The organism is Nitrosovibrio tenuis (genome assembly GCF_900109785.1).
GTDB classification, from domain to species: domain Bacteria; phylum Pseudomonadota; class Gammaproteobacteria; order Burkholderiales; family Nitrosomonadaceae; genus Nitrosospira; species Nitrosospira tenuis_A.
Genome location: NZ_FOBH01000001.1, coordinates 1 through 57,671, shown reverse-complemented (window position 1 = coordinate 57,671; position 57,671 = coordinate 1). Strand labels below are relative to the sequence as shown.

Below are 57,671 nucleotides of genomic sequence, written 5' to 3'. Positions count from 1 at the left end.
ACCATGCGTTGGTATTATCCTTTTGCCCAGCGCCATCCGCACCGGCTAAACGCGTGGAAAAAGCAAAGCAGGCGCTGGCCAGGCGCCAGGGTTTTGCTGAGAGAGCTGACGCGTAACCACCGCTGGGGGGTGTCATCGGTAAACTTGCGTGACACCGGTGGGCATATAGTTCAATTCGCAGGCATCCGACCCTATCCGGTTGACTTCAAACTCAAACATTACATTGTGCTAAGCCTGGAACATGCGATACAGAAATACGTGAAAAAATCATTTGATCCCAAGGAAATAGCTGGTGCCCACGGCTGGCGCGCCACCGCAAAGGAGCACGAGTTTCTCCTGCCTTCTCAATCCCAGATGCGCCTTTATGTATCGGATGATGAGCTGGAGGCCACCGAACCGCTCAAGGAGCATTTGCTGGTACAACAGCAGGGTTGATCCAGGTTCTCCGACGGACGGGCGGTGCATAAACGTTTTGGGCGTAAGCGGGAAGCAGTCGGAATTCAAACGCTTAGCTTGTGCCTTTACACGATGGACGCACTGAACAGACTGCCGGAATAAAGGCGAGTACCGCGGCATTGAAGAGGAGTTGACGTTGTGATCCGTACTGCAATCCTGTTCAGCAGCCATCTCCTGGGGGAGACGGTACTTGCCCGGTTGGGGAAGCTGCGAGCCGAGGCGCCCCCAGGCCATGATGTCTTCTTCTATTACGATGAAACCAAGCTGCGCCATTCCCAAGTGACGCGCCGTGCGGGCGGGGCAATTCCCCACGGTAGCTATGACTGGTCCCAATACAAGCGTCCGTGCGGTTATTTTCCGGGAAAAATCCCCGGCAACGAGGACGGCATGCTGCTGAGCGCTTTTCATCGCCTGCCTGGCTATGACTATTATTGGTATCTGGAATACGATGTGGTGTACTCAGGACACTGGGAGGATTTTTTTAGCGGTTTTGCCGATAATTCAGCGGATATGCTCAGTACCAGCATCACGCGGCATGATCAAATTCCTGACTGGCCGTTGTGGAAGTCGCTGGAGCTGCCTGACGGGATAACGTTACCCTCAGAAAAGTGGCTACGTTCGTTCAACCCCATCCTGCGCCTGTCTAGGGCAGCTCTCGAGACGCTTGCCGCTGAGTACCACCAACATGCATGGGCTGGACATTCCGAGTGCGTCATGCCAACAGTACTGGACTATCGAGGTTTGCGGATAGAAGATATCGGGGGAGATGGCGAGTTTGTGCCTCAGGGAAGAGAAAATTACTTTTATCGTAATAACCGGATGGATAAGTCTCTAAGTCCGGGGACTTTTGTATTCCGGCCGGCCATGGCAGCACCCGGGTCAGAACCGAATTTATTATGGCATCCGGTCAAGGACCCAGACCATCACACGTGGGATAAGGCCTCGGGGCTGCCTGCTTTCCTCTCAACGCGACTGTCCGCGCTAATCAAGCGAAACAAATTAATTTAATAGTTCGCTTGGAGCCAAAATGAGAACCCTTGAAACCCGTACATCTGCGAAAGCGCGTACTTATAGGCGTTATTCAGTTCGGGGCGGTCCCACAAGGGTTGAATCGCCTTGCTGAGACGTTCGTCTTGGCTCACAAAGACATTCGGCAATAAAATCTCAAATTTGGGACCCTCAGCGAGTAGCCAGGCTGCTAATAAATATTGCTCGGAGTAATAACGTTCTTCCCACTGAGGGGGATAGTCCAGAGGCAAAAAAACGTCATGAATATGGACAATAACGCCTTTTTTTAACCTGGGGAGAATATCAAGAAATACAACTGTCGCATCGGAGTTCATGAACACCCGATGTGAGTTATCGACAAATAAAATATCACCCGGTTCTAATTGGTCGAGCAGCGCGAGATCCATGCCTTCTGCCGGGCTTCGGATCACTTGATCGCATATCGCGTCTATTTCAGCACGTGGATAAGGATCGCAGGAGATGATTTTGGTGTCGAGCCCATGATCAGTAATTGAGCGTCGAGCAAACTTGGTCGAATTACCCGATCCGATCTCAAAAAAGATTGCGGGTTTTTTTAATGCCAAAAAGCTGTACAGAGCTGCCGCATCTAGGCCCATAAAATAAGGATTGCACCAACTCGGGTCATCCGGGCCAGCCGAATCGTCGGCCGGTATTGCCGCCAAGAGATCAGCATAGTTTAGGAAAGAGCTAAGCAAACGTCCGTATTTTTCTCTATTGCTTTCGATAAGTTTGCTCAAAAGCGGATGGGGCGGTTTGCCATGACCATACCTGGGGTGGCTGTCAATCGGATAATCCAGCAAGACTGGATAGGCTGGATATAGTAATGAGTCCAGGCGCCATGCCATATAACGATTGAAGATGTAATGTAATACTTTGTCTCGTAACATTTTTCTCCAATACCAATAGTTTAATCTGCGCCAATTAACGCAATTTCTGCCAAGAGCAGGTAGCGGGCCTGGATAAGTCTTTCGAAATCAGCGACTGCGGCTAAGACGCGTACTTTTTCAACCCGCCGTTATTTTGCTTACCACATACCGAAATTTTCCCGATTTCTCCGCAGGGATTTCAACTACCTCCTCAATAACAATACTTACTTCCTGCCCAAGCCTGGCTTTGAATCCTTGCTCGATTTTATTGAGAGTTTCCGGATTGAGCTTCTTGTGCGCAACCACTTGTACGCGGGTGTAGCTTAAGCTCTCCTGAATAATCTTGAAGTTTTGTATTTCCGGAATATCGCGCAGCACGTAAATCAGGGCCAGACCATGCATGACTTTGCCACCCTGAGCTATAACAAAGTCGGTACTTCGGCCCTGAATTTCCCTGAGCAACGGCAAACCCCGCCCGCACACGCAGTGGCGACTGTCCAGTGCGCCCACGTCGCCGGTACGGTAGCGGATAAACGGAAAATCTTTTGTAGCGAGATGAGTTACCACAATCTCTCCGGATTCCCCGTAAGGCAGCGGCGCGCCATGCTGATCCACAATCTCGACGATAATATCCTCGGCGGTAATATGCATGCCGCCCTTCGGGCATTCATGAGCAATGAAACCTGCGTCACGGCCGCCATAGCCATTAGCGACGGGACAACCGAACACTTGACTGATCTGCTGGCGCTGCTCATCGTAGAGACGCTCCGAGGTCACGAATGCCACCCTGATTCCCAGATCATCCATATGCTGTCCCCTTGCCTCGGCATGGCGAGCAATATGCGACAAGGCTGAAGGGTAGCCAAAGAGCATCTTTGGCCGAACTGCGCGTATCTCGTCCAAAAACCAGTCGAGCTTCTGCCTGGACATTTCAAATGCGGGGAGTAGCCGTGTCCTGAGCAGGCGATCGCGAACGGCACGAAGGCCATCCTGGGCCCCAAGTTCAATCGGCGAACCCCACACCACGATCTCTCTATCGCCAATATCCAAGTCCCACCAGCGGGTGGCGCGCCACTTCGCGGCCACATCGTGGCTCACGCGTTCCTTGCTGATATAGAAGATCAACGGTTCACCGCTGGAACCGCCGGTGTTGAAGCGGGCGAGTGTCCGGGCCTGCTCTGACTTCATTTCGTCGATATGGGCACGAATTGTCGCTTTATCGAGAAGGGGCAAACGCGCCAGATCTGCAACACATCCTACCTCCGTCGGCTTGAAACCAAGCTTTGAGAAGAGTCCGCGATAATAGGGGACGTGCGCCTGGACGTTGAAAAGCAACCGGCGCAGTTTGAGCAGCTGAAGCTCTTCCAGACGTTTTAGATCCCACCATTGGGATATCTCCATCTCTTTCCGGACAGAAACGCTCTCATGACTTTTTATACGTTCATGCATGGGGAAGAAAATGCCGGATATGAGCGAAGTATACAAATTCATCGAAGCGTATAAATCCTGTTTGCGTGCGCCTGTTGTCACTTGACGCTTGCCATGGACCGGTTCGATTTCGACAAAACCCTTTCATAGACATCGAACAAACGATCACGTACATTCGGCCATGCGTATTGTTGCACGTACTCAATGCCTGCCTTGGCCATTCGCCTGGCCTTCGCAGGATTGTTGAGCAACGACAGGATCGCGCTTGCCATGGCCTCGGGGCTTTGAGCGGGCACAAGCATGGCTGTCTTCTGATGTTCCACAAGGTAAGGAATCCCGCCCACATCTGTGCTGACTACCGGAACACCGCTGGCTAGGGCTTCCAGCACGGAAATCGGCATGTTATCGGCCAGGCTCGGGTTAACCATGACGTCGGCGGCACGGTAGATGCTGACCATGCCTTCGTTATCCAGGCGCCCGGTGAATGTTACCGCCTCCGCCATACCAAGCTCGGCCGCAAGTTGCGCCAGCCTATCCCGCTCAGGTCCGGAACCGGCTAGAGTGAGCCGTGCGGCAGGGAACGTTCGCCTGACAATATTGAAAGCATGCAAGGCGGTTATGTTGTCATAGATCGGTTCAAGGTTGCGAGTAACGATGATGTGCGGGAAATCTGGCTGATTTACCCTCTGCGTAGCATCATCGCCCATCTCGGCCTTAAAACGGCTCAGGTCTATAATATTGGGCACGAGGCTTGTGGCAAACCCGCGCTTTCCGAACACGGCTTCAAGAAAACCTGACGGAACAATGATTGCATGCGACCGTTGCAAACTTGGCTTTACCCACGAAAAGGACTCATTAAAGAACCTGTCCGCTTCCCCGCCCCGGTAGTTGACAATGACGGGTTTGCCCCTGATCCTGGCTATCCAGATGGCGGGTGCAGCAAATAAATGCCAAGACCAGCCGGAATTGGCCATTATGTGAAATAACTGAACCTTGCCTGCGGAACGCCAAAGGCGAACAAGATAAGGCAGCAGGCGGAATACCGCTCTGATTCCTTTTATTCGCGCCGCCCACTGCGGGCGATACGGGCAGTTCACCTGTATCAGTTCCACAATGACGTTCTCCTCTTGCAGCAATCTGGCCAATTGCAATGTTTGATTTGCCATTCCACCCGAAGGGGGAGGCAGGGGCCCAACCAGCCCGATGCATAAGGGCGAAGCTTTCACTGTGGGGCGGGCTCTGGAACGAGCTGACCGTAAATGTCGCGATAGCGCGCCACACTGAGTGGCCAGCTGCGTTGTGTTTCAACGAAGCTGCGCGCAGCGGTACGCAGGCCTGGCCATAGATTCGGCATTGAAAGCAATCCTAATACTTTCGAGGCCAGCGCATCTGGATCCCCGGCTGTAAAAAGCACGCCGGTCTCCCCATCCCGGATGAGTTCCAGATGGCCGCCCACATCCGACGCAACGACGAGCCTGCCTTGCGCCATGGCCTCAAGCGGTTTAAGGGGAGTAACGAGATCCGTAAGCCGCATCCTCAGTCTCGGGTAAACGAGGATATCGATCAGGTTGTAGTATGCCTGCACCTGATCGTGTGGAACACGGCCCGTGAAGATTACCTTGTCTTCCATGCCCAGCCCGGCCGAGATGGCCTTGAGCTCTTTTTCCTGAGGGCCTCCGCCAACCAGAAGAATTCGTATATTAGGGTTTTCAGCAAGCATTTGGGGCAAGGCCTGGATCAGAATGGCCAAGCCTTCATAAGCGTAGAAAGAACCGATGAAACCGAGCAATATCTTGCCACCCAGGCCCAGGGTTTCGGCAAGCCGTGGATCCGGAACTCCGGCCATACTGAAATTTTCGATATTCACGGCGTTGGGGATGACGGTCACTTTTTCGGGCGCGATGCCTCGACCGAGAATGTCTCCACGCAGTCCTTCACAAATGGTCGTTATCGCATTGACGCGCCTCAATGCATAGCTCTCAAGCTCCCGAGTAAGGCGATAGCGGATACCCCATTCACGGCTGGTGCCGTGATCCACCGCTGCGTCTTCCCAGAATGCTCTGACTTCGTATACAACAGGAATTCCCAGGCTGCGCCCCACGCGTAAAGCAGGCAGCGCATTCAGTACAGGAGAGTGCGGGTGCAGAATATCGGGTTTGACCATTCCGGCCACCTCGTACAACCGCTTCGTCAATTCGTCTATTACCGCTGTCTGATTCAACACAGGAAGCCTGGACAATACACCCTTGGCGACGGGAGTACGATAAAAATGCCACCCTTCCACGTCCTCTTCCAGGACACTGCAATTTTCCTGCTTGGGTCCCGTCAGGTGAAAGGTTTCCCATCCCTGTTTGCGCTGCTCCTTGAGGATGGAAAGCGTGCGGAAGGTGTAACCACTGTGCAAGGGTATGGAATGGTCAAGGATGTGTAAAATTCGCATCAGCGCTACGGATTAGGGGAATTGAAGAAGACGCGCAAGGGACGATCGCTCGTAGTCAACGTAAATTCGTACGAGGCTTCAATTTAATCTCCATTCCCGAATGGGGTAGCGGAATGACAAGATCCCCTTCCTGCTCCTTTTTCTCCAGGTAACGGTAAACCCGGACTGACAGGTTGGAAAATTCCGGCACATTGGTCGATATCGGGATCTCTTTAATCATCTGGAACCGATGATCATCCATAGTTTGAGCCAACAGCTTGAACTCGGGGAAATCCACGATATCCCGGCTTTCAATAACAATGGTTCCGATACCGAAACGGTCGATCAATCCGAGGACATCCTCTATTGATTGCGCATAGGAAACCATGCCGAAGGATTTATGCACCGCCATCGATACCAGAATCTTATCGGCTCTCAATACAGCTTTGTTTTTTTCCGGATCGAGCGCACGCAGGTGGAAAATGAAATTGCCGTCATGTTTTCCTGCAAAAAGGATCAGGCCGGTATCTTCCTGGTGCGCGACAAATTCGGCGGCCTGCCGGTACCCGGTGACAAAAGGATGTGGTTTGGCCCAGGCGGAATAGACATTCCAGCTGGCCAACGTAGCCAGAAGCACAAGTGCGGCACGCGCGATATTGCTGTTTATAAGCGGCTGGCTCAACGGCCTGCAGGCCAGGAGTGTCAATGCCGGCAGGGCGTACATCGTATAGCGCGGGACATTCCCTGGCGCCCCGCCGACTACAATGGTCGTGAATAAGCAGGAAGCCGCTAACCAGAAAAGGATCAGTAAGTCTTGCGGTGTTTTGCTGATACGGATGCCCAGGGTTCCGATGAGGATGGCAATGACGAGCGGCAAACCGCAGACATCCCATAACGCCGACCAAAAGTGTATCCAGCGCGAGAGGCCGAACAATTGCGAGTTGCTCGAACTGAATTGATCGACGAGTGAATTGACCGGCACCGAACCGAACTTTAGCGCGTGCACAGCCAGCACCGCGGCGACCATGCCTACAATGCCATATGCGAATGCTGCCTGTCCCCGCCATAGCAGAGATTTGCGCCCAGTGAACCATGCGTAGGCCAGCAGGGCTGGCAAAATGAAAACAGTAGTCTGCTTGAGCAGCAACATGCAGCCAAGAAAAAGGCCGGCGAGTCCGGCCTGGGTCAGGCTCGGCCGAGTCAGGTAACGATCGAAGGCCATGACCGAAACAATGATCATCGCTATCGCCGGTGCTTCAAGCATGACTGAGCGCGTCCAGTCGACTATCCCCGGAGCCGACAGATACAGCAGGCAGGAAAGTATGGCAGCGTTGCGACCCCAGATCGGTTGTGCCCAGGCATACCAGGCGGTTACGCCGACGAGTATAAATACGAGGACGGTCAGCCGCGCTCCAAATTCCGTGATGCCAAACACTGCAAAGAAAAGCGATTCCACCACCGGAAAGAAAGGCGGATACCAGTTCAATGCCAGAGCAGGATATTGAGCGAAATACTGTAGCGCGTACTCATAAGGTGTCCGCCATGGCATGTCCCGCCAGAGATCGAAAAAGAACACCCCATTCATGGCGTGACGGGATTCGTCCGTCCACCAGAATTCGCCCGCATGAAGCGTATTCCAGAACAACAGGCAAACAACTCCCCACAGCAATAATATGGACGCCACATCGCCGGGATTGAGCAGCCGCGTGATGAGTGCCCCGGGCGGCGCGTGGGCGGTTTCCGGACAACTCTGACTGGTTATCGTCACTGCCTCACAACTCCGCAATAATCTCTCGGATGATGTCATTCTGGTATTCTTCCACCCCCAGCCACAACGGTAACCGCACCAGCCGCTCGCTCATCATTTGCGTCTGCTTCAGCTCGCCCGATTTCCGGCCATATTTTTCACCCATGGGCGAGCTGTCGAGGGGAACGTAATGAAAGACTGTCTGGATTTTTTTCTGCCTGAGGCTATCGATGAAAGCAGTTCGCGCAGCCAGATCGGGTAACAACAGATAATACATGTGCGCATTGTGACCACAATCGGTCGGAATGACGGGCCGGCGAATTTTGCTATGTATTTCCACCTCCCCGAGGCTTTCGTGATATGCGTTCCAGATATTGAGGCGGCACCGGGTAATGGCATCCGCCTCTTCCATCTGGGCCCATAGAAACGCCGCGATGAGTTCGCTGGGGAGATACGAAGACCCAAGCTCAACCCAGGTATATTTATCCACCTGTCCACGAAAAAAAAGACTGCGATTCGTCCCTTTTTCCCGGATGATTTCCGCCTGCTCCACAAAGCGGGGATCGTTTACCAACAGGGCGCCGCCTTCCCCCGATATGATGTTTTTGGTTTCATGAAAACTCAACGCAGCAAAATGACCAATACTCCCGAGTGGCCGCCCCTTATAGGTAGACATGATTCCCTGCGCCGCATCCTCGATGACAAGCAATTGATGCTTCTCGGCGATTGCCATGATCGTGTCCATCTCACAGCTGACTCCGGCGTAGTGAACGGCTACAATCGCTCGGGTTTTGGGTGTAATGGCAGCCTCGATGAGAGCCTCATTAATATTGATCGTGTCGGGCCGGACATCCACGAATACCGGTACGCCCCCTCTCAATGCGAACGCATTAGCGGTCGAGACGAAGGTGTATGAAGGCATAATGACCTCATCGCCCGGCTGAATTTGAGCAAGTATGGCGGCCATCTCCAATGCCGCGGTGCAGGAATGCGTCAGCAGCGCCTTTTTACAGCCGATGCGCGATTCCAGCCATGCATTGCATTTCCTGGTAAAAATTCCGTCCCCGGCAAGATGACCGTTAGCGTGAGCCTGACTCACGTACCATAGTTCTTTCCCTGTCATGTAGGGTTTATTGAAGGGGATCACGGCTGTGCTTAGGTATGAGGATGAAATAGTTGGCTACGCACGGGCGATAACGGTTAAGCCGGCTACCACCATAACAGTGCCCGTGACGCTTTGCAGCGTAAGCGACTCATGAAGGAACATCACGGAAAAAAGCATGACAATAATGAACGCCAGGCTCATGAAGGGATACGCATAGTTGAGATCAAAGCGTGTCATAGCAGCCATCCAGGCGAGGGACGCCAAAAAAGCTGAAGCGAAACCGGACATTATCCATGGATTCAGAAACTGTTGGAGCAGGAATAAGATCTTATCGATATTATCGTCCGGCATACCGGGGGCTTTCCCCATCTGCCACTTGAGCACCAATTGGCCGTAGACGGTAAACAAGAGAGTCAAGAGAATATAGAAATGCCCTGCCACATCGAATCGCCCATTCATTTTCACGCTCTCGATATTTTTCTGGAGAATATTTTGACTATCTACTTCAAGAAAAACGCGATCATTCACTGCAAATCGTTTTTTGAAGAGAAGAGGATTTTACGCACCGGTTCAGGGTTCTAATTCGCGAAAAAAGCTTGAAAACCTTCTCGATTCCCGCTTAAGTCACAGCCTCGCGTGCTGAGCGCCAAATACGGGACGACCGATCCCAAACCGCTGATCTATTCTTGCATGAACGCATGCTCCATCCTAGCCAGAGTTTTAACAAGCTGAGGTTTATAATCAGCGGGGCTTGGATCAGCCATCACTGAGCTGTTCCCGCCAACCCCAGATGTAATGCGGCGCTTCCCGTCCAGTGTTGAATACCAGGTCCAAAACTGTGACAAAGGGCGAGAACGGCAAAAAGCGTTGAGGATAAACTGGATAGTCCGGATATTCTTTATACACCAGTTCAATGCCGGCTTCAGTAAACATCGGTTCGTCAAGGTAATTCCTGGCTGAAGGTCCACTAATGTAGTGTGTAGCGCCTACCTTCTCCAGGATGTCAACCAGCCTCTCGGTTTTGCGACCGCTGGTTGCAAGGAGTCTGCTATCGGTAAATTGTGTCCGGATGCCGAGCATATCGGAGAGATGCTTTATCGCGCGTTGGTTGTAGTCAGAAAGACTGGTTATTGGATTGTCATACAGAAAATCCAGCAGCGATTTCGATTCTTTCATGAAAGGTGCGTTTCGGTAATTCTGCTCAATAATGCTTCTGTGCCGCTGCTTCCAGCTTTGATCCGTTATTTCCACTTCGCATATCAAACGCTTTAAATCATGTCCTGCCGGGATTGTTAGCCATTGAGGCCCTTGTTTGGTCATCAATTTGTTTCGGTGGCGCCAGTCCGAATGCGTGTACTGCACATCGTCATAAAAAACGAAAAGATCAACGTCATGAATAAGATCGAAATATCCCTTCCACGGGATATAGTTTGATTGGAGTATGGCAACCCGACGATCCACTCTGGGTGGCAAATGTTCTATCTGATCTCCAGTCATCATGCCAGATGTCGAGCTAATGATTTTCTCTACCTATCTTATTAGAACCATTTAATTGCTCAGCCAAGTATTCTTTTCCAACTAAAAGATTACTGCGTCTGTTTTTTGTCTTTTTTTGACGCCATCCCGAAATGTACGGTCCATGGCTCTGTAGACTTTGTGACCATGCTGGATGAGCCAACGGATGATGTGCATACATGATCCGATATTCAGCGATAAATATCTCTCACTACATAGTTCGGCCGATTCTGTACCTGGTTGAATACTTTGCCCAGATAGATCCCGACGATACCTATCGCTGTGGTCAGGATACCGAGACTAAGCGTCATCACCGTCATTACAGAGGTAAAGCCTAGCAGGGCGTCATCGAAAACCAGCTTGCGCAATATGAGATAAAAAACAAACAAGAAACTCAGCAGGGTAATGGTTACGCCTATGTTAAACAGCCAAATCAGAGGTTGAGCGGAAAAAGAACTGACGGCGTTAACCATTAAGCCAATGCGTCGCATGAAAGTGTATGTGCTTTGTCCTTCCCGTTGTCTCTTCGTCACAGGAAGGCCAATCTGGTGGAAGCCTGCCCAGCTCATCATTCCCGCCAGAAAAAGATTGCGGTCACCCATCTGCAACAGCGCCGTCACGTAACGGCGCGTCATAATCCTTTCGGTCACGATGTTCTCAGGGATTTTTGTGTCACTTAAAAAATTAAATCCCTTCCAAAATAAACTGCCACTCATCTGCTCGAACCTGCTGCCTTTGCGCGCTTCCTGGTAACCAAACACCATATCACAACCCGACTCGCGGAGTTTGCGATAAAAGTCCGGCAGCACAAGAGGCGAAACCTCAAGGTCGCAATCGATGAGGAAGACCAGCTCGCCAGTGGCATGCTGTAATCCCGCCTGAATGGCGTGATGGTGGCCAAAGTTGCGCGAAAGGTCAAGCACGACCAATTGGGGAATATCTCTCCGGCGCTCCAGCGCGTAAGCCAGGGAATCGTCCGGAGAGCCGTCATTGACCAGCAATATCTCGAAATGACTGCATCGAGCATCGGACAGGGCCTGGAGAGATTCTGCGAGAAAGCGCTCCAGAAACGGCCGCGACCGGTACATCGTGGAAACGATGCTGATCTCAGGTGGAGTATTGGTAGCCTCGGGATTAGTTATCATCTGTTATCCCTTCGGATGGGCGACGTCGCCCCCCTGATTTAGAACAACGACTCGCGCAGCAGACCACATAATATATCTTGCCCAGATACCAGGGTAGAGCTGGCGGTTTGGATAGAATAAATTATATTGAACAATTGGACCAATGATGAGCTCAGGCAGCGGCTATGCTTGAGTGAGCAGTCCCTTAACAAAAAACCATGTATATTGTTAAGCGACTGCTTATTGTTCGCATGGTTACATGTTTATGCGACGGCGTTTGTGTGCAACCCATCCGACAAGGCCGAGGCCAGCAAGCAGAAGCGCATAAGTTTCCGGTTCTGGAACAATTGCGGCAACCGTAGTCATTGGTTTATATAACCATACACCGGCATCCCAAACTCCTGCCCCGGCGCCGGCGATCTCATCAACCGCAATAAAAGCGTTCAATGCAGTATCATAATGCCATTTGCCAAGAACGCCGGTATAGAAACTGCCATGAGGATGCTCCAGGGTTGAGCTTGCAATCTCATGGACTGTCCAGGTGGTGTTGGTGCCGATCTTGCCATCCGCGTCCGTGACAACGCTTGCTGACCAGACCTCACCGCCACCATTACTGCCATTCCAGAGCACGATTGTATTGTTGGCTGAATCATAACCAATGCCATAAGTACCGGTCATTATGAAATCGCTACCGTCCTCCTTGACGAGATGAATTCCGGTATCCTGATTGCGGTAAGGGTTGGCGGTATTGGCATTATCCAGATCCCATACCGCCAGAGCTGATGTATAAGGGCCTATCGGGGTGGCTGTCCTTATGTAGAGATTGTGTGTTGTGTCAATCGTTGCGGCACCTTGATATCCAACCGTATTGTTCGTAACTCCGACTACCTCCCATGTATCCTTGCCACCGTTTCTGACATCCCCAAGGGTATAGCGGTAAAGCGAGGGAAATCCTGATGCGGACCCCTGCTCCGCGGTCAGATAAACGACGTCGTGGCCGTTCTCGGTACGGTAGGCGGCAGTACCGTTAATGTATTGCCCAGGTTCTGAGCCGGTCCATTGCCCCTGCCGGTCGATCCACATATTGCCGCCCTGCGCAACATTGACAGTATCCCAACCCGATCCGGTAGTGCCTCCGACTTTGTTCGGATCGCTCTTGAGCGGGTCCCATAAATACGGCCCGGCACGGCTAACGTTTGTTCCGTCCGTCGTCTGAAAATTCCACCCAGTAGGTGCTGCTGCCCCGCCAAATGTGAGAAACATGCCATTGACCGGAAGGTATATGTTGTTATCGTAGGTATGTGCAGATTGGGGCGCCGCACCGTCAACTATAAAGCCCCCGGCACCCACTCTGCTCGGCAGGGAACCACGCCCCCAGTTTCCCGTCGCTCCATCCCATACATACATCTCGTTACCGTAATAATTTGCGTGACCGCCGCCCCAGAGCATCAGGCGCCCGTTATCCGAGTCCCAGGCAAAAGAACTCCAGGCACTCACAATGGCGCCAGGGAATTGCTGGCTGCTGACCTGCACCGCGTCGGCGCCCGTTGGCCATGCGTCAGAAAAAAAATTGGTGCTTGCGTTGACCCACCCGCCTGCCGGAGTTGCCTCCAGCAATGAAGACAAGCGCTCGAAAGAACTTTGTGCGTTTGCTTGCGCAATGAAAGGCGGAAGTGAATGAGTGATAAATACCGCGGAAAGCGTGAGGCCGGCCGTGTGTAACCATTTTCGGGAAACGGAAAATTCAAACCTCGCCGTTTTACACGGTATAGCAAATTGTCGTTTTTTTTGTTTGCTTGATGTGTACATATCCTACTCCAGAATATAAAAGATTCAGTTTGCTTCCTTTTTTCTCGGTTGAAGACCAAGAAAACAGGTTAAAAAGTAAAGCTATTTTCATTTAATGCATCACATGACTTATAGTACTATTTGTTAATTTCAAGCGCAGGTGTGGCGAGAGCGGAACACGGCAAAAGCTGATCGACCCTCCGGGCGGTCCCAGACCGGCAATTCGACCCCAATGGTAAGCCGGCGCGCAAATCGAACGATAACAAAGTAGCGAGACGCGGCCGTCTTGTTTAACCACATCCAGACAAAGACATTCGGCGGCCCCATTGCCATATCCGATTTAAAAACTTATTCGTTCCCCCATACCGGCTTGGGCTATCTAAGCGTTAAAAGAGCAATGGCATCAATAGCAGCGCGAAAGAAAGCGTTTTATCAAATGTTACAGCAATGGGGCTGGCTCAACACTAGCCTTTTTATGCTCAACAGGATTCTGGCCGTTATTTCCGGCGGTCGTCTCCGTTTATACAGGTATCATTTAATCGCCCAGCCAGTGGCAAAAGCAGCTTTTCTTCCGCCGGGAAGAGGCAAGAAAATAGAAATCCGACTGGTTCAGGAACACGACGAGATAATCAAGGAATTTCCCCGGCCTGTCAAAGCGATTCAAGCACGGTTCAGGCAAGGAGCACAATGCCTGGTTGCCCTCAAGGAGGGGCAGTTTGTCGGCTTTTTATGGCTGCTGATCGGCAATTATGAGGAGGATGAAGTGCGCGCGCGTTTTATCCCCTTGCCCGAAGGTCAGGCAGCTTGGGATTTCGATGTGTATGTGGCGCCCGACTTCCGCTTGGGGTTGACCTTTCTCCGTCTATGGGATCAAGCGAACCGTATCTTGTGTGACAATGGTATTTTATGGTCGTGTAGCCGTATTTCCGCATTCAATACCGGTTCACTCGGCGCTCATGCGCGTCTGGGGACCTTGTCATTGGGCAGTGCAATCTTTTTTTGTGCTGGCCAATCGCAAATCACGCTCGCTTCTGTATCCCCTTATTTTCACCTGTCCAGGTATTCCGGCTCATCTCCAGAGTTCCGCCTGAACACTCGTGAGCTTCAAATAACGCGATCCGCGCATACCACAAACCCATCATGGAGCGATCATGCAGCACCTTGAAGAAGTGAAAAACATTCTGTCCGACGTATTAAGTCTCGGTGATCGAAAAAAATCCCTGAACGAGGATTCGGTCCTACTTGGAGACCTGCCTGAGTTGGACTCCATGGCGGTTGTTAACGTGATCACAGCGTTGGAGGATCATTTCGGCATTAGTATTGACGATGATGAGATCAGCGCGGGAACCTTCGAGACGCTGGGTACTTTGAGCCGGTTTGTTGAACAGAAGTTGTCCGAATGACTTGAAGCAGGCATCTCCACCGGCCGAACCTTTTTTTCTAAGGGCGGGAAGCGGGAGACGTTTCTGTCTTTACCATGGCCCCCGTTCCAGTAAGGAGTGTCGCGGCGCGCTCATCTACATCCATCCATTCGGCGAGGAAATGAACAAATCGCGCCGCATGGCAGCCATGCAGGCACGGAGCTTTGCCGCCGCAGGATTTGCGGTGCTTCAGATTGATCTTTTCGGCTGCGGGGATAGTGACGGAGAATTCGGCAGCGCGCGCTGGAATATCTGGAAGCAAGACCTGGACTTTGCTTGGGATTGGCTTGAAAATCGTGCTGCCGCACCCGTCAGTCTTTGGGGACTGCGCCTCGGGGCACTGCTCGCGCTGGATTTTGCCGTAAATTCGGAAAGGCGAACTGATAAGATTGTCCTGTGGCAGCCTGTCGTTACCGGAGAAGCGTTTCTGAATCAGTTTTTGCGGTTACGAATGGCAAATGAAATGCTTGCGAGTACGCCCGGTTCGAAAAAAACGACAGGAACGGGCGCACTGCGCGATCGCCTCGCAAGGGGGGAAATGCTGGAAGTGGCTGGCTATGACCTCGCACCCGAATTGGCTGCCGCTATTGACGCACTGAAAGCGGCCGAGCTGGTCATTACGCGGTGTGCTGTTCATTGGTTCGAGATTGTGGCCGAGCCCGGCCGTCCCATGACGCCAGCTGGAACAAATGCAATCACCCAATGGAGGCACCATGGGGCCAATCCGTATACCCACCTTGTACCATGCGTGCCATTTTGGGCGACCCAGGAGATTTCCGAGTGTCCTGAACTGATATCCACAACCTTAAGCGTATTTGCTGAAACCGTACCATGAATTTCGAGGAACATGCCCTTGCCTTTCCCTGCGCGGACTCATGGCTGTACGGAATTCTCACTCTACCTGAGCAACCTATCCGCAGAGGAGTGCTGATAATAGTGGGCGGGCCGCAGTATCGGGCGGGAAGCCACCGACAATTCACGTTGCTCGCTCGCAACCTGGCAGCCCATGGTTTTGCAGTAATGCGCTTCGATTTTCGTGGAATGGGAGATAGCGAAGGAGAAACCAGAACTTTTGAGGCGGTGGAGGATGATCTGCGCTGTGCGATTGATAAATTTTTCTTAGAGGCGCCGCTAATCGATGAGCTGGTTATCTGGGGACTGTGCGACGCGGCATCCGCTGCGATTTTTTATGCGTACCAGGACCGCCGCGTCACCGGCCTGGTATTGCTGAATCCATGGGTTAGAACTGAGGAAGGTTCCGCTAAAGCCTATCTGAGGCATTATTACGCATCACGTCTTTTCGAGCGGGAATTCTGGACCAAAATAGTGCAGGGGAAGTTCCAGCTCGCTGCGGCGGCTCAGTCATTTGCTAAAATTATTACTGAGGCTTGCAGAGCAAAAAGAGGAAATTACGCCTCTGCTGGCAAGGAAAAACGCACCTCCTGCGAGATTGCTCCGCTGCCAGACCGTATGTTTCAGGAACTCAACCTGTTCAAAGGAAAGGTGCTTCTTATCCTGAGCGGCAATGATCTCACAGCTCAGGAGTTTTCTGATCTCGTTAAGGATTCGCGGAAATGGGAAAAACTCATGGCCGCTCCGCGTGTGATGTGTCGTGATTTACCGGGGGCAAACCATACCTTTTCCCGACGGGAGTGGCGTGATCAGGTTATGACCTGGACAAAAGACTGGATTTCCTCATGGTAAAACGGGCATGGATAACCATGACTTGGCGAACAGCCAACTTGACAAGTGCTTCCTTATATCTTGAGAATGTCAGCATCTCCAGATTATTTACCAATGATGCATCTTCCATGTGTAAACGCGAAAACCTCGACAAATCAGGCTGCACTTTTCTGGAGCACGAGTGAAAATCCTACTCAGCATTGCTGTGTTAGCGGTTTCGTTCTTTGCGACAAATCTTCCAGCGGCCCCCCTTCCGCATTGTGGAGCGCCGTCAGGATATGATTATACCAATAGTGAAAATAGAGGGTACCTGGGAACTGTTGAGCAACATCACTTTACTCCCGGTGTGGAAAATTTGCGCGCTGGAAGCACAGGTACCATCGGGTCAGACCTGAGCTATACACTCATGATGTTTCCCAATCATCATCGCGCGTTGGCGGCTTTAGGTAAACTTTCCATAAGAGATAGGACATTAAAACCCAGCGGCGCACAATATTCTGTTGAGTGCTTTTTCGATCGTGCTATCCGGTTCAGGCCGAACGACGGTATCGTTCGTATGGTATACGGTAACTATTTGGTAAAAGCTGGCCAACTCGACAAAGCTATAGAGCAACTTCGCACAGCAGTTGACCTTCAGCCAGAAGATGCGACTATTAATTACAACCTCGGCTTGCTCTATATGCAGAAAAAAGATTATAAACAGGCAAAGACTTACGCAAAGAAAGCGTATGAACTGAACTTTCCACTGCCAGGCCTCAAGAACAAGCTGATGGAAGCCGGGAAGTGGGAAGATTGACCTGAATACCTTATAAGTACCTGTCTAGATCGATTCGCCGGTTGTCTTTTTCTCAGGTGCAAGATCAGCAATATACCAGTCCATTGCCTGCCTGAGTCCTTCTTGGATCCGATGAGTCGGTGCATAGCCCAGCATTTTGCCTGCTTTGGAGATATCGGCCTGAGAATGCCGTACGTCCCCCGTCCGAAAATCGACATATTCGGGGTTATGATTCTGCAGATGGGGAAACTTCTTTAAAAGTAACCCGCGTATCATCTTGTAGAGCTCATTGAGACTGGTGCGTTCATTAATCGCAACGTTATAAATCTGATTGACCGCATCGGGGTTGTCGGTCATTGCTGCGAGGAGGTTGGCCTGAACGACGTTCTCGATAAAGCAAAAATCCCGGCTGGTTTCCCCATCTCCATTGATGTATAAGGTCTGATTTCTAATCAGCGCGGCGATCCACTGGGGGATCACGGCCGCATAGGCACCGTTCGGGTCCTGCCTGGGGCCGAAGACATTAAAATACCGTAGCCCTACCGACTCGGTGCCATAGGAGCGTGCAAACACATCGGCATAAAGCTCGTTCACGTACTTGGTAACCGCGTAAGGCGAAAGCGGCCGGCCAATCACGGATTCCACTTTAGGCAAATCGGGGTGATCGCCATAAGTGGAACTGGATGCCGCATAAATAAAACGCCTTACACGCGCATCACGTGCAGCCACCAATACATTCAGGAAACCCGAAATGTTGCTTTCGTTTGTCCGGACAGGATCCTGGATTGAGCGTGGCACAGACCCTAGAGCAGCTTGATGCAATACATAATCCACACCCTCGCATGCCTTCCTGCACGCGTTCAGGTGACAAATATCACCTTCTATAAAACGGAAGTTGAGCCAAGGCTTTTCTCCGACCAGTTCCTTTATCTGCTCAAGGTTGTGTCGGTGGCCCGTTGCAAAATTATCCAGGCCGATTACTGTCTGGTTCAACTTGAGCAATGCTTCCAGCAAACCTGAACCAATAAACCCGGCAACGCCGGTAACCAGCCAACGGTATTGGTTGTCCCTTAAATGCTGCAGCGTGCTTTCATACCTCATCATGACCAGGAGCTTCTTTCATAGCCGCCAGACGTTGAGGCCGGCATTACGAAGCGCCAGCGGGTCAAACTGGGATTTGACATCGATAAAACATCCGTTATCGGCGATCTTGGACTGGAACTCGGTCAAAGGCCGTTCAGTAAACTGGCGATGTGATACAGCAACGATTATCGCATCCGCGCGGGGAAGATCCTCCCATGATTTGAGCTCCAGGCCATATTCATGACGAGCTTCATCCGGGTCTGCAACAGGGTCGTGGACATGAATCTCGATGCCGTAGGACTTGAGTTCATTAATGAGGTCGGCAACTTTGGAGTTTCTCAAGTCAGGGCAATTTTCCTTGAAGGATAACCCTAGAACATTCACTTGGGCGCCTCTAACGTTCATGTTAGCCTTGATGATATGTTTTATCGTTTGCTCAGCAACGAACTTAGCCATGCTGTCATTGATTCGGCGGCCGGCCAGGATTACCTGGGGTATATAGCCGATCATTTCCGCCTTGTGAGTAAGATAATACGGGTCCACGCCAATGCAGTGCCCGCCTACCAGGCCAGGCCGAAAAGGAAGAAAATTCCACTTCGTGCCAGCGGCCTTTAAAACGTCCATTGTATCGATATCCAGCTTATCAAAAATAATCGCCAACTCATTCATTAACGCAATGTTGAGGTCTCGCTGCGTATTTTCGATAACCTTGGCTGCTTCAGCAACTTTTATACTGGACGCGCGGTACACGCCAGCAGAAATGATATTTTCATAAAGCGCGGAGATTTTTTCCAATGTATCTTCGTCGTCTCCAGAAACAACTTTTAATATGCTGGTAAGCGTGTGTTGCTTATCACCCGGATTGATGCGTTCAGGGGAAAAGCCGACGTGAAAATCCTTTTTCCATTTCATTCCGGAATTTTTTTCCAAAACCGGAATACAGACTTCCTCAGTTGCACCCGGATAAACCGTCGACTCATAAATAACGGTCGCTCCCCGTTTCATGTATTTTCCAACGGATTTGCTGGCGCCAACGAGTGGCCCAAAGTCGGGCTGATGGGCGAGATCTACGGGCGTCGGGACCGCAACCACGATGTAGTCTGCCTGCGCCAACTCTGCCGGGTCTGTGGTAAAAACAAGGTGGATGGCAGCCTTCAGGTTATCGAAAGAAACCTCGCCGGTCGGATCTATGCATTGTTTGTAACTCTCGACTTTACTGCTGGAAAGATCGTAACCTACGGTCTGCCGTTTTTTACCGAACTCGACTGCGAGCGGCAATCCGACGTATCCCAACCCCACCACAGCGACCACACTCATAAGTTATCTCCCCCTCCCGGTTATTTCATACATGGCACATTGAATGCTATAGCTCGATCATATCCGGTATCATTGCGCCGAATGACTTTAAATAAAACTGTACTAAAGAACAATTTTAATAACGGCTGTGCCAGCATATCATACCGAGAATAATGGTGAGAAAGAGAACGAATGAGCATGAGTTGTTTTCGGGCTCTGCCACGTGCAATCGATCTGGACCGATACGTATCACTTCAGCACGCTGACATGTATTCATTTTCAGTTCTGCAAATTTCGGGTAACCCCTTCACATAGCGGGTTTCAGTGTAGAAAATGAGGGAGTTTATGAGAGACCCAAGGTGGACTGTTCTGACCAAACTATCCGTTATCGCTGCGATTTTGGTCGGTGCGGGTTTGTCGGGCTGCGCCAAAAAAGCCGAAGATGCTCAAACGCTGATCGCGGATGCGAGGCGTTACCAGGAAAAGGGAGACAATAAAGCCGCCATTATCCAGCTTAAGAACGCTTTACAAAGCAATCCCGATAATTCGGAAGCTCGTTACCTTCTGGGCGTTATTTATAATAAAACCGGAGATTGGCAATCCGCCGAGAAGGAACTCCGCAAGGCCTTGAGCTTGGGGATGAGTCCGGAGAAAGTCTTGCCTGATCTGGGTCAGACTTTGCTCAGTCTGGGCCAATTTCAACAGGTTCTGGATGAAACCGGGAAGCTCCCTGAAGGCAAGAATTCAGCCGAAATTTATACGCTGCGCGGCAGCGCCTCCCTGGCGTTAGGCCAAACCAAGGAGGCCAAGGACCTGTTTGAGCGGGCGCTCAAGGACAAGCCGGATTTTCCCGAAGCCCTGATTGGACTGGGGCAATATTCGATCCTTGAAAAAAACCCGGATGCGGCAATGCAATTCGCTGAACAAGCGGTGAGCAAAAACCCTCGGAATGCGGATGCATGGTCCTTCAAGGGCGCCCTGCTACGCATGCAGGGTAAGGTAGACCCTGCTCTTGCCGCTTATGAGGAGGTCATAAAATTAAAACCGAATAGCTCGTCCGCCTACCTCAACAAAGCTGTCCTCGAAATTGCGGTGGGAAAATTAGATGAAGCCAAGGCGGATATCGACGGGGCGCGCAAGGTGGCGCCCGGTAATCTGATGGTTTTATATACTCAGGCACTGCTCGATTACAACCTGGGCAAACATAAGGCTGCATTGGAATCTCTGCAGCAGCTTCTAAGTAAAGTTCCAGAACACATGCCGAGCGTGTTACTCGCCGGAGCGGTACAAACAGCACTAGGATCGATGCCACAAGCGGAACAGCATCTGAAATACTACCTGGAGAGAGATCCAAAAAGTGTTTATGCCCGTAAACTGTTGGCGTCAGTACTGCTGAAAAGTGGCCAAACGCAGCGGGCAATCGATGTGCTGGCGCCGGCTCTCAAGGGCACGCAGCAGGATCCTCAATTGCTCGCCCTGGCAGGCGAAATCTACATGCAGGCGAAAGACTTCGCCAAAGCCACGGAATATTTTGAGAGGGCCAGCAATATTGAACCAAAAAGCGCAATGCTGCACACTGCCCTAAGCATGAGCAAACTGGGACAGGGCGAAAATGCGCGCGCCGTGGCCGAGCTTGAGATGGCGGCGAAGTTGGATCCTACATCGCCCCGGGCGGGCATCCTTCTGGTTATGACCCATCTTCGCCTTAAGGAGTACGACAAGGCGCTTGCCGCGGCCAATGCCCTTGAAAAGACTTCCCCGGAAAATCCCCTCGTACAGAATCTGAAAGGCGGTATTTATCTGAGCAAAAACGATAGGTCCAACGCACGCGCAAGTTTTGAAAAGGCCTTATCCCTCCAGCCCACCTATTTTCCCGCTGTCGCAAATCTTGCTCAGCTCGACGTGCAGGATAAGAAACCGGAGGCCGCCAAAAAGCGCTTTGAAACCATCCTGGAAAAAGACAAGAAGAATATTCAGGCTATGACGGCGCTATCCAGTCTCGCGCAAAGCCAAGGGCAACCCACGGAAGCCGCCGCCTGGCTGGAGCGGTCCGCCGCAGAAAATCCGGACGCGCTCCAGCCAGCCATGCTGCTGACCGCACATTATCTCCGCTCGGGAGCGAAGCAGAAGTCTCTAACCCTTGCCCAGAAACTTCAAGGCGCAAATCCTAATAATCCGGAAGTCCTGGAGCTACTGGCACAAGCCCAACTGGCGAACAATGACAGGAATGCCGCTCTGGAGAGTTACAATCGGGTCGCCGCCTTATTACCGCAATCACCCGCCGTTCAGCTCCAAATCGCGTCCATCCAGCTCGCAGCGCAGAATACCTCGGCCGCAGCGGAGGCTCTGAAAAAAGCGCTGGCTATAAAACCGGATTATCTGGAGGCGCAACTGGCGCAGGCCGCGCTTGAGTCGCGCCAGGGAAATTATGAAAAGGCTGTCGCTATTTCACGGCAAATCCAAAAGCAACAAGGGAAGTCACCCGTGGGTTACTTAGCAGAAGGTGATCTGCTGATGGCCCAACAAAAACCCGCGCTTGCAGTCAAAGCTTATGAGCAGGCACTCGCCATCGGTAAGAACGGCCCGGCAATGGTAAAGCTGCACGCATCGCTCAGCCAAGCGGGAAAAAGTCCGGAAGCAAACTCCCGCTTGCTTCAGTGGTTAAAGGAACATCCTGACGATGCAGCGAGCCGAATGTACCTTGCGGGGGTCTATCTTGCGGGCCGGGAGAACAAAGCCGCTATAGAGCAATATCAGATCGTCCTGAAGCAAGCCCCGACTTATATGCCTGCATTGAATAATCTTGCCACTGCTTATCAGCTGGAAAAAAATCCCCTGGCACTGGAATATGCCGAAAGGGCTCATCAATTGGCTCCAGACAGTCCAGCGGTATTGGACACTCTCGGATGGATACTGGTGGAACAGGGTAATGCAACGCGGGCTCTGCCGTTTTTGGAAAAAGCAACGTCACTGGTGCCGGAAGAGCTGGAAATTCGCTATCATCTTGCAGCCGGGCTGGTCAAAGCCGGTGACAAGGCCAAAGCTCGCAAGGAGCTTGAACAACTGTTGAACGCTGGGAAGCAGTTTCCCAGCATAGACGAGGCAAAGATATTGCTGAAGCAAACTCAATAGAAGAGACGAAAATAGAGGAGGTCGGAAAATAACTAAAATTCCGGCGCTCGGGAATCACGCCCGGGAAGCACTTTAAGCCACTTTTAGCCACTTTTCGTGTCCACGATGAAATAGCGCCGGGCTTTGCTAGCGATTACCTCTCGGACAGCCCATCGCGCAAAGTCGTCGTGTTGCCACTAGGCAAATTCGAGGCCTGATTCATGGATTCATGATTGCTTGCAGCATCGTTTCTTGAGCTGGATGCCGCCGCAGCCTCAGCCCAGATGCGCCGCAGTGCGTCCCACATACTCGTCCGTACGGTCGTCAGGTAAAGCGTGTTGTCACTCAACCCGTTAACCAAACGGTGCTGCGCCTTGCCCAGATTATGATATGGCATGCTCATGAACAGATGATGGGTAGCATGATAGCGCAGACCCACCGGTGCCCATAAACCGGTAATCAACAAATTACCGGGAACATTGACAGAATCGAGATATTGTTCGGCAAATTCCATCCGATGGTCAGCGGGGTTTCGATACGCATGGGCGCTCAACGTACGTAATGAGTTCATAAAAAAGATGAACATTGCGATAATGTACCAGTAAACCAGTACCTTATAGGTCAGCAGGCCCAATGCAATGCAACCGACAACTGCGGTTATAAACACAAAAGCCGCAAACTCTTGCACGCGCCAATGGGTATCGTTGCGGATGGCATTTGCCTCGCGTTTATAATTCATGTCGATTGTGAGGGAGGATGCGCGTTCCCAGACAAATTTACGCAAGGATGGGATCAGATAAGACAGAGGCGTAAGAAGAAGAAAACGTATGATAAAGAAAACGGGAATGATGAACGACAGCATTACATATCCTACCATCGCGGCTGGCCGTAGGGTGGCGAAGGGAACATATTCACCATCCCTGGCCGTACCATAGACATCAGGCTTGTGGTGATCGCTGTGGACGCCGTCATATGTAAAGGATGGGATCAGTAGCGGAATACCGCAGATAAGATTCCAAATAAAGCGGAATAACTTGAACGTGCCCTTTTTCAGGTGTGCCAGCTCGTGGATGAAAATAGCCGCTCGATAAAAGGCAAACGTGGCAACAACAAGAGCTGAAACCTGCCAGGCAGAAAACAGCGGCGTAGCCAGGACAACCACAAAAGCTGCCCAGCCCAGCGAGATATGAAACAGAAAGTCAAGCCAGTAGATCCATGGATTGGGCGTCATGAGATCGCGGACAAGGTTGTGCGCTTCCTTCAACGGAAATTTCAAAAATTCCCGGCCAGATGGTGTTTCAATCATCCGGATTCTCGTTGTGTTGGTTTCAGATTGAATCAAATTCTATAGTAGCAAGTACTCAGTGTACCCCATGCCAATATATGATGCATCTGTTTATGTCCGGCTTCCGAAAAGCGCCGCAGCTTGGGAATTCCGGGGGTTATGCAAAAACCTCTGCATCAGCCAGGCTTGCAGCCTGTGCGTCTTTCAGGGAGATAATAGGTTGCGTCCCGGTATCAACTGGCCACAAAATGCCAATCCGGGCATCATTCCATAAAAGGCTGCGCTCGAAATCAGAGCTATAGTAATCCGTCGTTTTATACAGGAAGTCGGCACTATCACTCAGCACATAAAAGCCATGGGCGAATCCCGGCGGCACCCATAATTGACGATGATTGTCTTCGGTTAACTCCACCCCGACCCAGCGGCCAAAATTTGGGGAAGACTTGCGAATATCCACCGATACATCAAATACGGCACCCCGCGCCACCCTCACCAGCTTGCCCTGGGGTTTACGAATCTGGTAATGCAGTCCCCGTAACACACCCTTGACCGAGCGGCTATGGTTGTCTTGCACGAAGCTGACGTCAAGCCCGGTAGCCCGGTGAAAATCCTTCTGATTGAAGCTTTCGAAGAAGAATCCCCGGCTGTCGCCGAAGACCCTGGGCTCGATGATCAGAACTTCAGGGATTGAGGTAGGGATCGCTTTCATAAATCAGTTGTTCCCCTAGCAAGCAGTTGTTCCTTTAGCAAGCGCAACAGGTATTGACCATAGCCATTCTTTGATAATGGCTGAGCCAGCCTCTCCAGCTGTGCGGTAGTGATAAAACCCTGACGGTAGGCGATCTCTTCAGGGCAAGCAACTTTGAGGCCTTGCCGATGTTCGATGGTCTCAATAAAGTTGCTGGCTTCTATGAGGCTTTCGTGAGTACCGGTATCCAGCCACGCATAACCACGACCCATGATTTCGACGCTGAGTTGGCCGTGTTCCAGGTACGTGCGGTTGACATCGGTAATTTCCAACTCGCCCCGCGCAGACGGCTTGAGGTTTGCGGCAATATCGACCACTTGATTATCGTAAAAGTACAGGCCAGTTACGGCATAGTTGCTCTTGGGCTGTACAGGTTTCTCCTCTAGCGATGTGACGCGGTCATGAATGTCAAAGGCGACCACCCCATAACGCTCGGGGTCCTGCACATGGTATGCGAATATGGTCGCTCCCTCCCGCTTCGCCATGGCGCGGCGGAGTTGCAGATGCAGATCGTGGCCATAGAAGATATTATCGCCCAGCACCAGGGCACTGGGACTATTCCCGATAAAACTCCTGCCGATGGTAAAGGCATGGGCCAACCCATCCGGGCTGGGTTGGACAGCGTACTGAAGATTTAATCCCCATTCACTTCCATCACCCAGAAGTTGTTCAAAACGCGGTGTATCTTGAGGGGTAGAGATAATTAGTATGTCGCGTATACCCGCCAGCATAAGCGTGCTCAACGGATAATAAATCATCGGCTTATCGTAAATGGGCAACAGTTGTTTTGAGACAGCCTTTGTCACGGGATAAAGCCGGGTGCCGGAGCCGCCGGCAAGAATGATGCCTTTACGCTGGGTCATATTGATTCTCGAGAATTTCGGTAAGCATGCGTGTGACGCCAGTTTGCCAGGGGGGCAGCTTTAAATCGAAGGCTTTCTCCAGTTTCCTGGTGCTCAGGCGCGAGTTTTTCGGTCGTCTGGCAGGGGAAGGAAATGCACTGGTTGGCACCGGGGCAATGTCTTCCGGTGTCGCCTTGAGCCTGATTCCAGCTTGCCGAGCGAAGTCCAATATAAACCGCGCATAACCGCACCACGAGGTTTCCCCTGCCGCAGCAACATGGTAAAGCCCTGCCATATGAGGTTGTTTTAGCGCTGTACGAACGGCGTGAGCCGTGACATCCGCCAGCAGATCGGCCCCTGTGGGTGCGCCGACCTGGTCATCGATAACCGTAAGGTGATCGTGTTGCCGGGCCAGACGCAGCATTTTTTTTGCAAAATTTTCTCCACGTGCTGCAAAAATCCAACTGGTACGAAAGGTCAGATGGCGGCAGCCGGAAGATATTATCGCATCCTCGCCTTCCAGCTTGGTTGCACCATACACGCTCAAAGGTCCCGTAGGATCTGTCTCGGTCCACGGTTTAGCTCCACTGCCGTCAAATACATAATCGGTAGAGTAGTGAACCAACCAGGCGCCCAGCTTTGCCGCTTCGGAAGCCAATGCAGCGGGAGCCTGGGCATTGATGATTCGGACGTGCTCCGGCTCGCTTTCAGCTTTGTCCACCGCAGTATGGGCAGCGGCATTCACGATCACATCGGGAGCTACCCTGCGAACGGTTTCTGCAATCCCGTCCAGGCGGGTGAAATCGCCGCATAGTCCACCACTGTCAAAGTCCGGTGATACCAGTTCGCCCAAAGGTGAAAGGCTGCGCTGTAGCTCCCAGCCAACCTGACCATTTTTGCCGAACAGCAGGATTTTCATAAGGCGGTCCGTTCACTGTAATTTTTCTCTACCCAAGTTCGATAGGCGCCCGATCTTACATTGGCGACCCAGGCGGGGTTGTCCAGGTACCATCGCACGGTCTTGAGGATGCCTGTCTCGAAAGTTTCAGTGGGTTTCCAGCCCAGTTCCCGCTCAATCTTGCTCGCATCAATTGCATAGCGGCGGTCGTGGCCGGGACGATCGGCAACGAATTTAATCAGGTCGCTATAGGATCTGGCGCTATATGATCCGTCACCTGCGGGGCGAAGCGCATCCAGCAATTTGCAAATTGTATGCACAATATCGATGTTGGGTTTCTCGTTCCATCCGCCGATATTATAGGTCTGCCCCGGCAGGCCTCCTTCCAGCACGCGACAAATAGCATTGCAGTGATCCTTCACATATAGCCAGTCGCGAATCTGTTGGCCATCGCCGTACACCGGCAACGGCTGGCTGGCAAGAGCGTTGACGATTATAAGCGGGATGAGCTTTTCCGGAAATTGGTAGGGACCGTAATTGTTAGAGCAGTTCGTGGTTAAAACAGGCAAGCCATAAGTATGATGATAAGCACGCACCAGATGGTCGCTGGCTGCCTTGCTCGCCGAATAGGGACTGTTCGGTTCATAACCATGGGCTTCATTGAAAGCAGGCTCGTCCCTCGCCAGCGAGCCATAAACCTCGTCAGTTGAAACGTGGAGGAAGCGAAAATCCCGTTTTTCTTTTCCATCCAGGCTGTTCCAATGACTTCGAACTGCTTCCAGAAGCCGAAAAGTCCCCACTATATTGGTCTGGATGAAATCTTCCGGGCCATGAATGGAACGGTCAACATGACTTTCGGCGGCAAAATTAATGACGGCCCGAGGCCGATACTGCCGGAGTAAATCGGTCACCAGGCTGAAGTTGCCGATATCGCCTTTTATAAAAATATAACGCTCATCTTCAGCCAGCGTAGATAGATTTTCCGGATTCCCCGCGTACGTTAATATGTCGAGGTTGATAATTGCTTCGTCAAACCGGCCCAACCAATCCCGCACAAAATTAGCGCCGATGAATCCGGCGCCTCCTGTCACCAAAATCATTGATTTTTCCTCTGTATGTCAGCAACGCCGTATACTTGAAACCTTCCGTTAAAACCCTTCGTCGTTCATCAAGTAGCGCCATTTGCCCAACGGCAGTTCACCCAATTTTATCCTACCGATGCGGACACGCTTTAATCCTGTAACTTTCAATCCCACCAGTTCACACATTCTACGGATTTGCCGTTTCTTCCCTTCGCGTAAAATGAAGCGCAATTGGTCCTGATTTTGCCGGACCACTTTGGCCGGTTTTAATGCTTCCCCATCCAGGGTCAGTCCATGGTTCAGAAGGTCCAGCGCATGTTTGGATAGCATTCCCTCCACCCGCACCAGATATTCTTTCTCAACACCGGATTGCACGCCAATCAATTGCTTGGCGATACGCCCATCCTGGGTAAATACGATCAGTCCCCATGAATCGATATCCAGCCGTCCCGCCGGAGCTAAATCTTTCAAATGCATCGGACTGAACTGTAGGGGCATTTGATCGCCGTGGAAGCGGGATCCTTGATTAAGCAGGCTGATCGCTGGCTTATAGCCGGGTTCCGGTTGACCTGATACATAGCCGACGGGCTTGTTCAGCAATATTGTGATGTGGCGCGCCTGCTGCGCTTGCGCCATATTATTAAGCTTTATTTTTTGTGAGGGATAAACCTTTGTGCCCAATTCCGTGATCCGCTCACCGTCGACGTACACCCAACCCCTTTCAATATAAATGTCGGCTTCTCTGCGGGAACATAGCCCCTGCTGAGACATGAGCTTGGATAGCCGGATTTTTTCCATTCACTCGTAGAATTGTTGCGCGGCTTTGTGATCGGCCGCTATTAAGTTGTTAACCGAAACTGATCACTGCCGGAATTCGCCATTATAATTTGAACCCTCGTCCCGTTTCAGATAAAATTCAATTCTTCCAGGCGCGTAGCTCAGCTGGTTAGAGCACCACCTTGACATGGTGGGGGTCGTTGGTTCGAGTCCAATCGCGCCTACCAGGAGGCAGGAGAAGATGGGGTGTAAGTTTTAAGTTTTGTTTACCCAGTTTTGTTTACCCGGTTTTGTTATACCCCCTTTTTATACCCTTTTTTCTAAAAGCGCCGCGCTCCCGGCGATGTTTTTCATTGGAGCTCCGCGTAGAGCTGGATCGCATCAGATAGCAGAAGTAAAACGGTAATGTTCAATAAAAAAACGGCCTCCTGAGAGACCGTTTGCTGCGAATCCGGCACCGTTACTGCGTGCCGATAGCCCGACTCAGGACATCTTGCGACTACCCCGACGGCGAACAACCGCACCCATCAAACCCAGACCAGCCAATAGCATGGCATAAGTTTCGGGTTCAGGTACTGCGGACATAACCGTGATGCTGCCCGGCGCCAAGCCAAAAACGCTACTCAAGTCTTGCTGTCCGCCTGTCTCGCCGATAAATAATGGACCTCCCGTGCCGCTCAGGTCGCCCGCGCTGGTTATCATCCCGCCGGTGGCGGAATTCCAGACTGGAAAGCTTCTTGCTTCTGCTGCGCTCGCTCCGTCCGATATGAAGGAGACGTCGAGCTTGCCGTCTGAGGAGGGGCGGATGGTCAACGCGTCGCTAACATTCCAATTACTAGGCAGATTGAATCCGCCGAGCGATGTTAGATTTGAACCAACACTTGCTTCATCGTATGCCCCTATCAAGAACACCGTCCTGCCTGTGAAGCCTGCGGGGGCTACACCAGCCGTGGGAGTGGTGAAAAACTCCTGTCCCTGGTTCGAGGCTGTGAAGCTGATTTGCGTCCCTTTTCCATCATTGATTGTTAACACATCCTCTGCTGCGCTTAAGGGTATTGGCGGTATTAGCGCTGTTGGCGGTGTTGTTGGCGGTGGCGCATCTGCTGCGCTCGCCGGGGCCGTGCTTGCAAGGCAGCCTAATAGAGCTACCACAACTGGTAGTAATTTACCCCCAAACTTCATATCCTTTAGGTTCATGTTCATGTTTTTCACCTCTAATGTTGATTAGCTGGTATACATATGAAGACTTCCCACTTCGCAAATGAGCTGAGGTCCGTCATCCTTGCCCGACATATCGCTGATCATCACATCGGGCTTCTGCTTGACCCGACAGACGCCATTGCTGAGAAGCATTTACACCGAGTATTACAGGATTAATTGATTTGCGACCTCTTAAGTACATATTTGATAAGCATGTACTTGAAACACCGAGTCCAAAAATTTAAACCCGATGGTTAACAGATTACCCTGAATGGGAAGGAGATCAATAGACCGAGTGGACTAGTAGCTGCTTCTTCTTGGCAGTACTGTCACCTCGGAGTAGAGGGGATCAGAATTCCGATTGGACGATTAGTCCGCATCAGGAGTCCTGTATTAGCAACGAGTTAAACTCTCCGATGCAGAGAGATCGCAACCCTACCTTAAAAGGGATGATTGGCACACGACAGGTAAGTTTCTATTGGTGTTCTTTTCGTCCGTAAATATCTTCAAAACGCACAATATCATCTTCGCCGAGATAGGAGCCCGACTGCACTTCGATCATTTCAAGCGGGACGCAGCCCGGGTTTTCCAAACGGTGGCGGGTGCCGAGCGGGATAAACGTAGACTCGTTTTCCGATACCAGGTAACTTGCGTCGCCCCGCGTCACCTGTGCCGTGCCGCGCACGACAATCCAGTGTTCTGCGCGGTGATGGTGCATTTGCAATGACAGGGCCGCGCCCGGCTTGACAACAATACGTTTTACCTGAAAACGTTCGCCCGAGTCGACGCCGTCATACCATCCCCACGGACGAAATACCTTGCGATGCAGCTCCCCCTCAGGCCGACCCTGACTCTTGAGACTGTCGACAACTTTTTTCACGTGCTGGGTCTCACTCATATGAGCGACCAGGATGGCATCAGGCGTTTCAACCACTACCATATCTTCCAATCCCACGCATGCAACGAGCCGGTGTTCCGACAGCACCAGCGTGTTGCGGCATTCGTGGAGCAGCACATCGCCTTGCAGCACATTGCCCTGTTGATCTTTCGGCAATACATCCCAAAGCGAATCCCATGCACCCACATCAGACCAGCCGGCCGAGAGCGGAATCAATACCCCTGTCGGCAATGAGTTGTTGTCGGCAGTGATGTGCTCCATCACGGCGTAATCAATCGAATCGCTAGGGCAGCGGGTAAACTCTTCTTTATTCACACGTAAGAAGTCGCCATCAACCGAACCATGATCCCAGGCAACACGGCAAGCCGCCAGGATATCGCGGCGGCATGTGCCAATGGCCGAGAGCCAAACCGAGGCACGCATCATGAATAAGCCGCTATTCCAAAAATAAGAGCCGGAATCCACATAACGCTGGGCTGTAGCGACATCCGGCTTTTCCACAAAACGCGCTATCCGGCAAACACCATTGTCTCCCATCGGTTCACCAGCCTGAATGTAGCCATAACCCGTTTCGGCTGAATCTGGCGTAATGCCAAACGTAATCACTGCGCCTTCCGCTGCAAGCGGAACGCCTTGCTGTACCGCTGACTGAAAACTTGTTATATCCATAATGACATGATCCGCCGGCATTACCAACAAGATCGGATCGTCTCCCTCACGCACCGCGGCCATCGCCGCCAGCGTGAGGGCTGGTGCGGTGTTGCGCCCAGCGGGCTCAAGCAGGATGCTGCCCTTGATTTCCATCAAGCGTAACTGCTCGGCGATTATGAAACGGTATTCTTCATTGCAAACAATCAGCGGGGCATCGACCTTTATGCCGGGAAACCCTTTCATACGCCGAACCGTGGTCTGTAATAATGAATCTTCTCCAATGAGCGGCAATAGCTGCTTGGGATACTTTTCGCGTGAGAGAGGCCAGAGGCGTGTGCCTGAACCTCCGGAGAGCACGACCGGAATTAGTGATTCCATCTGAGATTTCCGATAAGAGAGGGTATTTCGGTCACGTATGCTGCTGCGAAAAATTACGGTTTACTTCTCTGACTTTTACTTCTCTGACTCGGTGATCACTGCGATTGGCCAGAGCCGGCCCCGCGGTATCGGTCAAACTTCGTTTCCGTACCCTTCGGGATTGGCGCTTTGCCAGCGCCAAGTATCCCGGCACATTTCTTCCAGCCCACGCTCCGCCCGCCACCCCAGCAAGTCGCGCGCAAGTTTAGGGTCGGCATAGCAGGAAGCGATATCGCCTGGACGCCGGGCAGCGATTTTATAAGGCACGGGTCTGCCGCTCACCTGTTCAAAAGCCCGTATCATGTCCAGCACGCTGTAGCCCGTGCCCGTGCCGAGATTCACCGTCAGGCACCCGCGTGGAATCGCGCGATCTGGACCATTTAACGTTTCCAGTGCCTTGAGATGTCCCAGCGCCAGATCCACCACATGTATATAATCCCGTACGCCGGTACCGTCCGCAGTAGGATAATCGTCTCCCCATACATTGAGAAACTCGCGCTTCCCTACCGCTACCTGGGCTATAAATGGCATCAAATTATTGGGAATACCCTGCGGGTCCTCGCCGATCAACCCGCTGGGATGGGCTCCTACCGGATTGAAGTAACGCAGGATACCGATACGCCAGGAAGAATCGCTGTGGTAAAAATCACGCAAAATTTCCTCAACCATCAGCTTGCTGCGTCCATATGGATTTGTGGCAGCCAGAGGATGATCCTCAGTCAGCGGCAACCATTTGGGATCGCCATAAACCGTAGCGGAAGAGCTAAATATCAGGATTTTTACTCCGCATTCACCCATTGCCTCCAGTAGCCGAATGGTCCCCACAACATTATTATCGTAATAAGCGAGAGGCTGCTTTACCGACTCGCCGACCGCCTTGAGCCCGGCAAAGTGAATCACGGCACTAGCGCCGCTCTCATACAGGGCTGCTATCAGTGCGGCACGATCGCGGTTATCGCCGCGAATCAGGTTGATTTTTTTGCCGGTAATGCGTTCCACCCGGCGCAATGCCTCAGGATGACTATTGCAAAAATTGTCGAAAACAGTGACGTCAAGGCCTGCGTTCAGCAATTCCACGCAGGTATGTGAACCAATATAACCCGCTCCGCCAGTGACAAGAATCATCGTTGTCTGCTCAAGTTAAAGAAAAACAAGAAACTCAGCAATTCGGCGGCGGTCTTTTGCCGCGTCTCAGGATCAAGAGTGTTCTTATAATCACGTCCTCTATCATGCCGCTAATGGAAAGGCTCTTCAAAGCCTTTTTTTTCCGGCGTATCCCGCGCAAGCTCCGCTGCGAGGATTTCTACGATGCGCTGCGCCGCCTTACCATCCCATAAATGCGGGCGGCGACCGCGCTTGCCTTCGCCCCGAAGCACCTTGCGAACCTCGGCGATGATCCGTACCGGGTCCGTTCCCGCCAACACATTGGAGCCTTCCTCCACCGTAACAGGCCGTTCGGTATTGTCGCGGATGGTGATGCATGGAATGCCCAACGCGGTGGTTTCTTCCTGTAACCCTCCACTGTCGGTCAGCACCACAGCAGCATCTTTCCAAAGATCAAGGAAGCTCATGTAGGCCTGCGGGCCTATCAGCGTAACATTAGGTCCAAGATCAATGCCGAACCGGACAAGGCTGTTCCGGGTGCGCGGATGCGCTGGAAAAATCATGGGCAACTCGGCCGCGATCTGTCTGAGCGCGCCGCAGACACGCGCCATGACGTCTATGCTATCTACATTGCTCGGCCGATGTAGGGTAATTACTCCATAGCGACCCCCGTTAATTTGATGCGCCGCTTTGATTTTACTGGTTTCGAATCGGGAAGTGTCCGAGTCGGCCAGCTTCTGCGCCTGATACAGCAGATTATCGACCATCACGTGTCCGACATAATATATCGCGGCATCCTTTTTGCCCTCCCGCTTTAAGTGGGCAATGCCGCTGGGCTCAGTCACAAAAAACCAGTCCGTAATACTGTCAGTAACCACGCGGTTAACCTCTTCCGGCATGGTCATGTCACCGCTGCGTAATCCCGCTTCCACATGCGCCACAGGAATGTTCAGCTTCCTGGCAGCTATCGAGCAAGCCAGCGTGGAGTTCACGTCACCGACCACCAGCACAGCATCAGGCCGCCCAGCCTGGCATAATTCCTCAAAAGCCACCATGATTTTACCCGTCTGTTGCGAATGACTGCCTCCACCGGCCCCCATGAAAACATCCGGCTGGGGGATGCCCAGCTCCTCGAAAAATACGTCATTCATCTCGCGATCGTAGTGCTGCCCCGTATGGATGATTTTGAATTCCAGGCCTCCATGGGCTTGCAAGGCGCGCACGATCGGGGCAATTTTCATAAAGTTTGGCCGAGCTCCCGCAACGAGGTAGATTTTTTCCATCTTTTTTACTCGAAATCTTTGATTGAGCAAGGATTTTTAAAAGTAGAAACCTATATCAGAAATGTCAAAATAGGTTTCTCCATTTGTAACAAAAAACAAATCCAAGGATACAGCCCCATTTTCCCGCCTTTTTTGCGGTTCAAAATGGGAGATGATTTGATATAGTTCGTCTGTTCTCATCAATAAAGGCTGCACAGTATTTAATATCTGCAAAGGCATACCTCGCGAAAGCGAGGGACGCAAAGTCATCGGTCTACCGGGCACTAGCCCCAGGACGGCAGGACTGCCAGATAACGCTACTCATCACGACCTCTTGTGATGCTCTACTGAGCAAACGGAAGATGGCGGCTTATTTATGTTTGCCCTATCCCCGAATTGCTCTGTTCGATGTGGCGTCTCGTCAGTTCCGCCTGCCTGCCACAAAAAGGAACTGAACGTGAAAATCGCAAGCAGATCTCAACATATGTCTTCTCTTCTTCAGCCAACCCGTTTTGCGGCCATTGCTCGCAGAGGCCGTTTCCCTCGAACACCTGGAATTCAAATTTTATCGTCGAGTTGGGGGGACGAGCTGCATCACTTCTGTTCTGGAGCACATCCTCGAAGATGTGCTCCAGCGCTTATCTTTCCATATGTTCGATATCAGACTGAAAGTCATGCTATGCCGCATGGCGGGTCGTATCAATTTCCACCTGCCTAGCGAGGTGGCCTACCGGCGGTCGCCGCACACTCTTCTTATTATCATTCAGAAAGGATAACTCCGTGAATTTTTCTACAAGAGCTTTCATTATTGTCGCATTATCCCTCGTCCAGCAACATGTTTACGCAACGACCTATTACATTGACTCTAAGCTCGGCAATGACGGGTGGTCCGGTAAACTTCAGGCCGGCACAAGCGGCTCCGATGGGCCCTGGCAGAGTCTGGACCGGCTTGCTGGCGCGCAGCTTGCACCCGGGGATATCATTCAACTTCAATGCGGGAGCAAATGGACTCAAACACTTCGCCTCAAGAACTCCGGCACTTCCGACAGCCCTATCACTATTCGACCGACATCTCCCACGTGCGGCGTTCCGCCGTCTATAGACGGAAGCCAGAGCGTCGACGCACATAGCTGGGTTGTCCACAGCAATGCCATATACAGGACTGTGTGGCCTGTGCAGAAGTTTCAGAATGGCTCGCTTGCCTCAGGCGTGACAGGCTGGACCTCCTGGTCTGCTTCGGCGGATCAGAAACTTGTTTATGAACCCAACTGTCCCGATTCATCGGATGGATGCGCCGCCTTTACGAGTAGCACGAAGCCAGGCGGCAGCATTCTCATAAGTAATGAGTTTATGATTGATGGAGGTATTGCCTATAGTGGTGGAATTTCATTGCGAATTCCCGCAGGGAATAAGATCAAGGCATTGGTCAGACGGGGTAGTCCGCCCTATGAGCCAATTTCTGCTGTGCAATGGATAACGGGAACCGGCACCTGGCAAAAAATAAATATTGCCTTCACCCCGCGTTATTCCTTAACCAACGCCAGACTCGACATTGAAGACGGTCCTGCGGGGATGACGTATCATTTCAAGGGTGCAAACCTCACATCTGTTTTTGCCAAGCCGTTGGGCGCATGGGTTGGCGATTTGCCTTTACTGCCCGCCTATCACCCCAATCGCGGCCACGATGCTACGCGACCAACTTCCGTTTATGCAACAACTCCCGCAAATAGCAACGCCGTCCGCAATAATATAGGCGTAATGGGAAGCAATTACCTCGATATTGATTCTATGCTCAAGCTACCCGCCGGAACCACGCTCAAAGCAGGCAACCGGCTTCGGATCCGCACCGCTCCATGGCACCTCGACGACGTAACCATCACCAAGGTCGAGGGCAATCGCCTTTATTTCGACCCTGTTACACGCTATCAAATTCAAAGTGGACAGGGCTATTTCGTGCTTGGTGAGCTAGGCATGCTGGATTCGCCTGGCGAATGGCTCTACGATTCGAGCACCGGGTCTGCTTATGCCTGGGCGCCTGACAGCAACACTCCCTCTAATCAGATTCGCCTGAGCGTATTGGAAAAAGGTGTTGACCTCTCGGGACAGTCTAATATCACCATAGAAGGGATAGACGTCCGGTATACCAGTGTGGGTATCGATCTGACAAATACCCAGAACATCACCTTGAATTCCGCAAGTGTTGCAAACACAGTACGGGAGGGCATACTTGCCGCCAAGGCCCAGAACATCATAATCACCTCAAACCGTATTTGGCAGACCGGAGGCGACGCCATTTCGGCCCCAGGCTCGACAATTATCCGCGTGGAAAAGAATGACATTAATCAAAGCGGGGTTACTGTCGCTGGCGATCGCATATGGAGTCTCCCTGCCACGACTTATAGCGCGATTCATACAGGTGCATTCGCCAATATCATAGACAATCGTGTCAACACTTCCTCCACCTTTGGGATATGGACGCAAGCAGAATGGGTTGTCGCAAACGGGGTTATTGAAAGCAATGCGGTGTTGAACAGCTGCCTTCAGATGAACGATTGTGGCGGGATTTATGTTAACTACTCCTCGCCAAGCACGCGCATTGCGTCCAACCTGGTTGAACGAGTCAGCGGCAATGTTGACGGACTCGGTCCCAATATCCGCACTCATGCCATCGGTATTTACCTTGATGATCTGGCCACCAATACCGTAGTTGAAAATAACACGGTAGCATGGGCCGACCATGGCATACAGGTGCACAACGCCTACGCTAACCAGATCAATGGCAATCTGCTACACGGCAACCGCAACAGCCAGCTCTGGTTTCAGGAAAATACGAATAAGTTGGCGTCAACGGGAGATCTTCATGATAACAAGGTATTCCGAAACCGTTTCGTTCCAACCTCGGCAGCCCCTTCTGTTGCCATTGAGGGGCTGATTGGAAGCCTGACCCACTTCGGTGTACTTTCAGAGAATCACTATTCTGCTTTGTTCAGTAAAAGGGTGGTCAGCGAATCCTGGCCGGGGCTTAATCTCGCATATACTCTGGCTGAATGGATCGGTGCTTCAAATCAGCAAACACGTTTACAACAAGATGCCGGATCTTCGCAGCTCGTCCAGGAGGGCTACGCCCCCTATCTAGCGGGGGGGAACAACATTGTTCCCAACGGCGGATTGACGAATGGCACGGGCGGATGGTCATCCTGGAACGAAACGGCGCCTTTTTCAACGAGAACCTACGAAACCTGCTCTTTTGGTCCATGCCTACGGGTCACCGCGGGTGCGAGCGAGACTCTCCTATCTACTCCAAACTTTTCGGTCGAATCTGGTCATGTCTACCGCGTCAGCTTCGACGCCAGGACGAATATCAATGGGAATTTCATCGCGCCAGTTGTTCGTCGCGGCGGCCCAACTCCGCTTTATGAGCGCTTGATGGCCGCTTCCGAAGGTTTCGCCGGTAGCACTGAATGGAGGCGCTACTCTTTTGTCTTTACTGCTGCGAAGACGGTCAATGCAGGCGACCCGACAACCGGTGACCTCGGCGCCCGGATGGATTTTGAGAACATTCTTCCCGGCCAGACCCTCTGGGTCGCCAATGTGGAGATTGTCCCGCTCCTTCCCGTCGAAAATACGCTGCGCACACAACTTATCACCAATCGGGGTCGTGCCCCACAATCCTACGAATGCCCGGACCAGGAAACTGCACCTGAATATTGCAATCAATATTATGTGTTTCCAGAAGGCACCCCGGTGAGCTGGCCAGTTGACCTACCACCGCTGGGTGCGGTTTCGATCTATACGATCAATCAAACTACACGCGACAGCGATGGCGATGGCATTGCAGACAGTCAAGACTTATGCGCCAATACTCTCACAACTGATCAGGTCAATGCTTCCGGCTGTGCCGTAACACAGGTACCAGGAAGACAATAAAAATGAAGCGGCTGTTTGTGCGTAACTTGACTTATGCTATATCGAACAGCCGCTTAAAATGCAGTGACGCTCTTGAGAGAAACCAGTCTAGTGCCGCCCGAGAAATAACTGACGAGCGGCAAGCACAACGAAAAGACTATTTGTTACGAGATAGCGCCGCCAGAGCCTTCGTGGCTCGCTGAGCAGACGGTGCAGCCATTCAAGCCCTGCATTCTGCATCCACATCGGTGCACGGGTAATCGTTCCAGCATGATAGTCGAAGGCGGCACCCACGCCGATCATTACCGCCTGAACACGACCCCGGTGCGCTGCCATCCATTTTTCCTGTTTGGGACAACCCAGACTCACCCAGACAGTTCCGGCGCCGGAGGCGTTTATGCGCGCAACGTCAGCTTCATCCTCTTCCTCGGTTAACGCGCGGAATGGGGGCGACCAGGTCCCGGCGATGCGCAGACCAGGAAAAGCTTTCTTGAGCCGGAGTTGTAATATGCTTAGCGTTTCCGGCAGGCCGCCGTACAGATAGATCGACTCACCGTGGGCAGCGGCTTGCTCACAATATCGCCACATTAAATCAGGTCCGTTGATACGTCGCTGATCGGGAAATCCCATCTTTCGCAGCATCCAGGCAATAGGCGCCCCATCCGGAGTGGCGATGTCAGCATCTGCCAGAACCCGGCCAAAGTCCGGATCCTGTTTGGCAGTGACGCAAGAATGGACATTGCAGATACATACGTATCGGCTTTCGCCGCGCTCGGCCCATGCGAGAATATGCGACAGCACGATGTCCCAGGTAAGCACGTCTATAGGTGCCGTCAGCACGGCCACGGTCGTTCTTTTCAACATTGCTGTTTTCCTTTTACTTCTTCGATCGCATCGCGGTAAATCGCCATTAACTCATGATAATTGCGCGCGGCAGCATATTTTGTTTCATAGCACGCGCGTGCGGTACTGCCCATCGCCGCCATTTGCTCTGGATTTAATTGCGCCCAACGCATCTTGTTGGCTAGATCTGCCGCATCACCGGGACTAAACAGCAAACCTGTTACATCTTCCTCCACCAGATTAGGGAGGGTCCCGATCCTGCTCGCAATGACAGGTGTCCCACTTGCAAAAGCCTCGACAGCGACCAATCCGAATGTCTCGTAACAAATACTGGGAAACACAAGTGCCGTCGCCTGCTGCATTTGCTCTCGAACCTGTGCGCCAGGCAAGGTTCCGAGCAACTCGACGCCGGGCACGTCCCTTAGAGTAGCGTGCTCGGATCCCGCTCCCACCACACGTATATGCACATCCGTCAGCCGGGATGCAGCGCGAGCCAGCACGTCCACACCTTTTTCAACGGACAACCGCCCGACAAATAAAAAGCCGGATCGGTCGCCCCGCACAGAATCGCCGGCATCAACAAAGTTGGGTTTTACAACTATCCGCTCCGCTGGCAGGCCACCCTCAATGAATTTGTTGCGACAGAACTCGTTCAACGCGATGTAGCGCGTGACTTTTCTATGCCAGGTATTGAGTCCTCGGTGCATAGCGAGCGTGGTAGCCAATACGGCCGACTGCGTAACCGAATTGCGGTAACAGCGGTGTATCACGCTGCGCCACGGCGGATGGCCCAAGCAATCCTCGCAAATGCGCCCATTCCGAAGAAACATGGCTTGCGGGCAAAGTAATCGAAAATTATGAAGGGTCTGTACAACCGGCACCCTTGCCTCTGCCGCCGCCCAGTAAAGCGAGGGGGAAATCAGTGGAAAGGTATTATGCACATGTACCAAATCCGGTTTAAACGCCCGAACGACCGCATCGAATGCCTTCACCGTCGGAGCAGACCATAAGGTTTGAGCGATGAGCGCGGCACGCCCGATATTGCCGATCGCGCTGTTGTGCCGAAGGAAAAGCTCGACTTGATGACCGTGCTGGCGGAGCAACTCCGCCTCCGCCTCGACAACCACGTCCTCGCCACCCCTCTGCTGATAGGCGTTATGGACAATAAGTATGCGTTCGCTCATCTACGTCATCTGTAGAGTGGGGCTGCAAGACAGCGTTGCACTCCATCAGCGAAATTACATGACATATTCTCGACGGTGTATCGCAATGCACTCTCCCCACACCCTTCTTTGAGCCGATCTAATCGGGCGTCATCCTGCAGAAGGGTAACCACTGCTGAAACGTAATCCTCCAGTGTATTCGATGTCATTAAGCCATTCTGGCCGCTGACCAAATAAGCAATCTCCGGCCCATGCATGCCGCAGTCGGTCGTAATGATTGGCACGCCGCAGACAAAGGCATCTAGGATGCCCAAGCCAACAGCCCCGGGATTGATCATTACCTGTGACAGCGCGATGGCATTAACTTTGTCCTGGCCTTTCCGCATGCCGAGATAGTGCGCCCAGCAGTTCGTCGCACAAAACTGTTTTATTAGCTCCTTCTGCGCTCCATCACCAATTATTAGAAATTCGAAGTCAGGTACACGCCGCCGTATTTCCCTTGCCGCCTCGAGCATGAAACCGATACGTTTTTCGGAATATAGGGAGCCTACGAAAATGCCGACACGACTACCGTCCAGGGCCAGTTTCTGCTTCATGCCAACAAGTACTTCCGCTTTCACCGCAAAACGCTGTGCCGCGAGCTCTGCAGTGTCGACGGAGTTGTTCACCACGGTAATCCGATTGTGAGGAAAGCCACTTCTTTCGATCAGCGGCACGCTCATTTCGGTATAGCCAAACCACCAGTCCGCCTGTCGAGCTGCCACACGCTTGAAACGCTCCCGCCAACTGTAGGGATTTCCCTGGAGATTCCCGCCATGCCCCCAAAGCGCTACATGCAGATCACAACGAAGCATTTGTACGACGAGGTTATAAAGTAACTTGTTTTCTGCTGCCATCACAACCATAGACGCACCTTCGAGCAATTTACCAAATGGTTGCCAGCAAAGTTTTCCACCCATGAAGTAGCTTGTTTCCAGACAGGTGCCCCAAGGTAGATGGCCGGTATCGCCCTTATCAATTTCTGTCATGGTAGGCGTCCCAAACGCCAATTGCAGAGAGTAACCGCGTTCGCTGAGTTGGTGTCTCAAGGTGTCAAAGAATGGCAGCCTATAATGCGTCAGGCGGCGCTGCACGATAAGTATTTTTGGCTTTGCTATCTCAGGCATTTATTGCCCTTGTGAACGCATTGAGATGTTCGTGAGAATACATGCACGCAAGCCCAGATATTTTTCAGTAGGAAGTCTCTTGAGGTTCTCGAGCGATATATGCAGAGAAAGGTAAACTTATATCATCTGACTATCAAGGTTCAGCTGTCCAGGAAGACTGTGTCCTAACCCCATCCGATGCCACATAATCACAGCGCCAAACATTGACATCCTGTATGCACCGTAAATCCGTCGCCCCAAGCAGGGCATTAACTGCGCTACGCCATTTTTCAGCGATAGGCTTTGTTTTTTTTGTTGTCGGCTCAATAAATCCCAAGGCCCTGTTGTCCCATGCGTACCAGTAAAATCGCTCAACCCCTTCGGATCTCGCCAAAGCAAAAGCCTTAAATATGATGTTGTCTTTGCTTTCCCGCGGTATCTTCTTCCAGCCGCCCCCGGTAACCATCGGATCATCTGGAGTGCCGTCGCCATTGGCGAGCCACCAGCCGGTTTCCGTGTTCCACAGGGGTTTTTGCCCGATGCCGTTTCTTCTCATCACGTTACGGACTCCGCGGATAAATGGAACCATTGCTTGGGGGCCCGAGTTCGTGACGTAGAAATGATGAGCAACTATATCAATACAATTTTTTCCTCCTGAAGCAAGAAAACGATCCAAATGACCAAGGTGATCCTTCCCACCCACGCTCGCAGCCGGCGAAACGACCCGGTTCAGTGGGTCGATCGATTTAAGTATCTGAGATCCTTCACATGCTAACTCAACAAGTTTTGCAGTGCTTCCCGAAAAATGTTGTTTGAAATTGATTTCGTTCCAGATCTGATAATGACGAATGCGCCCCTTGTAACGCTCCCCCACAGCTCTTACATAGCGGCGCCAATCTTCTATACTGGCGGGCTCGCTTGCATTGCCTGGTTTGTAGCTGCCTTGCTCGGACGGTCGCGCTGATGCCCATTCTGGAGTGTTAGCAAGTGGCAGCAAGATATCAACGTTGCGCAATTCGGCCATCGCAACATAACGATCCAGCCGCGAAAAATCCCATTTTCCTGGGCTCGGTTCAAGGTCAGCCCAAGCCACGTACGCATCCCATAGCCGCCAACTTCCGAATGGCACGTTTGGCCAGGTCGTTCCTTGATCGGCGCGATGGATGTGCAGCCCGAAATACTCTATCGGAATTGCCTCTTGCTGGGCATTTGCATCTGTACTGGGTAGCCAAGAAATCACAAAAATGAGAAGGCACATTGCGATAAATAGCATGACCATTTACTCCTTCTAAATTAACTCGTGCCTTTCTCTCCAATTTCACATAGATGCATCGTTGGTTCAACTAATAGTTTTTTCCGGTTCTGCATTCTGTATCCCGTATTCTGGATACTCTACTCTACTATAGAAAGTGAAATAGGATGCCGCGCATAAACGGTGGAAAACCGCTCTGCCCTCGCACCCTGAGTCACCTGGACCAAACTAATCGACGACACCACAGCTACTGGCAGATTACAAGGAGAGCTATTGATATTTATTGCTCCCTAAATTTCCATCTCAGGTAGCCCTCGATCCGGCCGAGGCTTATCGAAAACCCCAACCTCAGTGCCTCAGGCCGAAGAATCGCATGATATATCGGGGCGAAAAAACCCCGTAGAATCACCCACGAGGGAAGATCGTGTTTACCGTAGATCCCGCCCGTGCCACGCGAGCGGCGACGCGCATTCAGGCAATGATGCGGCAAGGTGCTATGTACTGAAGAGGAAAATAGATGATGGACTCGTGCAGTTGGACAGTGATCGAGCTGCGCCCTTGAAGCAAGAGCACGCAGGATAAAATCGGTTTCTTCGGCGGCACCATACCATTGGCCTACACCAAAACGTTCGTCAAATCCGCCAAGCTGGTTGAATAGCTCGCGTCGAAAAAAAAGTGAGATCGAGCTGGCGTCGCCCCCCCGAAAGTTACGCCAAGCCTCCAAAGAGAGGCTTCCAGTTTGTGGTTTAATCTCTTGTCCACGCATTTGCTCTTCCCAGCAGGCAACGATCCCTTGCAATTCCGGCTTCGCCGAGAACGCATGGAGGATTTGAGCTACGGTATCCGGATCGTACCAACAATCATCATCTGGAAAACCAATAAGCTCGCCGGTGGATTTAGTGATGCCCAGGTTTCTGGCACCCGATAGGCTCGGGGGAGAAAGACGAAGATGATGCAACTCTAGGCCACCCTCCCGTCCTTCCTTTGTATAAGGAAGCAAACGACCATCGGTGTTCTGGTCTACCACGAGTAGCTCGAAGTTCCGATCAGTCTGAGCAATAAGGCTGCGGATAAAGCGACCAACGTCGGCACTGCGGTCGACCGTAGCCAGAATGAGCGAGAGCTTCATCGTGCCCTCCCGAATCCGAACGCCGCGCAGCATAAGGCGCCTATAGTACGCAGACGATAAAGTGGATTGCCACCCGTTCGATTATCTGCCGCCAAGTTCCATCCTCCCCTGACGTCGCCTTCGCCGAGGCGGAATCGCGCTACATCCAGGAGATGACTTGCAAGCAACTTGCGGGCGCTACGCCTCATGGCATGCGGCACCACACCTGCAGCCAAGCGCTCTTCGAGGCGCCGATAGCAAGGCAACACGTCAAGCACTTTTCCCGTTTGCGTGGCACTACCATAAACATCCATCCGGTATTCCACCAGCGGGGACTCAGCGTAGGCAATCGCATACCGCTCAGCGATTCGAAACCAGAGATCCTGATCCTCTCCAAGTCGCTCTCCCGGCGGAAATCGCATTTCGCCATCCGTGAACACTTCGCGGCGAATAGCAAGTGAAACCGTATAGAGAAATGGTGACTTGCACCAGACAGCATAAAAATCTTTAACCAACTTATCCCTGCCTCGCAGGGCGGGCGAAACAGGGATAACACGCCGCCTGCCATCCGCCCAGAAGCGAAAGTAGCCCGTAGCATACATTCCGGCGCCTGGAAAGCTGTCCGCAAGATCTACTATTGCCTGGAGAAAGCCCGGCAGATAACGATCATCGGCATCGAGAAAGCAGACGAGATCGCCACAGGCGGCTTCTATGCCCCGATTTCGAGCGACAGACACGCCTGCATTGGCTTGGCGGTATAAGCTGATGCGTGGATCTGCAATGGCTTCGACTCGTTCCGCGCCACCGTCAGTCGAGCCATCATCTATGACTATTATCTCCGTTACCGGATAAATTTGCGCCTGCACTGAGGCTATAGCCTCAACGACAAAAGCAGACTTGTTATACAGTGGGATGACGACTGAGAATTTGGGGGTGCGAGTCATATCATTCTGGATACCAAAAAATCGCCTATCTCCAAACTATTTCCTCAGGAATTCCAATTCATAGAAATATGCTAATGTCTCAAGGGTGTTGACACCGCATGGATTTCTGGACCCTGGCGAGGCGAGGATACGCACCGCTATTTTTTTAATTTTGTCTCGAAATCCTACGAGGAAAAACTCGTACGGGGTAAGCGAGACCGTTTTTTCGATGCATGAGTTTGAGCCTCTGCTGTCCGAGGCATGTACCGTGCGCGCAGGAGTGCGCTGAAAAAAATGAAGTGCATCAAAAAGTCAGGCGTCGTAATATTTCCTGTTTTGAAGGGCACTTCCGTGAGGCATCTCATCAAAATAAAAACAGCTAGGGCAAGCGAAACCCCCTCGGTGCTGCCGACCGATAACCAGGCATATCTGAGGAGAAGTAATAAGTAAGCCGAAAAACAAAGAAGTCCCAATAAACCGGACGATCCTAGCACGTCCACGAATTGGTTATGGGCATTCGATACCACTCCCAGATAGCCCTGCCGAGCAGCGAATTCGTCTCCCCAGAGTCTGGGGCCATAACCGAACAGGGGATTCTCGTGCCATTCTCGCAAAGTTATTGTCCAGATGAAATCGCGTCCTGTCAAAGTGGACGCCTGGGTACCAAAACGTGCCAATAGATCTTTCCAAAGACCAAACTCGATTCCGACACTGATCACGACAAGCAGGCTTAAGATGAGTAGGAAGGGACCGGATATCCAGGTGAACTGAGCTAAGGTAACATGCTTGCCCTTTTTTGCTTGACGAATGGAGTCAAATAGGTGGTAACCCAACAGCACTATCAACGCTGCAATACCGGCAATCAACGCTGTTTTCGATTGGGAGAGAAGAAGTGAACCTAAGGCGGCAGTAGCACTTAGCAGGTTTAATGCTCGCGAATGATAGGGCTTCCATCTAAGTAGGAGCAGAAAGACAACGGAGATAGGCCCCAGGTTGTTGGCATGGGTAGCAAGACCCCAAAACCTGAATGTGATCCCAGGAATAATCCCGCTATATCCATCTTGTATGGCAACCTCAGGAAGTATCGGTGCGACCGCCAACCCCATGAATATAAAAATATTCAATCCATTCCGGGCCCAGCACACGAAACGATCCACACTTTGATTACGTGTGGCATATGCAACAAAAAATACGATTAATGCATAAAAGTTGTTGTGTACAAAACTTGGCTCGGAGCCAAGCACCCCGCTAACGATATAACAACTTCCGAAATACGCAAGAAATGCCATAAATAAGGGGTCTCCCGAGCGCTCTCCATGATGTTTCTTGCGCATGAGGGAAGAAAGCAATACTACAACTGAGGCACATACAATCGAGGCCGTTGTAAGCCGTAAAATCCAGCCGCCGATCGGGTCGGCAAGCGTTAAACCTTCGGCACCTATAAGCCCATAAAACGACACATTGCGGCCGGACACGATAGAACTTGTACCAATCGCTAGTGGTATTAACATAGGAATCATTGGGACGAGGTGGCGCTCAACGAGACCTTCAAAATGGAGCCCAAGGCCTAAAGCGAGTACGACCATAAACCCAGCCAGCAGCGCGAAAAGTATATATACCGAGTAGTAGATGACTTCCATATTAGGCGCTCATCTTGTATCTTTCGAATTGCCAAAAACTATAACCTCAAGCCAAGGCGGGAGGCGGGAAGAAAATTCTGATAATGCTTGTTTTACAGCTGGCTGAAGCAGCATGCGCACCAGGCGAAAACCAATGCCCCACAGGAGTACAGCAGCCAGTGCATCGATTAACAAACATAACACGGGCGAGAGCCCGCTGTGGCGAGCCATGAAATCCACATATCCGAGGGGAATCATAACGATTAGAGATAACACAGCGCCAGGTATACACGCTCGAAAATAAGAGAATCGGCCAAGCTGAAGCGCGCTCGCGGTCACCCCGATCAATAGCGTCGCCCGCAGGAAATAGAGAAACAACACAGCCCATGCAACGATCTGAGGTGATCTGGAAGAAGCCGCGTAAACAACCACGATCCAAAGTATTAACAGTGGAAGATTAAGCAAACCCTCGAGCCTGCCCTTTCCTCGTGTCCACAACATTGGAGTAGTGAGACCCCAAAGTATAAATAGCGGCATGGCTAGCGCAATGGGAGAAAAGATATCTGCGGCGCTGCGCCACTTATCTCCATACAGAGCGACGATAAAGGTATCGGAGACAATCGCCAAACTAGCAAAAAGAGGGCCGATAAAAAGCAGAGCGCTACCGCTAATCCCAAGGAAAACCCGGCCCTGCGCAGGGATATCCTCTTGTATTCTTGAACTTGCGGAAAAGTAGATCGATTGTATTACTCCTAATAGGGCCGACGTTCCGTTATAGAGCAGGTTGGAGGCCAGGGAATATAGTCCAATATCCGATACAGAGAATCGCTTTCCGATAGATACCCGGTCTATATTAGCGAGGCTCCAGTTTGTTAGGTTCGCGGCCAAAACATTCCCTCCGTAGATTAGCATCGAGGTGCCTCCGGCATGCTTCAAGGTGGGTATTAAGGGGTGGCGCACCGCGTGGTACATCAACGCCAGTTGTACCACAGATTGCACAATCCAGCCTGCGACAAGCGAGGCAACCCCATAACCATTAAGCGCCAATGGGATTCCCACAATAAAATATCCGATGAGGTGCCCCATTACCTGGGCTATGTGTAACGCCTTATAGTTCAGGGAACGTTTAAGCAAATTCATTGAGACCGAACACAGCGAATCTGCCACACAGACCACGGCCAATGACCTAATTACCCAAACAGAAGCGGGCTCATTAAAGAACTCAGCAATAGACGGTGCGCCAAGAATCAGCAGAGCCGCAACAAAACTGCCGATAAGTAACTGCCATCCCAAAACGTAACGCAGATCGTCATCCGAAATGGTTTTCTTTTGGATGAGCCCATATGCAATTCCGAAATCACCCAGAAAACCCGCGAACGTAACCACGACCGCACCGATCGCAAACACACCGTACTGCTCGGGACCCAGGAGGCGCGCAAGGACTACTTGCGAGCCGAGCTGCATGGTTAATTTCGTAAAAGTCCCTGCTGACCCCCATAAGAGCGCAGATAAGCTCTTCTCCAGAAGACTCATGCAAGGTGCATCACATCGGCACGTTTATCGGTCTATCTGCCGCAACATTGCCTGGTAGGCCTTGTGAAGTCCGTCTTGCAGACTTGTGGTCGCCGACCAGCCGGTTGCCGAGAGCCGGGATACGTCCATCAACTTTCTCGGTGTCCCGTCCGGCTTCGTGGCATCAAAGCTGATCTCGCCTTTGTAACCGACCACATCTTTCACAGTTCCTGCCAATTCCTTGATTGTGATGTCCTGCCCAACTCCAACGTTAATCAGCGGTGGCTCGAATTTACCTGTCTTTGATTCATCACTTCCGAGCAAATTGTTGAATTTATCGTCTGGAAGATTCATCAAGAATATACAGGCATCTGCCATGTCGTCGCTGTAGAGAAATTCGCGTCGAGGCGTGCCAGTACCCCACACGGTAACTGTGGGAGCATTGCTGACCCTCGCTTCATGAAATTTGCGGATCAGCGCGGGGATAACGTGGCTATTGTTCAGGTCGTAATTATCCCCGGGGCCGTAGAGGTTGGTCGGCATCGCAGCCAAGTATTTGGTACCGTACTGGCGATTGTAGCTCCAGCACATCTCAATACCCGCTATTTTTGCAATAGCATAGGGCCGATTTGTCGGCTCTAGCGGTCCGGTCAAAAGATGCTCTTCCTGCATGGGCTGGGGGGCGAATTTGGGATAAATGCAGCTGGAGCCCAGAAACATAAGCCGTTTTACCTTGTTTTTATATGCTGTATGTATAATGTTTGTTTGAATAGCAAGATTGTCACGAATAAACTCGGCTGGATAAGTATCGTTGGCATAAATGCCCCCTACCCTTGCAGCCGCAAGAAAAACATAGTCGGGCTGCTCATCAGCGAAGAAATTTTCCGTGCTCTTTTGATCGAGCAGATCAAGTTCGGCATGGGTCCGGACCGCGAGATTGTCATATCCCCTCTGCTCGAGATTCCGCCTTATAGCAGAACCGACGAGGCCGCGATGGCCGGCAATATAGATTTTGTCGTTCTTGTTCATCGGCTCGCGCTATTCGTGATAATCGTAGGCAGCGAATCCATGTTTCTTGACGAGCTCGTCCCGCTCAGCGCTTTTGAGGTCTTCGCGAACCATTTCCCTGACGAGCTCCTTGAAAGAGGTCCTGGGGGCCCAGCAGAGTTTTTCTCTCGCCTTGGTGGGATCGCCCAGGAGCGTTTCGACCTCGGTCGGACGGAAGTAGCGCGGATCGACACGAACGATGACACGGGGTGCGCAATTTGTGGAGACCGGGGCGATCATACCAACCTCCTCGGGTCCTTCACCGTCCCAGCTGATATGCATGCCGAGCTCTTCCGCGGCGGCATTGACGAAATCGCGCACGCTGTACTGAATACCTGTCGCGATAACGAAGTCCTCCGGATGGTTCTGCTGAAGCATCAACCACTGCATCTCGACATAGTCACGCGCATGGCCCCAGTCCCGCAGCGCATTCAGATTCCCAAGATAAAGGCATTCCTGCAAGCCTAGCTTGATCCTGGCAAGCGCCCGAGTAATCTTGCGCGTGACGAAGGTCTCGCCGCGAATGGGGCTCTCGTGATTAAAAAGAATACCGTTACAGGCATACATACCATAAGCTTCGCGATAATTAATGGTAATCCAGTAGCCGTAGAGCTTGGCCACCGCATACGGACTGCGCGGATAAAAAGGTGTGGCTTCACTTTGGGGCGTTTCCTGGACCAAACCATAGAGCTCCGAGGTGCTCGCCTGGTAAAAACGGGTATTTTTCTCAAAGCCGAGGATGCGGATCGCTTCAAGAATACGCAGGGTACCGATGCCATCGGCATTCGCGGTATATTCGGGGGTTTCAAAACTGACCGCCACATGGCTCATCGCAGCAAGGTTGTAAATTTCATCAGGCCGCACCTGCTGTATGATGCGAATCAGGTTGGTCGAATCGGTCAGATCGCCGTAGTGCAAGACGAAGTTGCGTTGAGAAACGTGCGGATCCTGATAAAGATGGTCGATACGGTCGGTATTGAATAGCGATGAGCGACGCTTGATTCCGTGGACGATATAGCCTTTCTTGAGCAGAAAGTCGGCCAAATAGGCACCATCTTGGCCGGTTATGCCAGTGATGAGCGCGGTTTTTTTTTCTACTTTAATTGAATCAGAAGCTGCCACTTAATTTCTTCCTGTACTCGGGTGTTATAGCGCTGAGCATTTGATCGGCGAATTGAGTCTGAATTGCATATGCATTGGAGGTTTCAGTGTCGATAGAAGAAATTCGGATGAGCATACCGTCGGGTATCTTACCGTTTAGACCATAGCTCATTTCGGCAAGCTTCTTCTGGACACCACCCTGAAACACTTGGTCACCAATCGTGGCCCAATAAGTGACGGGCTCATGGCGCTGATCCAGACTAGTCTGGATGCGGGTTACAGGTATTGAACCACTTGAGGTTGCCAGGGCGCCCGTTTGTTTGGCCTGGAGTACAAATCCCTGTGCGGGATAGCAAATTTCGGGGTAATGCAATTGCATGGAATCTCTTTGATCGGTGCCATAGGCTATGGCCAGCATGACCCGGTAGCCACGAGTATTCACATACGTACGGCTGAGGGTCTGATTGTAGATCTTATCGATCATTTGCTGCTGCTGCGGGTCGACGATTTGAACCGAATTCCGCTGTTCTTCGCGCCAATCGCCAAATTTGTGCGGGATTATCGCTTCAAGATCGATAGCGGGCCCTTGATCAGCGATCTTTTGGGTCGGACGCAGGGCCAGCGCAAGGCCCGACGCCGCGAGCATGAGCGCAAGCAGAATAAAGTTTCTCAGCCAGATATTCATCATTTTTGTACTGTACCTGGCACGCTACCATGATTCTGCCGCAGCTTCATGGCAAGCTGCAATAGTGAATCGGCCCCAATGATCAGTAGCAGCGCACTGAGAAATAGCACCATACCCGCGAATCCATGCAAAAAACCCTGCCCCGCCTCATCACCAAAGTGGTAGGTGATCAGTGTCAGCACCATTACGCGGATCACGTTGGCGGTAAAAGAAATTGGGACAACCAGGATAGCGAGACTAATATTGCGAACCAATGAATCGTGCCGGATGATGTTGAGGTAAAGCAAGCCCAGCGCTTCAAGCGTAAACAACGTGTGTAAGCCAGCGCAGGCGTCAGCTACCAACAGCTTGTATTGCCCTATCTGAAGAATAACGCCAGTACGCGCAATAGGATAGTTCGCCCAGAAAAGTATATTTTCGGCCACATAAGATACCGCCATTTTCATTGGCATGGTCAAAGCGTCCACTATAGCGCCGGGCAGCGGAATCATGAAAAGCATGAAGAAGAGCGGAAACCATTGCATCTTAAGCGCCGCGCTGCCGCGCATAAGCAGGATAAGGGAGGCAAGCAGCCAGATCGCGGAACCGATCTCGAAGAGCAAAATATCTTGCGAGCGACCAATAATATAGAGCAGCAGCCCCACGAAAAAGATGGGCCAGCCTGCGGCGGAGGTGGATTGGCCTTCACCCGCCCGCCACATGTCCGGCCACTTGCGATATATAAGCCAACAGGCTATGCCGAGTACGATAGGGCCGTGTGCGTACTGGTCAGTACTCCAGAGGCCACGAAGGAGATCGACCAGACTGGGTAAATAAAGTACGATTAATCCAGTGATAATAGGCAACCAGATGAGAAGCCCGTTGCGCCAACCCTCCGGTCGACCGGTTTGGCTGTTGAACGTAATTGAAGAATTGACGCTCATTTTGTTTTCGCAACGCACAGTCCAAGCTGCTGGCGCTGCCGATAGTTTTTGGCTTGCTTGTGCTGGGGGCTCAACCTATTGCTGTGAATTTGTTGCCCCGACCGTCGGACAAATTCGCTCATGAACCCACTTTTGCCTTGCCCGCTTTGGGTATTGGTCTGGCTGGCGGATTGCGCCGGTGACACAGGCTGGCCATTGCATTTCTTGAGACGCGGTCGATCAGTGCGCTTGATGAGTGGTATCACTCGTATCTGCCTGGTCGGCAAGCAGAACGGCGTGACTTGATCGCTGGTATGGTGACCAATATCGTTGGCCCGGTATTGCTGGCGATGGAGCGTACAAAACGTAGTTTGCATGACGAATAGGAGTCTAAGTAATGTTTTTACCGTTCAGGTTTTCTGCCTGCCCGGTTGCCTGAGGCCCGTTCCGCCTTATTTTCGTTTGCTCAGAAGTCGTTCAATACTGAACCCACCAGATTGGCGCGGGTCTCCTGGAGACTACGGGTTAGTTTGATTATTTCCGGCAATGTACTATGGTTTTTACGCGCGAGCACAAGAGCAGCAGCAGCGCCCATGGCAATGGTTTGAGCTTCAGCATATTCGTTCGCAGCCGGAGTATCCATGATGACGATATCAAAATCACGGATTAGCGACTGCAACAGCTCGGCAAAGCCAGCGCGGCCGAGCAACTCTTGCGGGTTGGGCGGCACAGGACCGGCAGGCAGGACAAAAAGCCCGGCTAGCGAAGGCACCCGAGCGATCACCTCGTTACCGATGCGGCCAGCAAGCATGCTTGAAAGGCCGGCATTATTACCGAGTTTGAAGAGTTCATGCTGACATGGCCTGCGAAGGTTGGCATCTACGAGCAATGTACGCTCGCCAAGCTGTGAAAAGACAATGGATAGGTTAGCGGCAATGAAGCTTCGCCCCTCTCTCACGCCGGGACTCATAATAGCCAGCGCGTTGTGACGGGTCTCGGCATTGAACCAACGCAACATCAGCTGGCTACGTAAAGTTCGCAATCTTTCAACCACCGGACTGAGGGGTTTATAAGCAGCCACCAGCTGATGGCTCAGACTGGTATCGTTTGCAGGTAAGTAGAGATTATCGAACTGACGGGAAAGAGCAAAACGTATGTCGTCCTCCGTCAGCAAACCCAAGTCGACGGCGGTATCTCCAAAACGCTTGCCCCGATCTACTTGCAGCCGAGAGACTCGCTCTGCGTTATCGGCGGAAAGACGCCCAGCCTCAATAAGGATGTCTCCAATCAAACTATCGCTGCCAACGGCATGGGTTTTTCCATGGATCGGAGTTTCGCCGGGACCCTTGGTCTGATTCCGCTTGAGGGTCGGTATACTGCTGCTCACGGGGGTCATAGTCTGATTCCGGTTGGTATTTTTAAGGGGATTCCATTCCAAGCGCTGGCCTGGATGTCTTGCGACGAGAAAGCCTGCCTGGCAACCTCCGCAGACCAGAAGGCGATGTAGCGGACGAAATGGTCACAAGCACCGGCAGTTCCATGGCATCGACGAGGTCTTCTACCGAGCGCACCCGACGATTGACGAGCTCAAGTATCAACGCGATACCGACGCCAAGTATCGTGCCGAGAAAAATGGAGATTAAGACGTTGCGCAGAATTCTGGGCCTCGAGTGCTCGGTTGGTATTGAGGCTGGATTCAGAGCGGAAATGTTAGTCTGGACCGCGAGGCTCTCAAGACGGGTCAGAGCGGAGCGCTGGCTCACACCCTCAAAGCTGCGCTGAGCAGCCTCAACATCGCGTTTGAGCACACTAACCTGGTCGCGCTGCCGGTTCAACTCAAGCACGCGTTTTTTTTGTATCTCCATGGCTTCAAGAAGTTCTTTTTCTTTCTGTTTGCCGACCTGATAGGATGTGCCGATGCTGCTATGAATGTGCCGAGTCTCGCTCGCCAGCTTGTTCCTGAGCGATGCGAGTTCGGATTGAGCGCGCTTCGTTTGCGGGTGGTTTCCTCCGAGATTGACGCTGCTTTCCTGAAGTTTGGCCTCAAGGCGAGCGATGTCCGATTTTAGGCTGGTGATTAATGGATTTTGCACTACCTCAGCCAGCGTGTCGGGATTCTCAGCGGACTTGCGCTTACTGCTGCTGTCGGAAGTCTGCGCTTGAATGATGGTTAGCTGCGTCGAAAGTTCATTGAGCTTGGCAACTTCATAATCAAGCCGTTCTTCGGTAGCTATAATGCCGCTTTTTTGCTGGTAAGCCGAAAGTGCCTGCTGAGATTTTTCGAGCTTGTCGCGCAGAGCCTTGGTCTGATCTTCAAACCAAACAGCATATTGCCGCGCTGGCTCGACTTTGAGTTCAAGGTTAACATCAATATAGGCTTGCGCAAAAGCATTCGCCACAGCTGCCGCAAAATCAGGGTCGATGCCGCTAAATTCAATATTGATAACGTTGCTCTCGCGCGAGGGTCTGACATAAAGCTCCTTTTTCAGCAGGTCAGCTAACCAAACCTTGATCTCGCCTTTGCCATTGGTGGATTCCATCCATTGCTCGCGCACGGTTGGGTTTTCATCCATGCGCAGCCGTGTGACAACACGCTGGGCTACGCGATCACTGTTGATAATGTCCACCTGAGTGGCCATATAACCGGGAGTCGCGAGTCCGGGCAATACCATGCCGGCAACGGGATCGGGCGATTTGACGTCAATCACTACGGCTGTGCTGGCGGAGTATTGCCTCGGTAATAGCAGGTTGACCACGAGTGTGGAAATTACCGTAAACAGCAGAATAGAGATTATGATCTTATAACGCGCGCGGAGGATCAGCAGGAATTGATGGAATGTCATGCGAACTCCCTCAGAAAATACTTTCCCGTACGTAAATAATATCGTTCGGCTGCACGGCGTCAGTCATTTCAGGTGAAAGCTTCTCTACGATACCCTCACCGTTTTTTCGGTGGAGGCGCAGCCACCATTCGCTGCCGCGCGCGGTGGGACCACCGCCTTGAGCCAAGGCTTGCATAATGGTCATCCCTCGCTCAATACGATATGCCCCCGGACGCTGGGCTTCACCGTAGATATAGAAAACCGGCGCGCGATGCACGTAAATGACATCCCCACCGGCAAGAATGATGTCCTCGTCGGATTTCTCGTGCAGATAGAGCGCGGGAATATCGATGACTTTGCGGAAAGATTTGCCGTTACGAATACCGGTGACAATGGCGATATCATCACCGGACGCAGTGGCGCCCCCGGCCATCGCAAGCATGTCGCTGACACGGCTAAGAGTTTCGAGCGGAAACCGCCCTGGCCGATTGACTTGGCCGAACACGCTTACCTGATTGCCTCGCATGTGCAGAACGACGATGTTAACCTGAGGCTGCCGGATGAAACCACCGTTCTTCAGGGCTGCGGCAATCTTTTTTTCTGCAGCAGCGATGTCAAGCCCCCCCACGTCGACAGTGCCGATCAGGGGATAAGTGATGTAACCGTTCTCAGACACACGTGTTTCGGTGGTGAGATCGGGGTTCTGGAAAACCTGAATGCGCAAAACGTCTCCAGGACCAAGCGGATAGTCGAGATTGTCTTGAGCAAAGACATTCATCGTTAAGAGCGTAAAGAACAGGGCAAATGTCCGAATTAACGCGTGTGCCATATGTGATATTCCTCCACATTCAATCAATAATCGATCAATATTCTCACTTCAACCCGACAACGCCTTTCTCAACGGCAATGTCGGCAGCAGACGCGGAAGATTTTGACGCGCTACCATTGCTACTATTATTTGTGCCGCCTTGGATTACCGTGGCGGCGGGTTGGGTTGCGGCGTTGGTGCCCGCATTACTGAATTCACCCATATAGGTGATTTTGGCTTTGGACTTGAGTGTTTTAACTTCCTGCTTGGCTGCTTCCGCTGCGCGTTGATTACCCAGGAACTGTTGAATACGCGGTAATGCGGCCTCTTCCGATACCGGTACCGATTGCGATGCCGCGAGCCGCATCACGGTAATGGATTGAGGACTCTGCAAGATCAACCCTTGCCCGACCTTGAGCGGATGTATTTTAGGCAGCAGCTCAAGCGGGATCTGTTCGGCTGCCCGCGTGGCGTTGCCGGCCGCGAATTTGATTTCCTTACCTTTGAGCCAATTGGCGATATCTTCCATAGATTTTCCGGAATCGAGCATGCCACGCAATTCGTCAGCAACCCCGGCAGTCGCCGGAAGCATTATTTCCTGAATATTGTAGATGCGGCGCTGGGCAAAGAGCTGGGGATTTTCGGAATAGTATTTCTTGGCTTCGTCGATCGTCGGCTTAGCCATCGCCGCGGTGATTTGCTCAATGTAAGCTCGGGCAAGAATTTCGCGCCGGGCGCTTTCGATAGCCATAAGCACTTCGGGCGAACGATCGAGTTTTTTCTCAACAGCTTGTTCCACCGCAAGCTCCTGATCGATAAGTTTGTCAAGTATTTCGCGCCGAATCTTGGGAGCCGTTTCGGGGGAGCTGGCGCCGACCCCGGTGCGCGTCAAGACGTAATTGAGCTGGTGAACGGATATCTCTCCCGAATTAACCTTTGCGGCAACCTGGCTAGCAGGTTTCTCCATATCCTTACTGCCACAGGCGACAAGCCCAAGCGCAACCCCTAGTAAGAGCATGCGAAGCGTAAATTTTTGTTGAAAGGATGGCATGTGCACCTTCGATTAAATTATAGACTCGTCAATTTTAATTCAAACTCAAACCACTAATTGTTCTAACGATATAAAGACTTGTAAACATGGCTCGGTATCGAAGCGCTCGACCTAAACCTGAAAAAGCACCAGTGCATTATGGGCGCAATGCGTTACGCGAGCGTTACATTTCTACGTAGCGAGAAATAAAAAAGACCAAAAGGAATGTAACAACGACAAATCATATACACCAGATAACTATAGTCGTCAATGCGGTACCGCACACAATATTTGGCGTCTTATAGCCATCAGAAATTCAACCTTGCTGCAACACTGGCAGCAGCGTTGTCGTAATCAAAACCCCTCAGATTGGAAGCGCGATGATCCCTCCGCAGAGAGGCACTTAGAAAAATTGTCCGCGTGGGTTGCCAATCCAGCTCAATAAGGCCGGTATGCTGCGAATCATGGCGGTTTTCAGGAAGAGGGATAACAGCCCCCAGATGATCACGGATCATATAGTCATAACGAAGGCGCAACGCTAGTTTAGGGCTAATTTGCCAGCTGGGTGCCAGCGAAAAGCGATTGATGGCGACATAACTGCTGGAGAAGAGCTGGAATTGAGAAAGTTGGAAATTCGATGCGGTCTGGAAATTGGAGAGATCACGTGCCCAGCTGGCGGTAAGACGGGTTTTGCTGGTGACCGCCCAATTAAAATTGAAATTCCCAACAAACCCGGAGAAATCCCGCTGCGAAAAATGAGCATGTTTACGTTCAACATGGCCAGCGCGCGCATCGATGGAGGTCTTGCTAGTCACTGGCCAAACCAGCTGGACATCATGTTCGGTATCATTAAAACGGGTATCGAAGAGAAGGGTCGCAATCGGCTCCGGCCGCTTGTAAAAGTCGCCCAGTCCGTTTCTAAACTTATACGTAAGCGAACTTCCCGAGGGAAGAGAGTAACGCATTCCCCCTTCGAAGGAGAGAACCGTGTTGTCAAAGTCTTGCACTGTAAGCAGGCTATTCGTTAGTTTGGTCCGAGAGACAGCACCGATAATATGCCAGGAGCGGTTGATTTCGAAAACACCGTCAAAACGGTAGTTATCGTCGGTACGAAGATTGCGGTTGGAAGAATTGATGAACCCTGTGAGGTTGGCGAAGTTGTTGAGAGCTTCTCTATGGCTGGTACTTAGATTTCCATGAAAATAGGGAGTAATGGACCAGTTCCACGCAGCGGTATAGTTTTTGGCAAAAAAATTCAGGAAGTCGAAATTATTGTAGCGATTATCGACGAAGTTACCCGTCGCCTCAAAACGCTGCAGCCCGTAAAGTTTGGTCAGGCTGACCGTGGCCGATGAGGTAATGATTAAATCGGATCTGACAGGTTTGCCCACCAGGAGAGTAGGGTCAATGCTGGAAGATATACGAAACACGTTGTTATCGTACAGTACGTTCGTGCCAACAGTCACATTGAACGTATCTTTAGAATCGGCTGCCGCATGTTGTGCAATCAAAAGTAAGCATGCAAAAAAAAGGATTGCAAGGCAGTGGCGATGGCAACGGGAAAGATTTAGCAGCATTTTTATTTTTTTGAGTTTTATCTTTCCTCGGCGCAACACCGCAAGGGTATCACCTTGGCGGAATCCAAGATAACGTAAGCATGAATCGCAGACAATAGGCCATAAGAACTATAGCGATAAAGCATGAAGCTCAGTAAGCTGCGCGGTCCTTGAGGACCACGAGTATGGTTTTCAGGATGATGTGCAGATCGAGCCGCAGCGACCAGTTGCGCAGGTAA

At 51.7% G+C, this 57,671-nt stretch carries 50 protein-coding genes, 1 tRNA gene and 1 riboswitch (1 of these 52 running past the window's edge); of the genes, 10 read left to right on the top strand and 41 right to left on the bottom strand.

Going from position 1 to position 57,671, the window contains the following annotated elements; translation table 11 throughout:
• Positions 1-435, top strand: partial view of a glycosyltransferase family 2 protein gene (locus BMX00_RS00260; RefSeq protein ID WP_090825651.1) — the 3' portion only. 426 nt of this gene lie to the left of the window's left edge; only the last 435 of its 861 coding nucleotides appear in the window; its start codon lies beyond the left edge, outside the window; the stop codon is at positions 433-435.
• A gap of 159 nt (positions 436-594) precedes the next feature.
• On the top strand, positions 595-1,464 hold the full coding sequence (locus BMX00_RS00255) for a hypothetical protein (RefSeq protein ID WP_090825648.1): 870 nt from the start codon (positions 595-597) through the stop codon (positions 1,462-1,464).
• Here the strand turns inward: BMX00_RS00255 and BMX00_RS00250 are convergent.
• The 10 genes from BMX00_RS00250 to BMX00_RS00205 all read right to left on the bottom strand — a co-directional run bounded on the left by BMX00_RS00250 (position 1,461) and on the right by BMX00_RS00205 (position 13,498).
• Positions 1,461-2,372, bottom strand: a complete 912-nt coding sequence (locus BMX00_RS00250) for a class I SAM-dependent methyltransferase (protein WP_218141455.1) — start codon at positions 2,370-2,372, stop codon at positions 1,461-1,463. The genes BMX00_RS00255 and BMX00_RS00250 overlap by 4 nt on opposite strands.
• A 117-nt stretch (positions 2,373-2,489) precedes the next feature.
• Positions 2,490-3,842 carry a phenylacetate--CoA ligase family protein gene (locus BMX00_RS00245; protein ID WP_090826792.1) on the bottom strand — a complete coding sequence of 451 codons (1,353 nt, stop codon included), beginning with the start codon at positions 3,840-3,842 and terminating at the stop codon, positions 2,490-2,492.
• Between the two features lie 35 nt (positions 3,843-3,877).
• Entirely contained in the window at positions 3,878-4,945 is a 1,068-nt protein-coding gene (locus BMX00_RS00240; protein ID WP_090825645.1) for a glycosyltransferase family 4 protein, read from the bottom strand.
• 56 nt (positions 4,946-5,001) lie between these two features.
• The gene (locus BMX00_RS00235) at positions 5,002-6,219 is read right to left on the bottom strand and encodes a TIGR04063 family PEP-CTERM/XrtA system glycosyltransferase (RefSeq protein WP_090825642.1); all 1,218 of its coding nucleotides are present in this window, start codon (positions 6,217-6,219) and stop codon (positions 5,002-5,004) included.
• 55 nt (positions 6,220-6,274) lie between these two features.
• On the bottom strand, positions 6,275-8,005 hold the full coding sequence (locus BMX00_RS00230) for an ArnT family glycosyltransferase (protein ID WP_090825639.1): 1,731 nt from the start codon (positions 8,003-8,005) through the stop codon (positions 6,275-6,277).
• Complete coding sequence (gene rffA / locus BMX00_RS00225; RefSeq protein WP_245727459.1) at positions 7,971-9,068, bottom strand: dTDP-4-amino-4,6-dideoxygalactose transaminase; 1,098 nt, start codon at positions 9,066-9,068, stop codon at positions 7,971-7,973. Before rffA ends, BMX00_RS00230 begins: the two co-directional genes overlap by 35 nt.
• A gap of 57 nt (positions 9,069-9,125) precedes the next feature.
• The gene (locus BMX00_RS00220) at positions 9,126-9,578 is read right to left on the bottom strand and encodes an EamA family transporter (protein ID WP_245727457.1); all 453 of its coding nucleotides are present in this window, start codon (positions 9,576-9,578) and stop codon (positions 9,126-9,128) included.
• A gap of 228 nt (positions 9,579-9,806) precedes the next feature.
• The gene (locus tag BMX00_RS00215) at positions 9,807-10,550 is read right to left on the bottom strand and encodes a WbqC family protein (RefSeq protein ID WP_245727455.1); all 744 of its coding nucleotides are present in this window, start codon (positions 10,548-10,550) and stop codon (positions 9,807-9,809) included.
• A 206-nt stretch (positions 10,551-10,756) separates the two neighbouring features.
• Positions 10,757-11,710, bottom strand: a complete 954-nt coding sequence (locus BMX00_RS00210) for a glycosyltransferase family 2 protein (protein ID WP_090825633.1) — start codon at positions 11,708-11,710, stop codon at positions 10,757-10,759.
• A 234-nt stretch (positions 11,711-11,944) separates the two neighbouring features.
• Positions 11,945-13,498, bottom strand: coding sequence for a PEP-CTERM sorting domain-containing protein (locus tag BMX00_RS00205; RefSeq protein WP_090825630.1), 1,554 nt, complete (start codon positions 13,496-13,498; stop codon positions 11,945-11,947).
• A gap of 529 nt (positions 13,499-14,027) precedes the next feature.
• Between BMX00_RS00205 and BMX00_RS00200 the strand changes: the two genes are divergently transcribed.
• The 5 genes from BMX00_RS00200 to BMX00_RS00180 all read left to right on the top strand — a co-directional run bounded on the left by BMX00_RS00200 (position 14,028) and on the right by BMX00_RS00180 (position 17,377).
• Entirely contained in the window at positions 14,028-14,642 is a 615-nt protein-coding gene (locus BMX00_RS00200; protein ID WP_143053011.1) for a GNAT family N-acetyltransferase, read from the top strand.
• Entirely contained in the window at positions 14,629-14,880 is a 252-nt protein-coding gene (locus BMX00_RS00195; RefSeq protein ID WP_090825624.1) for an acyl carrier protein, read from the top strand. The genes BMX00_RS00200 and BMX00_RS00195 overlap by 14 nt, the downstream gene beginning before the upstream one ends.
• The gene (locus tag BMX00_RS00190; RefSeq protein WP_342707141.1) at positions 14,855-15,733 is read left to right on the top strand and encodes a hydrolase 2, exosortase A system-associated; all 879 of its coding nucleotides are present in this window, start codon (positions 14,855-14,857) and stop codon (positions 15,731-15,733) included. Before BMX00_RS00195 ends, BMX00_RS00190 begins: the two co-directional genes overlap by 26 nt.
• Positions 15,730-16,602, top strand: a complete 873-nt coding sequence (locus BMX00_RS00185; protein ID WP_090825618.1) for a hydrolase 1, exosortase A system-associated — start codon at positions 15,730-15,732, stop codon at positions 16,600-16,602. Before BMX00_RS00190 ends, BMX00_RS00185 begins: the two co-directional genes overlap by 4 nt.
• Positions 16,603-16,762: 160 nt before the next feature.
• Positions 16,763-17,377: a tetratricopeptide repeat protein gene (locus BMX00_RS00180; RefSeq protein WP_090825616.1), complete on the top strand. Its 615-nt coding sequence runs from the start codon at positions 16,763-16,765 to the stop codon at positions 17,375-17,377.
• A gap of 24 nt (positions 17,378-17,401) precedes the next feature.
• Here the strand turns inward: BMX00_RS00180 and BMX00_RS00175 are convergent, their stop codons facing one another.
• On the bottom strand, positions 17,402-18,460 hold the full coding sequence (locus BMX00_RS00175) for an SDR family oxidoreductase (RefSeq protein ID WP_090825613.1): 1,059 nt from the start codon (positions 18,458-18,460) through the stop codon (positions 17,402-17,404).
• A 15-nt stretch (positions 18,461-18,475) separates the two neighbouring features.
• On the bottom strand, positions 18,476-19,756 hold the full coding sequence (locus BMX00_RS00170) for a nucleotide sugar dehydrogenase (RefSeq protein ID WP_090825610.1): 1,281 nt from the start codon (positions 19,754-19,756) through the stop codon (positions 18,476-18,478).
• 324 nt (positions 19,757-20,080) lie between these two features.
• Here BMX00_RS00170 and prsT point away from each other — a divergent pair, with 324 nt between their 5' ends.
• A complete protein-coding gene (gene prsT / locus BMX00_RS00165; protein WP_090825607.1) occupies positions 20,081-22,867 on the top strand; it encodes an XrtA/PEP-CTERM system TPR-repeat protein PrsT in 2,787 nt (928 codons plus the stop codon).
• Between the two features lie 133 nt (positions 22,868-23,000).
• Here prsT and BMX00_RS00160 read toward each other — a convergent pair whose 3' ends face one another.
• The 6 genes from BMX00_RS00160 to BMX00_RS00135 all read right to left on the bottom strand — a co-directional run bounded on the left by BMX00_RS00160 (position 23,001) and on the right by BMX00_RS00135 (position 28,499).
• Complete coding sequence (locus BMX00_RS00160; protein WP_090825604.1) at positions 23,001-24,152, bottom strand: fatty acid desaturase family protein; 1,152 nt, start codon at positions 24,150-24,152, stop codon at positions 23,001-23,003.
• 136 nt (positions 24,153-24,288) lie between these two features.
• Positions 24,289-24,840: a dTDP-4-dehydrorhamnose 3,5-epimerase gene (gene rfbC, locus BMX00_RS00155; RefSeq protein ID WP_090825601.1), complete on the bottom strand. Its 552-nt coding sequence runs from the start codon at positions 24,838-24,840 to the stop codon at positions 24,289-24,291.
• The gene (gene rfbA / locus BMX00_RS00150; protein ID WP_090825598.1) at positions 24,837-25,742 is read right to left on the bottom strand and encodes a glucose-1-phosphate thymidylyltransferase RfbA; all 906 of its coding nucleotides are present in this window, start codon (positions 25,740-25,742) and stop codon (positions 24,837-24,839) included. Before rfbA ends, rfbC begins: the two co-directional genes overlap by 4 nt.
• Positions 25,729-26,640, bottom strand: coding sequence for a dTDP-4-dehydrorhamnose reductase (rfbD, locus tag BMX00_RS00145; RefSeq protein ID WP_090825595.1), 912 nt, complete (start codon positions 26,638-26,640; stop codon positions 25,729-25,731). The genes rfbA and rfbD overlap by 14 nt, the downstream gene beginning before the upstream one ends.
• Positions 26,637-27,719, bottom strand: coding sequence for a dTDP-glucose 4,6-dehydratase (gene rfbB / locus BMX00_RS00140; RefSeq protein ID WP_090825592.1), 1,083 nt, complete (start codon positions 27,717-27,719; stop codon positions 26,637-26,639). Before rfbB ends, rfbD begins: the two co-directional genes overlap by 4 nt.
• A gap of 48 nt (positions 27,720-27,767) precedes the next feature.
• Positions 27,768-28,499: a pseudouridine synthase gene (locus tag BMX00_RS00135; protein ID WP_090825589.1), complete on the bottom strand. Its 732-nt coding sequence runs from the start codon at positions 28,497-28,499 to the stop codon at positions 27,768-27,770.
• 129 nt (positions 28,500-28,628) lie between these two features.
• Between BMX00_RS00135 and BMX00_RS00130 the strand changes: the two genes are divergently transcribed.
• Positions 28,629-28,705: transfer RNA gene (locus BMX00_RS00130), tRNA-Val, on the top strand.
• Between the two features lie 256 nt (positions 28,706-28,961).
• Here the strand turns inward: BMX00_RS00130 and BMX00_RS00125 are convergent.
• From BMX00_RS00125 to wecB, 4 genes are all read right to left on the bottom strand, one after another.
• Positions 28,962-29,510 (bottom strand): PEP-CTERM sorting domain-containing protein, encoded by a 549-nt coding sequence (locus BMX00_RS00125; protein ID WP_245727453.1) that lies wholly within the window; start codon positions 29,508-29,510, stop codon positions 28,962-28,964.
• A gap of 643 nt (positions 29,511-30,153) precedes the next feature.
• Positions 30,154-31,605 (bottom strand): mannose-1-phosphate guanylyltransferase/mannose-6-phosphate isomerase, encoded by a 1,452-nt coding sequence (locus BMX00_RS00120; RefSeq protein ID WP_090825583.1) that lies wholly within the window; start codon positions 31,603-31,605, stop codon positions 30,154-30,156.
• A 132-nt stretch (positions 31,606-31,737) separates the two neighbouring features.
• Positions 31,738-32,769: a UDP-glucose 4-epimerase GalE gene (galE, locus tag BMX00_RS00115; RefSeq protein ID WP_090825580.1), complete on the bottom strand. Its 1,032-nt coding sequence runs from the start codon at positions 32,767-32,769 to the stop codon at positions 31,738-31,740.
• Positions 32,770-32,879: 110 nt separating this feature from the next.
• The gene (wecB, locus tag BMX00_RS00110; RefSeq protein WP_090825578.1) at positions 32,880-34,031 is read right to left on the bottom strand and encodes a non-hydrolyzing UDP-N-acetylglucosamine 2-epimerase; all 1,152 of its coding nucleotides are present in this window, start codon (positions 34,029-34,031) and stop codon (positions 32,880-32,882) included.
• Between the two features lie 204 nt (positions 34,032-34,235).
• A riboswitch (cyclic di-GMP riboswitch) is annotated at positions 34,236-34,322 on the top strand.
• A 468-nt stretch (positions 34,323-34,790) separates the two neighbouring features.
• Between wecB and BMX00_RS00095 the strand changes: the two genes are divergently transcribed.
• Entirely contained in the window at positions 34,791-37,937 is a 3,147-nt protein-coding gene (locus BMX00_RS00095; RefSeq protein WP_090825569.1) for a right-handed parallel beta-helix repeat-containing protein, read from the top strand.
• Between the two features lie 87 nt (positions 37,938-38,024).
• Here BMX00_RS00095 and BMX00_RS00090 read toward each other — a convergent pair whose 3' ends face one another.
• The 19 genes from BMX00_RS00090 to BMX00_RS14650 form a co-directional block, all read right to left on the bottom strand.
• A complete protein-coding gene (locus BMX00_RS00090) occupies positions 38,025-38,780 on the bottom strand; it encodes a WecB/TagA/CpsF family glycosyltransferase (protein ID WP_090825566.1) in 756 nt (251 codons plus the stop codon).
• On the bottom strand, positions 38,774-39,943 hold the full coding sequence (locus BMX00_RS00085) for a glycosyltransferase family 4 protein (protein WP_090825563.1): 1,170 nt from the start codon (positions 39,941-39,943) through the stop codon (positions 38,774-38,776). The genes BMX00_RS00090 and BMX00_RS00085 overlap by 7 nt, the downstream gene beginning before the upstream one ends.
• 5 nt (positions 39,944-39,948) lie before the next feature.
• The gene (locus tag BMX00_RS00080) at positions 39,949-41,088 is read right to left on the bottom strand and encodes a glycosyltransferase family 4 protein (RefSeq protein ID WP_090825560.1); all 1,140 of its coding nucleotides are present in this window, start codon (positions 41,086-41,088) and stop codon (positions 39,949-39,951) included.
• A 133-nt stretch (positions 41,089-41,221) separates the two neighbouring features.
• Positions 41,222-42,340, bottom strand: coding sequence for a beta-galactosidase (locus tag BMX00_RS00075; RefSeq protein ID WP_177171723.1), 1,119 nt, complete (start codon positions 42,338-42,340; stop codon positions 41,222-41,224).
• Positions 42,341-42,599: 259 nt separating this feature from the next.
• The gene (locus BMX00_RS00070; protein ID WP_177171722.1) at positions 42,600-43,448 is read right to left on the bottom strand and encodes a glycosyltransferase family 2 protein; all 849 of its coding nucleotides are present in this window, start codon (positions 43,446-43,448) and stop codon (positions 42,600-42,602) included.
• Entirely contained in the window at positions 43,445-44,371 is a 927-nt protein-coding gene (locus BMX00_RS00065; protein WP_090825552.1) for a glycosyltransferase family 2 protein, read from the bottom strand. Before BMX00_RS00065 ends, BMX00_RS00070 begins: the two co-directional genes overlap by 4 nt.
• 164 nt (positions 44,372-44,535) lie before the next feature.
• Positions 44,536-45,990: an O-antigen ligase family protein gene (locus BMX00_RS00060; protein ID WP_090825548.1), complete on the bottom strand. Its 1,455-nt coding sequence runs from the start codon at positions 45,988-45,990 to the stop codon at positions 44,536-44,538.
• A gap of 9 nt (positions 45,991-45,999) precedes the next feature.
• On the bottom strand, positions 46,000-47,502 hold the full coding sequence (locus BMX00_RS00055; RefSeq protein WP_090825545.1) for a lipopolysaccharide biosynthesis protein: 1,503 nt from the start codon (positions 47,500-47,502) through the stop codon (positions 46,000-46,002).
• A gap of 24 nt (positions 47,503-47,526) precedes the next feature.
• Positions 47,527-48,510: a GDP-L-fucose synthase family protein gene (locus BMX00_RS00050; RefSeq protein ID WP_090825542.1), complete on the bottom strand. Its 984-nt coding sequence runs from the start codon at positions 48,508-48,510 to the stop codon at positions 47,527-47,529.
• Between the two features lie 9 nt (positions 48,511-48,519).
• The gene (gene gmd / locus BMX00_RS00045; protein WP_245727452.1) at positions 48,520-49,650 is read right to left on the bottom strand and encodes a GDP-mannose 4,6-dehydratase; all 1,131 of its coding nucleotides are present in this window, start codon (positions 49,648-49,650) and stop codon (positions 48,520-48,522) included.
• Positions 49,637-50,314: an exosortase-associated protein EpsI, B-type gene (gene epsI / locus BMX00_RS00040; protein WP_090826783.1), complete on the bottom strand. Its 678-nt coding sequence runs from the start codon at positions 50,312-50,314 to the stop codon at positions 49,637-49,639. Before epsI ends, gmd begins: the two co-directional genes overlap by 14 nt.
• The gene (xrtB, locus tag BMX00_RS00035; protein ID WP_090825539.1) at positions 50,314-51,237 is read right to left on the bottom strand and encodes an exosortase B; all 924 of its coding nucleotides are present in this window, start codon (positions 51,235-51,237) and stop codon (positions 50,314-50,316) included. The genes epsI and xrtB overlap by 1 nt, the downstream gene beginning before the upstream one ends.
• Positions 51,234-51,593, bottom strand: a complete 360-nt coding sequence (locus tag BMX00_RS00030; RefSeq protein WP_143053010.1) for a hypothetical protein — start codon at positions 51,591-51,593, stop codon at positions 51,234-51,236. The genes xrtB and BMX00_RS00030 overlap by 4 nt, the downstream gene beginning before the upstream one ends.
• Before the next feature lie 89 nt (positions 51,594-51,682).
• Entirely contained in the window at positions 51,683-52,612 is a 930-nt protein-coding gene (gene epsG, locus BMX00_RS00025; protein ID WP_090825532.1) for a chain length determinant protein tyrosine kinase EpsG, read from the bottom strand.
• Between the two features lie 22 nt (positions 52,613-52,634).
• The gene (gene epsF / locus BMX00_RS00020; RefSeq protein ID WP_090825529.1) at positions 52,635-54,059 is read right to left on the bottom strand and encodes a chain length determinant protein EpsF; all 1,425 of its coding nucleotides are present in this window, start codon (positions 54,057-54,059) and stop codon (positions 52,635-52,637) included.
• A 10-nt stretch (positions 54,060-54,069) separates the two neighbouring features.
• Complete coding sequence (epsE, locus tag BMX00_RS00015) at positions 54,070-54,867, bottom strand: polysaccharide export protein EpsE (protein WP_090825526.1); 798 nt, start codon at positions 54,865-54,867, stop codon at positions 54,070-54,072.
• A 43-nt stretch (positions 54,868-54,910) separates the two neighbouring features.
• Positions 54,911-55,897 carry an EpsD family peptidyl-prolyl cis-trans isomerase gene (locus tag BMX00_RS00010; RefSeq protein WP_090825523.1) on the bottom strand — a complete coding sequence of 329 codons (987 nt, stop codon included), beginning with the start codon at positions 55,895-55,897 and terminating at the stop codon, positions 54,911-54,913.
• Between the two features lie 287 nt (positions 55,898-56,184).
• Positions 56,185-57,453: an XrtB/PEP-CTERM-associated polysaccharide biosynthesis outer membrane protein EpsL gene (gene epsL, locus BMX00_RS00005; RefSeq protein ID WP_090825520.1), complete on the bottom strand. Its 1,269-nt coding sequence runs from the start codon at positions 57,451-57,453 to the stop codon at positions 56,185-56,187.
• A gap of 17 nt (positions 57,454-57,470) precedes the next feature.
• A partial coding sequence (locus BMX00_RS14650; protein WP_218141454.1) for a hypothetical protein occupies positions 57,471-57,671 on the bottom strand: 201 nt, incomplete at its 5' end.

Coding starts and splice junctions, on each gene's coding strand:
- BMX00_RS00060 (WP_090825548.1), bottom strand. CDS start 45,990: ATGGAAGTCATCTACTACTCGGTATATATACTTTTCGCGCTGCTGGCT.
- rffA (WP_245727459.1), bottom strand. CDS start 9,068: ATGACAGGGAAAGAACTATGGTACGTGAGTCAGGCTCACGCTAACGGT.
- BMX00_RS00160 (WP_090825604.1), bottom strand. CDS start 24,152: ATGATTGAAACACCATCTGGCCGGGAATTTTTGAAATTTCCGTTGAAG.
- BMX00_RS00230 (WP_090825639.1), bottom strand. CDS start 8,005: ATGACATCATCCGAGAGATTATTGCGGAGTTGTGAGGCAGTGACGATA.
- BMX00_RS00135 (WP_090825589.1), bottom strand. CDS start 28,499: ATGGAAAAAATCCGGCTATCCAAGCTCATGTCTCAGCAGGGGCTATGT.
- rfbD (WP_090825595.1), bottom strand. CDS start 26,640: ATGAAAATCCTGCTGTTCGGCAAAAATGGTCAGGTTGGCTGGGAGCTA.
- epsG (WP_090825532.1), bottom strand. CDS start 52,612: ATGACCCCCGTGAGCAGCAGTATACCGACCCTCAAGCGGAATCAGACC.
- galE (WP_090825580.1), bottom strand. CDS start 32,769: ATGATTCTTGTCACTGGCGGAGCGGGTTATATTGGTTCACATACCTGC.
- rfbA (WP_090825598.1), bottom strand. CDS start 25,742: ATGACCCAGCGTAAAGGCATCATTCTTGCCGGCGGCTCCGGCACCCGG.
- wecB (WP_090825578.1), bottom strand. CDS start 34,031: ATGGAAAAAATCTACCTCGTTGCGGGAGCTCGGCCAAACTTTATGAAA.
- BMX00_RS00205 (WP_090825630.1), bottom strand. CDS start 13,498: ATGTACACATCAAGCAAACAAAAAAAACGACAATTTGCTATACCGTGT.
- BMX00_RS00120 (WP_090825583.1), bottom strand. CDS start 31,605: ATGGAATCACTAATTCCGGTCGTGCTCTCCGGAGGTTCAGGCACACGC.
- BMX00_RS00075 (WP_177171723.1), bottom strand. CDS start 42,340: ATGCTATTTATCGCAATGTGCCTTCTCATTTTTGTGATTTCTTGGCTA.
- epsI (WP_090826783.1), bottom strand. CDS start 50,314: ATGAATATCTGGCTGAGAAACTTTATTCTGCTTGCGCTCATGCTCGCG.
- BMX00_RS00055 (WP_090825545.1), bottom strand. CDS start 47,502: ATGAGTCTTCTGGAGAAGAGCTTATCTGCGCTCTTATGGGGGTCAGCA.
- BMX00_RS00065 (WP_090825552.1), bottom strand. CDS start 44,371: ATGACTCGCACCCCCAAATTCTCAGTCGTCATCCCACTGTATAACAAG.
- BMX00_RS00215 (WP_245727455.1), bottom strand. CDS start 10,550: ATGATGACTGGAGATCAGATAGAACATTTGCCACCCAGAGTGGATCGT.
- BMX00_RS00235 (WP_090825642.1), bottom strand. CDS start 6,219: ATGCGAATTTTACACATCCTTGACCATTCCATACCCTTGCACAGTGGT.
- epsF (WP_090825529.1), bottom strand. CDS start 54,059: ATGACATTCCATCAATTCCTGCTGATCCTCCGCGCGCGTTATAAGATC.
- rfbC (WP_090825601.1), bottom strand. CDS start 24,840: ATGAAAGCGATCCCTACCTCAATCCCTGAAGTTCTGATCATCGAGCCC.
- BMX00_RS00170 (WP_090825610.1), bottom strand. CDS start 19,756: ATGAGTGTGGTCGCTGTGGTGGGGTTGGGATACGTCGGATTGCCGCTC.
- prsT (WP_090825607.1), top strand. CDS start 20,081: ATGAGAGACCCAAGGTGGACTGTTCTGACCAAACTATCCGTTATCGCT.
- BMX00_RS00050 (WP_090825542.1), bottom strand. CDS start 48,510: ATGAACAAGAACGACAAAATCTATATTGCCGGCCATCGCGGCCTCGTC.
- BMX00_RS00210 (WP_090825633.1), bottom strand. CDS start 11,710: ATGATAACTAATCCCGAGGCTACCAATACTCCACCTGAGATCAGCATC.
- BMX00_RS00010 (WP_090825523.1), bottom strand. CDS start 55,897: ATGCCATCCTTTCAACAAAAATTTACGCTTCGCATGCTCTTACTAGGG.
- BMX00_RS00080 (WP_090825560.1), bottom strand. CDS start 41,088: ATGCCTGAGATAGCAAAGCCAAAAATACTTATCGTGCAGCGCCGCCTG.
- BMX00_RS00030 (WP_143053010.1), bottom strand. CDS start 51,593: ATGCAAACTACGTTTTGTACGCTCCATCGCCAGCAATACCGGGCCAAC.
- epsE (WP_090825526.1), bottom strand. CDS start 54,867: ATGGCACACGCGTTAATTCGGACATTTGCCCTGTTCTTTACGCTCTTA.
- rfbB (WP_090825592.1), bottom strand. CDS start 27,719: ATGATTTTGGTGACAGGAGGCGCCGGATTCATCGGCGCTAATTTTGTG.
- BMX00_RS00185 (WP_090825618.1), top strand. CDS start 15,730: ATGAATTTCGAGGAACATGCCCTTGCCTTTCCCTGCGCGGACTCATGG.
- BMX00_RS00090 (WP_090825566.1), bottom strand. CDS start 38,780: ATGTTGAAAAGAACGACCGTGGCCGTGCTGACGGCACCTATAGACGTG.
- BMX00_RS00245 (WP_090826792.1), bottom strand. CDS start 3,842: ATGAATTTGTATACTTCGCTCATATCCGGCATTTTCTTCCCCATGCAT.
- BMX00_RS00195 (WP_090825624.1), top strand. CDS start 14,629: ATGCAGCACCTTGAAGAAGTGAAAAACATTCTGTCCGACGTATTAAGT.
- xrtB (WP_090825539.1), bottom strand. CDS start 51,237: ATGAGCGTCAATTCTTCAATTACGTTCAACAGCCAAACCGGTCGACCG.
- BMX00_RS00085 (WP_090825563.1), bottom strand. CDS start 39,943: ATGAGCGAACGCATACTTATTGTCCATAACGCCTATCAGCAGAGGGGT.
- epsL (WP_090825520.1), bottom strand. CDS start 57,453: ATGCTGCTAAATCTTTCCCGTTGCCATCGCCACTGCCTTGCAATCCTT.
- BMX00_RS00070 (WP_177171722.1), bottom strand. CDS start 43,448: ATGAAGCTCTCGCTCATTCTGGCTACGGTCGACCGCAGTGCCGACGTT.
- BMX00_RS00175 (WP_090825613.1), bottom strand. CDS start 18,460: ATGATGAGGTATGAAAGCACGCTGCAGCATTTAAGGGACAACCAATAC.
- BMX00_RS00240 (WP_090825645.1), bottom strand. CDS start 4,945: ATGGCAAATCAAACATTGCAATTGGCCAGATTGCTGCAAGAGGAGAAC.
- BMX00_RS00250 (WP_218141455.1), bottom strand. CDS start 2,372: ATGTTACGAGACAAAGTATTACATTACATCTTCAATCGTTATATGGCA.